Annotated in this window: 56 protein-coding genes, 1 pseudogene and 1 riboswitch (1 of these 58 cut by a window edge); of the genes and pseudogenes, 17 read left to right on the top strand and 40 right to left on the bottom strand. The window is 68.4% G+C overall.

All coding sequences use genetic code 11. The features are described from left to right. Positions 1-26 precede the first annotated feature (26 nt). Together ACIBCN_RS03830 and ACIBCN_RS03825 are read right to left on the bottom strand one after the other, a co-directional pair. The gene (locus tag ACIBCN_RS03830; RefSeq protein ID WP_396990185.1) at positions 27-731 is read right to left on the bottom strand and encodes a TIGR02234 family membrane protein; all 705 of its coding nucleotides are present in this window, start codon (positions 729-731) and stop codon (positions 27-29) included. 77 nt (positions 732-808) lie between these two features. Then, entirely contained in the window at positions 809-2,356 is a 1,548-nt protein-coding gene (locus ACIBCN_RS03825; RefSeq protein ID WP_396989921.1) for an anthranilate synthase component I, read from the bottom strand. A 205-nt stretch (positions 2,357-2,561) separates the two neighbouring features. On the opposite strand from ACIBCN_RS03825, the gene ACIBCN_RS03820 reads away from it, so the two are divergent. From ACIBCN_RS03820 to ACIBCN_RS03805, 4 genes are all read left to right on the top strand, one after another. Next, positions 2,562-2,855 carry a hypothetical protein gene (locus ACIBCN_RS03820; RefSeq protein WP_357391332.1) on the top strand — a complete coding sequence of 98 codons (294 nt, stop codon included), beginning with the start codon at positions 2,562-2,564 and terminating at the stop codon, positions 2,853-2,855. A gap of 118 nt (positions 2,856-2,973) precedes the next feature. Further along, the gene (locus tag ACIBCN_RS03815; RefSeq protein WP_396989920.1) at positions 2,974-3,435 is read left to right on the top strand and encodes a peroxiredoxin; all 462 of its coding nucleotides are present in this window, start codon (positions 2,974-2,976) and stop codon (positions 3,433-3,435) included. Between the two features lie 95 nt (positions 3,436-3,530). Next, positions 3,531-4,103, top strand: coding sequence for a permease (locus tag ACIBCN_RS03810; protein WP_396989919.1), 573 nt, complete (start codon positions 3,531-3,533; stop codon positions 4,101-4,103). A 201-nt stretch (positions 4,104-4,304) separates the two neighbouring features. After that, positions 4,305-4,742, top strand: coding sequence for a MarR family winged helix-turn-helix transcriptional regulator (locus ACIBCN_RS03805; RefSeq protein WP_396990183.1), 438 nt, complete (start codon positions 4,305-4,307; stop codon positions 4,740-4,742). Between the two features lies 1 nt (position 4,743). On the opposite strand, the gene hisI is transcribed toward ACIBCN_RS03805, so the two are convergent. The 7 genes from hisI to ACIBCN_RS03770 all read right to left on the bottom strand — a co-directional run bounded on the left by hisI (position 4,744) and on the right by ACIBCN_RS03770 (position 9,942). Beyond that, complete coding sequence (gene hisI / locus ACIBCN_RS03800; RefSeq protein ID WP_396989918.1) at positions 4,744-5,091, bottom strand: phosphoribosyl-AMP cyclohydrolase; 348 nt, start codon at positions 5,089-5,091, stop codon at positions 4,744-4,746. A gap of 143 nt (positions 5,092-5,234) precedes the next feature. Continuing rightward, positions 5,235-6,173, bottom strand: coding sequence for a TIGR03564 family F420-dependent LLM class oxidoreductase (locus ACIBCN_RS03795; RefSeq protein WP_396989917.1), 939 nt, complete (start codon positions 6,171-6,173; stop codon positions 5,235-5,237). 177 nt (positions 6,174-6,350) lie between these two features. Continuing rightward, positions 6,351-7,124, bottom strand: coding sequence for an imidazole glycerol phosphate synthase subunit HisF (gene hisF / locus ACIBCN_RS03790; protein ID WP_396989916.1), 774 nt, complete (start codon positions 7,122-7,124; stop codon positions 6,351-6,353). Then, complete coding sequence (locus tag ACIBCN_RS03785; protein ID WP_396989915.1) at positions 7,121-7,945, bottom strand: inositol monophosphatase family protein; 825 nt, start codon at positions 7,943-7,945, stop codon at positions 7,121-7,123. The genes hisF and ACIBCN_RS03785 overlap by 4 nt, the downstream gene beginning before the upstream one ends. Beyond that, a complete protein-coding gene (priA, locus tag ACIBCN_RS03780) occupies positions 7,942-8,673 on the bottom strand; it encodes a bifunctional 1-(5-phosphoribosyl)-5-((5-phosphoribosylamino)methylideneamino)imidazole-4-carboxamide isomerase/phosphoribosylanthranilate isomerase PriA (protein ID WP_396989914.1) in 732 nt (243 codons plus the stop codon). The genes ACIBCN_RS03785 and priA overlap by 4 nt, the downstream gene beginning before the upstream one ends. Positions 8,674-8,794: 121 nt before the next feature. After that, positions 8,795-9,235, bottom strand: a complete 441-nt coding sequence (locus ACIBCN_RS03775) for a MarR family winged helix-turn-helix transcriptional regulator (protein ID WP_396989913.1) — start codon at positions 9,233-9,235, stop codon at positions 8,795-8,797. A 200-nt stretch (positions 9,236-9,435) separates the two neighbouring features. After that, positions 9,436-9,942 carry a hypothetical protein gene (locus ACIBCN_RS03770; protein ID WP_396989912.1) on the bottom strand — a complete coding sequence of 169 codons (507 nt, stop codon included), beginning with the start codon at positions 9,940-9,942 and terminating at the stop codon, positions 9,436-9,438. Positions 9,943-10,143: 201 nt separating this feature from the next. Here ACIBCN_RS03770 and ACIBCN_RS03765 point away from each other — a divergent pair, with 201 nt between their 5' ends. Next, the gene (locus ACIBCN_RS03765) at positions 10,144-10,605 is read left to right on the top strand and encodes a hypothetical protein (protein WP_396989911.1); all 462 of its coding nucleotides are present in this window, start codon (positions 10,144-10,146) and stop codon (positions 10,603-10,605) included. A gap of 11 nt (positions 10,606-10,616) precedes the next feature. On the opposite strand, the gene hisH is transcribed toward ACIBCN_RS03765, so the two are convergent. The 9 genes from hisH to ACIBCN_RS03720 all read right to left on the bottom strand — a co-directional run bounded on the left by hisH (position 10,617) and on the right by ACIBCN_RS03720 (position 21,962). Beyond that, positions 10,617-11,252, bottom strand: coding sequence for an imidazole glycerol phosphate synthase subunit HisH (gene hisH, locus ACIBCN_RS03760; protein ID WP_396989910.1), 636 nt, complete (start codon positions 11,250-11,252; stop codon positions 10,617-10,619). Next, on the bottom strand, positions 11,249-11,866 hold the full coding sequence (hisB, locus tag ACIBCN_RS03755) for an imidazoleglycerol-phosphate dehydratase HisB (protein WP_396990182.1): 618 nt from the start codon (positions 11,864-11,866) through the stop codon (positions 11,249-11,251). Before hisB ends, hisH begins: the two co-directional genes overlap by 4 nt. 20 nt (positions 11,867-11,886) lie before the next feature. Next, entirely contained in the window at positions 11,887-13,020 is a 1,134-nt protein-coding gene (locus tag ACIBCN_RS03750; protein ID WP_396989909.1) for a histidinol-phosphate transaminase, read from the bottom strand. Continuing rightward, positions 13,017-14,354 carry a histidinol dehydrogenase gene (gene hisD / locus ACIBCN_RS03745; protein ID WP_396989908.1) on the bottom strand — a complete coding sequence of 446 codons (1,338 nt, stop codon included), beginning with the start codon at positions 14,352-14,354 and terminating at the stop codon, positions 13,017-13,019. The genes ACIBCN_RS03750 and hisD overlap by 4 nt, the downstream gene beginning before the upstream one ends. Positions 14,355-14,482: 128 nt before the next feature. Next, complete coding sequence (locus tag ACIBCN_RS03740) at positions 14,483-16,075, bottom strand: protein kinase (protein WP_396989907.1); 1,593 nt, start codon at positions 16,073-16,075, stop codon at positions 14,483-14,485. 156 nt (positions 16,076-16,231) lie between these two features. Further along, positions 16,232-17,983, bottom strand: coding sequence for a penicillin-binding transpeptidase domain-containing protein (locus tag ACIBCN_RS03735; protein WP_396989906.1), 1,752 nt, complete (start codon positions 17,981-17,983; stop codon positions 16,232-16,234). Positions 17,984-18,134: 151 nt separating this feature from the next. Beyond that, positions 18,135-19,001 (bottom strand): arylamine N-acetyltransferase, encoded by an 867-nt coding sequence (locus ACIBCN_RS03730; protein WP_396989905.1) that lies wholly within the window; start codon positions 18,999-19,001, stop codon positions 18,135-18,137. A 541-nt stretch (positions 19,002-19,542) separates the two neighbouring features. Further along, positions 19,543-20,535 carry an alpha/beta hydrolase family protein gene (locus tag ACIBCN_RS03725; protein ID WP_396989904.1) on the bottom strand — a complete coding sequence of 331 codons (993 nt, stop codon included), beginning with the start codon at positions 20,533-20,535 and terminating at the stop codon, positions 19,543-19,545. Positions 20,536-20,738: 203 nt separating this feature from the next. Continuing rightward, positions 20,739-21,962: an MFS transporter gene (locus tag ACIBCN_RS03720; protein WP_396989903.1), complete on the bottom strand. Its 1,224-nt coding sequence runs from the start codon at positions 21,960-21,962 to the stop codon at positions 20,739-20,741. A 109-nt stretch (positions 21,963-22,071) separates the two neighbouring features. On the opposite strand from ACIBCN_RS03720, the gene ACIBCN_RS03715 reads away from it, so the two are divergent. The 3 genes and pseudogenes from ACIBCN_RS03715 (at position 22,072) to ACIBCN_RS03705 (ending at position 23,947) form a co-directional block, all read left to right on the top strand. Then, entirely contained in the window at positions 22,072-22,413 is a 342-nt protein-coding gene (locus ACIBCN_RS03715) for an ArsR/SmtB family transcription factor (RefSeq protein WP_396989902.1), read from the top strand. Between the two features lie 62 nt (positions 22,414-22,475). After that, a pseudogene (locus tag ACIBCN_RS03710) lies at positions 22,476-22,739 on the top strand (tellurite resistance TerB family protein); the annotation flags it as partial. Positions 22,740-22,768: 29 nt separating this feature from the next. Then, complete coding sequence (locus ACIBCN_RS03705) at positions 22,769-23,947, top strand: winged helix DNA-binding domain-containing protein (RefSeq protein WP_396989901.1); 1,179 nt, start codon at positions 22,769-22,771, stop codon at positions 23,945-23,947. Here ACIBCN_RS03705 and ACIBCN_RS03700 read toward each other — a convergent pair whose 3' ends face one another. The 5 genes from ACIBCN_RS03700 to nadA all read right to left on the bottom strand — a co-directional run bounded on the left by ACIBCN_RS03700 (position 23,948) and on the right by nadA (position 30,124). Then, positions 23,948-24,949, bottom strand: a complete 1,002-nt coding sequence (locus tag ACIBCN_RS03700; protein ID WP_396989900.1) for an alpha/beta hydrolase family protein — start codon at positions 24,947-24,949, stop codon at positions 23,948-23,950. Between the two features lie 272 nt (positions 24,950-25,221). After that, complete coding sequence (locus ACIBCN_RS03695) at positions 25,222-26,175, bottom strand: alpha/beta hydrolase family protein (RefSeq protein ID WP_396989899.1); 954 nt, start codon at positions 26,173-26,175, stop codon at positions 25,222-25,224. Between the two features lie 123 nt (positions 26,176-26,298). Then, positions 26,299-27,159 (bottom strand): carboxylating nicotinate-nucleotide diphosphorylase, encoded by an 861-nt coding sequence (nadC, locus tag ACIBCN_RS03690; RefSeq protein ID WP_396989898.1) that lies wholly within the window; start codon positions 27,157-27,159, stop codon positions 26,299-26,301. A 95-nt stretch (positions 27,160-27,254) separates the two neighbouring features. Then, positions 27,255-28,829: an L-aspartate oxidase gene (locus tag ACIBCN_RS03685; protein WP_396989897.1), complete on the bottom strand. Its 1,575-nt coding sequence runs from the start codon at positions 28,827-28,829 to the stop codon at positions 27,255-27,257. 236 nt (positions 28,830-29,065) lie between these two features. After that, on the bottom strand, positions 29,066-30,124 hold the full coding sequence (gene nadA / locus ACIBCN_RS03680) for a quinolinate synthase NadA (RefSeq protein WP_396989896.1): 1,059 nt from the start codon (positions 30,122-30,124) through the stop codon (positions 29,066-29,068). Positions 30,125-30,200: 76 nt separating this feature from the next. On the opposite strand from nadA, the gene ACIBCN_RS03675 reads away from it, so the two are divergent. Then, positions 30,201-30,959: an NUDIX domain-containing protein gene (locus ACIBCN_RS03675; RefSeq protein ID WP_396989895.1), complete on the top strand. Its 759-nt coding sequence runs from the start codon at positions 30,201-30,203 to the stop codon at positions 30,957-30,959. Positions 30,960-30,965: 6 nt separating this feature from the next. Here the strand turns inward: ACIBCN_RS03675 and ACIBCN_RS03670 are convergent, their stop codons facing one another. From ACIBCN_RS03670 to bioB, 5 genes are all read right to left on the bottom strand, one after another. Next, positions 30,966-31,142 (bottom strand): hypothetical protein, encoded by a 177-nt coding sequence (locus ACIBCN_RS03670; RefSeq protein ID WP_396989894.1) that lies wholly within the window; start codon positions 31,140-31,142, stop codon positions 30,966-30,968. 98 nt (positions 31,143-31,240) lie between these two features. Then, positions 31,241-31,774, bottom strand: coding sequence for a DUF1353 domain-containing protein (locus tag ACIBCN_RS03665; protein ID WP_396989893.1), 534 nt, complete (start codon positions 31,772-31,774; stop codon positions 31,241-31,243). A 94-nt stretch (positions 31,775-31,868) separates the two neighbouring features. Beyond that, a complete protein-coding gene (locus ACIBCN_RS03660) occupies positions 31,869-32,516 on the bottom strand; it encodes a DUF2567 domain-containing protein (protein ID WP_396989892.1) in 648 nt (215 codons plus the stop codon). A 20-nt stretch (positions 32,517-32,536) separates the two neighbouring features. Next, positions 32,537-32,764, bottom strand: a complete 228-nt coding sequence (locus tag ACIBCN_RS03655; protein ID WP_357391300.1) for a hypothetical protein — start codon at positions 32,762-32,764, stop codon at positions 32,537-32,539. A gap of 8 nt (positions 32,765-32,772) precedes the next feature. Then, on the bottom strand, positions 32,773-33,816 hold the full coding sequence (gene bioB / locus ACIBCN_RS03650) for a biotin synthase BioB (protein WP_396989891.1): 1,044 nt from the start codon (positions 33,814-33,816) through the stop codon (positions 32,773-32,775). 196 nt (positions 33,817-34,012) lie between these two features. Between bioB and ACIBCN_RS03645 the strand changes: the two genes are divergently transcribed. Next, on the top strand, positions 34,013-34,597 hold the full coding sequence (locus tag ACIBCN_RS03645) for a TetR/AcrR family transcriptional regulator C-terminal domain-containing protein (RefSeq protein ID WP_396989890.1): 585 nt from the start codon (positions 34,013-34,015) through the stop codon (positions 34,595-34,597). A gap of 138 nt (positions 34,598-34,735) precedes the next feature. On the opposite strand, the gene ACIBCN_RS03640 is transcribed toward ACIBCN_RS03645, so the two are convergent. The 5 genes from ACIBCN_RS03640 to ACIBCN_RS03620 all read right to left on the bottom strand — a co-directional run bounded on the left by ACIBCN_RS03640 (position 34,736) and on the right by ACIBCN_RS03620 (position 40,015). After that, a complete protein-coding gene (locus ACIBCN_RS03640; protein ID WP_396989889.1) occupies positions 34,736-36,082 on the bottom strand; it encodes an LLM class flavin-dependent oxidoreductase in 1,347 nt (448 codons plus the stop codon). Beyond that, a complete protein-coding gene (locus tag ACIBCN_RS03635) occupies positions 36,079-36,840 on the bottom strand; it encodes an ABC transporter ATP-binding protein (protein WP_396989888.1) in 762 nt (253 codons plus the stop codon). Before ACIBCN_RS03635 ends, ACIBCN_RS03640 begins: the two co-directional genes overlap by 4 nt. Then, a complete protein-coding gene (locus tag ACIBCN_RS03630) occupies positions 36,816-37,676 on the bottom strand; it encodes an ABC transporter permease (protein WP_396989887.1) in 861 nt (286 codons plus the stop codon). The genes ACIBCN_RS03635 and ACIBCN_RS03630 overlap by 25 nt, the downstream gene beginning before the upstream one ends. Beyond that, the gene (locus tag ACIBCN_RS03625) at positions 37,676-38,770 is read right to left on the bottom strand and encodes an ABC transporter substrate-binding protein (protein WP_396989886.1); all 1,095 of its coding nucleotides are present in this window, start codon (positions 38,768-38,770) and stop codon (positions 37,676-37,678) included. Before ACIBCN_RS03625 ends, ACIBCN_RS03630 begins: the two co-directional genes overlap by 1 nt. Positions 38,771-38,845: 75 nt before the next feature. Continuing rightward, complete coding sequence (locus ACIBCN_RS03620; protein WP_396989885.1) at positions 38,846-40,015, bottom strand: alpha/beta fold hydrolase; 1,170 nt, start codon at positions 40,013-40,015, stop codon at positions 38,846-38,848. 114 nt (positions 40,016-40,129) lie between these two features. After that, positions 40,130-40,187, top strand: a riboswitch (cobalamin riboswitch). A 56-nt stretch (positions 40,188-40,243) separates the two neighbouring features. Here ACIBCN_RS03620 and ACIBCN_RS03615 point away from each other — a divergent pair. The 3 genes from ACIBCN_RS03615 (at position 40,244) to ACIBCN_RS03605 (ending at position 43,672) form a co-directional block, all read left to right on the top strand. Beyond that, positions 40,244-41,275: a FecCD family ABC transporter permease gene (locus tag ACIBCN_RS03615; protein ID WP_396989884.1), complete on the top strand. Its 1,032-nt coding sequence runs from the start codon at positions 40,244-40,246 to the stop codon at positions 41,273-41,275. Next, positions 41,272-42,204: an ABC transporter ATP-binding protein gene (locus tag ACIBCN_RS03610; RefSeq protein WP_396989883.1), complete on the top strand. Its 933-nt coding sequence runs from the start codon at positions 41,272-41,274 to the stop codon at positions 42,202-42,204. The genes ACIBCN_RS03615 and ACIBCN_RS03610 overlap by 4 nt, the downstream gene beginning before the upstream one ends. A gap of 442 nt (positions 42,205-42,646) precedes the next feature. Continuing rightward, a complete protein-coding gene (locus ACIBCN_RS03605; protein ID WP_396989882.1) occupies positions 42,647-43,672 on the top strand; it encodes an ABC transporter substrate-binding protein in 1,026 nt (341 codons plus the stop codon). A gap of 110 nt (positions 43,673-43,782) precedes the next feature. Here ACIBCN_RS03605 and ACIBCN_RS03600 read toward each other — a convergent pair whose 3' ends face one another. The 5 genes from ACIBCN_RS03600 to ACIBCN_RS03580 form a co-directional block, all read right to left on the bottom strand. Further along, entirely contained in the window at positions 43,783-44,250 is a 468-nt protein-coding gene (locus ACIBCN_RS03600; RefSeq protein WP_396989881.1) for an SRPBCC family protein, read from the bottom strand. 31 nt (positions 44,251-44,281) lie between these two features. Beyond that, complete coding sequence (bioD, locus tag ACIBCN_RS03595; RefSeq protein ID WP_396989880.1) at positions 44,282-44,956, bottom strand: dethiobiotin synthase; 675 nt, start codon at positions 44,954-44,956, stop codon at positions 44,282-44,284. Beyond that, positions 44,953-46,107, bottom strand: coding sequence for an 8-amino-7-oxononanoate synthase (locus ACIBCN_RS03590; RefSeq protein WP_396989879.1), 1,155 nt, complete (start codon positions 46,105-46,107; stop codon positions 44,953-44,955). Before ACIBCN_RS03590 ends, bioD begins: the two co-directional genes overlap by 4 nt. A gap of 54 nt (positions 46,108-46,161) precedes the next feature. After that, positions 46,162-46,371 (bottom strand): hypothetical protein, encoded by a 210-nt coding sequence (locus ACIBCN_RS03585; protein ID WP_396989878.1) that lies wholly within the window; start codon positions 46,369-46,371, stop codon positions 46,162-46,164. A gap of 69 nt (positions 46,372-46,440) precedes the next feature. After that, the gene (locus tag ACIBCN_RS03580; RefSeq protein WP_396989877.1) at positions 46,441-47,733 is read right to left on the bottom strand and encodes an adenosylmethionine--8-amino-7-oxononanoate transaminase; all 1,293 of its coding nucleotides are present in this window, start codon (positions 47,731-47,733) and stop codon (positions 46,441-46,443) included. Between the two features lie 165 nt (positions 47,734-47,898). Between ACIBCN_RS03580 and ACIBCN_RS03575 the strand changes: the two genes are divergently transcribed. Next, the gene (locus tag ACIBCN_RS03575) at positions 47,899-48,843 is read left to right on the top strand and encodes a GNAT family N-acetyltransferase (protein ID WP_396989876.1); all 945 of its coding nucleotides are present in this window, start codon (positions 47,899-47,901) and stop codon (positions 48,841-48,843) included. Here ACIBCN_RS03575 and ACIBCN_RS03570 read toward each other — a convergent pair. Beyond that, positions 48,807-49,274, bottom strand: coding sequence for a MarR family winged helix-turn-helix transcriptional regulator (locus ACIBCN_RS03570; RefSeq protein WP_396989875.1), 468 nt, complete (start codon positions 49,272-49,274; stop codon positions 48,807-48,809). The two genes, ACIBCN_RS03575 and ACIBCN_RS03570, sit on opposite strands and share 37 nt — an antisense overlap. 36 nt (positions 49,275-49,310) lie before the next feature. Here ACIBCN_RS03570 and ACIBCN_RS03565 point away from each other — a divergent pair, with 36 nt between their 5' ends. The 3 genes from ACIBCN_RS03565 to treY are packed head-to-tail and all read left to right on the top strand — an operon-like array spanning position 49,311 to position 54,483. Beyond that, positions 49,311-49,859, top strand: a complete 549-nt coding sequence (locus ACIBCN_RS03565) for a cupin domain-containing protein (protein WP_396989874.1) — start codon at positions 49,311-49,313, stop codon at positions 49,857-49,859. Positions 49,860-49,918: 59 nt separating this feature from the next. Continuing rightward, on the top strand, positions 49,919-52,039 hold the full coding sequence (glgX, locus tag ACIBCN_RS03560; protein WP_396989873.1) for a glycogen debranching protein GlgX: 2,121 nt from the start codon (positions 49,919-49,921) through the stop codon (positions 52,037-52,039). A gap of 11 nt (positions 52,040-52,050) precedes the next feature. Next, positions 52,051-54,483, top strand: coding sequence for a malto-oligosyltrehalose synthase (treY, locus tag ACIBCN_RS03555; RefSeq protein WP_396989872.1), 2,433 nt, complete (start codon positions 52,051-52,053; stop codon positions 54,481-54,483). On the opposite strand, the gene ACIBCN_RS03550 is transcribed toward treY, so the two are convergent. Continuing rightward, on the bottom strand, positions 54,403-55,375 hold the 3' portion of the coding sequence (locus ACIBCN_RS03550) for a DUF2235 domain-containing protein (RefSeq protein WP_396989871.1). It continues 239 nt past the right edge of the window; only the last 973 of its 1,212 coding nucleotides appear in the window; its start codon lies off the right edge, out of view — the gene reads right to left on this strand; the stop codon is at positions 54,403-54,405. The two genes, treY and ACIBCN_RS03550, sit on opposite strands and share 81 nt — an antisense overlap.

Raw genomic sequence — 55,375 nt, 5'->3', positions numbered from 1 at the left:
CGCCACAGTCACCGTGCGCGAATCACTCAGCGGACGCGTCCGCCTGGCTCGCCCGCGTCCGGATCGTTGGGTCGCCCACCGGAGTTCACGGCGTCCTCGGTGGGGTCGGTGCCCGCGTCCAGCGCGTCCCACAGCACGCGTTCGGAGAGCTGGGTGGAGCCCGGCTCGCCGGCCTCGTCGCGCTGCTTGGTCACCTGCTCGGTGGCGGCGGCGCGACGGAACACCGGGTTGTCGTATTTGCCGGACAGTCGCGCGGTGTCCTGCGGCATCCGGGCGAGCAGTCCACCCGCCGCGAACGCCGCCAGCGCGCCGAGCAGGGCGAGTACGGCCGGGAAGACCGAGGTCATAGCCTCCCCCACCTGGGCCCTGGCGGGGAGTTCGGCCAGCTTGGCGGCGCGCTCGGCGATCTTGCCCGAGTTGGTGAGCAGGGCGAAGGACGGCACCGCGGCGACGGCGGCGATCAGGGCGATGACCACGCCCAGGATGCGGCGCAGCCAGCCCCTGGTGGCCAGCACGGCCGCGATGGACGCGAGCAGCACCAGTGCCAGGGGCGTGAGCGCGCCGAACCAGACACCACCGTTGAGGTGGTCGGTGCGTGGCTCGGTGAGGCCGTCGGTGGAGGCGACCGTCACCCAGGTCATCCGCGAGGAGCCCCACAGCGCCGCGGCCGCGACGGCGAGCAGCACGAGGGCGCCGACCGGGGACTTGCGCCGCGCGGGGCCCTGTTCGATCGTCTCGGCGCCCGCGGTGTCCGGAGTGACGAGATCGGGGTCTGGGGTAGCGGCTTCGCCGCCGGGCTCGGCTGCCGTCACGCGTCGCCACCGTTCGTCGCGCCGTACGCGCGCACCGTCTTCGCCGCCGCGATCGCCTTGAGCACCGCCATCGCCTTGTTGCGGGCTTCGACGTCCTCGTACTCGGCGACCGAATCGGCGACGATGCCCGCACCCGCCTGCACGTAGGCGGTGCCGTTCTTCAGCAACGCGGTGCGGATGGCGATCGCGGTGTCCGCGTCGCCTGCGAAGTCGAGATAGCCGACGACGCCGCCGTAGACGCCGCGCCGGGTCGGCTCGAGTTCTTCGATGAGTTCCATCGCGCGCACCTTCGGCGCGCCGGACAGCGTGCCCGCCGGGAAACAAGCGCGCACCGCGTCGAACGCGATCTTGCCCTTGGCCAGCCGGCCCGACACCGTCGAGACCAGATGCATCACATGGCTATACCGCTCGATGTGCCGGTATTCGGTGACCCGCACGGTGCCCGGCTGGCAGACCCGGCCGAGGTCGTTGCGGCCGAGGTCGACGAGCATCAGGTGCTCGGCGTTTTCCTTCTCGTCGGCGAGCAGGCCCTTCTCCAGCAGCAGGTCGTCCTCTTCGGTGTCCCCGCGCCAGCGGGTGCCCGCGATCGGATGTGTCGTCGCGACACCGTCTTTCACGGTGACCAGCGCTTCCGGGCTGGAGCCGACGATGGAGAACGCGGTGCCGCCGTCGCCGTCCGGGATGTGCAGCAGGTACATGTACGGGCTCGGATTCGACGCGCGCAACATCCGATACAGATCCAGCGGCGCACCGTCGTAGTCCATCTCGAAACGCTGCGACAGCACCACCTGGAACGCCTCGCCCGCCTCGATCTCCTTGACCAGGCGGCGCACGCCAACGCCGAATTCTTCGGTGGTGCGGCGGCGGCGGAATTCCGGCTCGGGCCGATCGAAGACCGACACCGTGGACGGCGCGGGGGCGGCGAGCGCCTCGGTCATTCGATCCAGCCGGGCAACCGCGTCGTCATAGGCCTCATCGACCCGTTCGGAGGTGCCGTTCCAGTTGACGGCGTTGGCGATCAACGTGATCGCGCCCTCGTGATGGTCGAACGCGGCGAGGTCGGTGGCCAGCAGCAGCACCATTTCGGGCAGTTGCAGATCGTCCACTGCCAGGTTGGGCAGGCGCTCGATCCGGCGCACCGCGTCGTAGCCGAGGTAGCCGACCATGCCGCTGGTGAGCGGTGGCAGGCCGGGCAGGCGCTCGGTCTGCAGCAGTTCGAGTGTTTCGCGCAGCGCGAGCAGCGGATCGCCGCCGGAGGGCGCGTCGACCGGGATATTGCCGAGCCACGCCGCCTCGCCGTCGACCACGGTCAACGCGGACGGGCTGCCCGCGCCGATGAACGACCAGCGCGACCACGATCGTCCGTTCTCCGCCGACTCGAAGAGGAACGTGCCCGCTCGATCGTCGGCCAGCTTGCGGTAGGCGGAGAGCGGAGTTTCGGAGTCCGCCAACACCTTTCGGGTCACCGGGACAACTCGATGTTCCGCGGCCAGCTGGTGGAACTGTGCACGGGTCGTGGTGGTGGGGGTCGACGCGCCTTGCATGACCACATCCTCCCAGGTCCGTCCGACACCTTTCCCGGCGCACCCCGAAGGAATCCGGCGCGTCGATGCCGCGCACTCCCTAATTCACACCAGTCACAAACACGACCGCCCGGTTCTCATGCCCCCGCCAGCCATGTGACGGGCGTCTCTACACTCGCTCCGTTCCATCTCGCACGCGGTATCCATGATCGAGAGGAGACAACTGATGTACCCCTCGCAACCGGAGGGCAGGCACGCCGCCCCGGGCGGTGCGCCGAGCCAGGCCCCACGGATGGTCGGTCTGCAGTCGAAACCAGGCCAACAGGGTGCCCCGAACGCACTAGCCACCTTCGTCACCTACGCGAAGGCACTCGAATCCCTGGACAAGAACCACTTCCCGGACGAATACGCCACGCACGCCGACCGCATCAAGGAACTCAAGCCGTTCCTGCGCGCGCACGGCATTCTCGACGTCATGCAGATCAAGAACCCCGAAGTCGCGGCGCTGATCGGCATATAGGACGTAGCGCGTCGTCCACCGGCAGGCCGCGCAGACCTCGGCAGGCAGGCGGAGGTTCGCCATTGAGCCCGAACGGACCGGTACCGGGTGCGACATGTGCCCGGTACTGTCCCTTTCTATGCAGACAGGACAGCTCGCTCCCCAGTTCGAGCTCCCCGATCAAACCGGCACTCCACGTTCGCTCGACGCGTTGCTCGCGGACGGCCCGCTGGTCCTCTTCTTCTATCCCGCCGCGAACACCCCGGTGTGCACGGCCGAGGCCTGTCACTTCCGTGACGTGGCAGGCGACTTCGCCGCGCTCGGCGCCTCGTGCGTCGGCATCAGCGCCGACGGCGTCGACACCCAAGCCGGTTTCGCCGACAAGCAAGGGCTCGGTTATCCGCTGCTGTCCGATACCGACGGCAAGGTCGCCGCGCAATTCGGCGTCAAGCGCGGGCTGCTCGGCAAGCTGGCGCCGGTCAAGCGGCAGACCTTCGTGATCGATCAGGACCGCACCGTCCGCAAGATCGTCACCGGCGAGTTGCGCGCCAACGTGCACGCCGACGAGGCGCTGAAGTTCCTGCGCGAGCGCGCGAAGTAGTTCTCGGCGCGCCGACCCGGCTCCAGGGACGGCCGTACCGGAAACGCCGGGGCGATCACCACGTTTCCGCCGCTCACCCGGCTTACGCTTGGCTCATGACTGCGACCGACGGACAGCTGCAGCAGAAGTCGACCGGGCCCGCCTGGAAGACCTGGATCATCGGCGGGCTGGCGGTGGTCGCCCTGCTGTTCATCGCCTACTTCATCCTGTCCGCGTTCATCCCACGCTGGTGGGCGCAGCGGATCGCGGAGATGGTCAACGGCAGCTTCGCCAAGGGCATCGGCTGGGGCCTGGTCTTCGGCGGCGTGTGCACGGTGATCCCGCTGTTCCTGCTGCTGTTCGCGCTGCGGGTGTGGCGGCGCCGGGGCGGCCGGTTCATGGCGGGCGCGGCCGTCGTCATCGCCGTGCTCGTCGCGATTCCCAATCTGATGACGCTGACCATCGTGCTCGGCGGCAGCAACGCCGCCCATGCCGGACAGCGCATCCTCGATGTCGACGCGCCCGCCTTCCGCGGCGCCACCCTGGTCGGCGCGATCGTCGCCGCCGCGATCTGGCTCGCGGCACTGGTGCTTGTCGCCATGCGGTGGTGGCGGCGCAGGCATCCGAAGCGGCAAACCACCCAGCCGACCACCGCCGATCCGGCCATGACCCGCCCGGACGGTTTGTGAGTGAACTCACGCTACTGAACAACTGCATGACGAGCGAGCGAAGTCGTGGCAAACTCAGTGCCACGGGTGACTGTGAACATGCTTTTCAATAATCGGTAGGCAACCTAACAAAACCACGTCACTTGGCTTGAAAGAAGGCACATAGTGACGAAATGGCTCGACCCCGTAGAACAACGAGCTTGGCGCGCGATTGTCGCGTTGATGACCCGCCTACCAGGCGCTTTGGATACTCAGCTGCAGCGCGAATCCGGGGTCACCCATTTTGAGTACTGGGTTTTAACCTTGCTTTCCGAGGAACCGGGCCATCGGCTGCAGATGAGTGACCTCGCCCACAAGGCAAATGCATCGCTATCACGGCTTTCGCACGTGGTGTCGAAGCTGGAGCGGATGGGCTGGGCGGAGCGCTCGGCTACCGCCGGGCGCCGCGGCGTACAGGCGGTACTGACAGACGACGGCTACCACAAAGTGATCGAGGCGGCGCCCGGTTACCTGGATGCCGTGCGCCGCTTGGTATTCGATGGCCTGGAGCCGGAGCAGACGGCTCAGCTGGCGGAGTTGAGTGAACTCCTCGCCGACCATCTCACCGACGCACTGAGCCGAACCGGTGCGACAGATCAGGACAATCGGCCCACGCCCTAGTTCAGGCCGGATCGGCCAGCAGGACATCCGAGTCGAAACAGGTGTGCGTCCCTGTGTGGCACGCCGTCCCCGCTTGGTCGACCACCAGCAGGATGGTGTCGCCGTCGCAGTCGAGCCGGACCTCGTGCACATATTGGGTGTGACCGGAGGTCTCCCCCTTCACCCAGTACTGCTGGCGCGAGCGCGAAAAGTAGGTTGCCTTGCGCGTTTCCAAGGTGCGGGCCAGCGCCTCGTCGTCCATCCACGCGACCATCAGCACGTCACCGGTGCCGCGTTCCTGCGCGACGGCGGCAACCAGACCGGCATCGTTGCGCTTGAGCCTGGTGGCGATGGCGGGATCGAGAGTCATAGCACCGTTATAACAGTCAGACACGGGTGCGCCGCAGGGCGGCCACGGTGTCGCCGCCGGATTCGTCGAGCACGGCGGTGAGAGTGTCGCCCGGCGCACCTGTCCCGTTCGGCTGGGGGGCCGAACGGGTCGTTTCCGTATTGCTAATCAGTCCGGTTCAGTTCGCCGAGTAATTGCCAGGTGCGCTGTTCGTCGGCGGGGGTTGTCAGGTCCGTTTGGGCGAAGATCACGTCGGTGGCGCCTGCTTCGAAGTACTCGGCGACCCGGTCGGCGATCGTTTGCTCGTCGCCGATGACGACCAACTCGGCGGCGCGAGAAGCACCGGACAGTTCGATGATTCGCTGATACGACGGGATGTCGTTGTAGAACGCGGTCGACTCCTCGGCCGCCGCGCGAGCGCCCTCGATATCGGCGGTGACGACCCCGGGCACCATGGCGACGATGCGCGGCGCGGAACGTCCCGCGCGCTCAGCGGCTTTGGTGATCGGTGCGACGATCTGCTCGGCCAGCGCCTTCGGGCCGACCAGGAAAGGCAGTGTGCCGTCGGCGAATTCGCCGGTGACACGCAGTGCCTGCGGCCCCATCGCGGCGACCAGCACCGGCACGGCCGGCTTCGCACCCGCTACCGCGGCGGGCAGCGGCGCGACCGCGGTGAGCGTCTCGCCACGGAAATCGACTGTGCCGGTGTCGAGTACGGTGCGCAGTGCGGTCAGGAACTCGCGCAGCCGAGCGATCGGCCGGTCGAAGGTAACGCCGAAGACCGGCTCGGTGAATGCCTCCGTACCGAGGGCAAGACCGAGCGCGAACCTGCCGTGCGTCGCCGCCTGCGCGGTCTGCGCCTGACTGGCGATCAGCAGCGGATGTCGCGCCGAAATCGGTATCGCCGAGGTCCCCACCTCCAGCTCGGGCACCTCCCGCCCGACCACCGCGGACAACACGATGCTGTCATGGCTGAACGTATGGCCGAACCACAGCGAGCTCAACCCCGCCGCGGCGGCTTGCCGACCGGCGGCAACAGCCGCATCGACCGCGTGGTCGGTCGCGTCGAGCGTGAACGGAGACAGCGCGATACCAATGCCCATACCCGGAGCAACACCGGTCCGCGCGCAACAGATTCCGCCACGGCGGATTCCCGCCGACCACGTCAGCACAGACGTGCCGCGCACATCCTCATGCCGCGCACAAAATCGTCGGCGAATTCGTGCGCGGGGCGCGGGGGCGCGGAGTCGTGCGCGGGGGCGCGGAGTCGTGCGCGGGAGTTAGCGGACGACGATGTGTTCGGCGCGCATGGAGTCTTTCACCTGGCCGATGGTGAGGTCGCCGAAGTGGAAAACGCTGGCGGCCAGGACCGCGTCGGCGCCTGCTTGGACGGCCGGGGCGAAGTGTTCGACGCTGCCTGCGCCGCCGCTGGCGATGACGGGGACGGAGACCGCGGCGCGGACGGCGCGGATCATCCTGAGGTCGAAGCCCGCCTTGGTGCCGTCGGCGTCCATCGAGTTGAGCAGGATCTCGCCGACACCCAATTCTGCTCCGCGCGTTGCCCATTCGACGGCATCGATACCGGTGCCGCGTTTACCGCCGTGCGTGGTGACCTCCCACCCGGAAGGCGTCGCGGGCTGTCCTGCCGGCACCGTGCGCGCGTCCACCGACAGCACGATGCACTGCGAGCCGAAGCGTTCCGACATCTCGCGCAAGACTTCGGGTCGCGCGATGGCGGCGGTGTTGACCGAGACCTTGTCGGCGCCCGCGCGCAGCAACCGGTCGACGTCCTCGACGGTGCGCACGCCGCCGCCGACGGTCAGCGGGATGAAGATCTGCTCGGCGGTCCGGGTGACCACGTCGATCATGGTGCCGCGATCGCCGGTGGAGGCCGTGACGTCCAGGAAGGTCAGCTCGTCGGCGCCCTGCGCGTCGTAGGTGGCGGCCAGCTCGACGGGATCGCCCGCGTCCCGCAGGTTTTCGAAGTTCACACCCTTGACCACCCGGCCCGCGTCGACATCCAGACACGGAATCACGCGTACCGCCAACGTCATTGACTCGCCCCTTCCTCCGCGGTAGCCGGTTCGGCCACCGTGCAGATCATTTCGAGCAGCTCTTCGTGCACGCCGGGCGCGGCGGCAAGCACCGAGCCCGAGGTGATGGTCCACGGCGCGCCGGCCAGGTCGGTGACCACGCCACCCGCGGCGCGGATCAGCGCGACACCCGCGGCGTTGTCCCAGGGATGGTGGCCGAACACGATGGCGCCGCCGAGCACACCGGACGCGGTGAACGCCAGGTCGATGCCGGTGGAACCGTGCATCCGCACGCGGGAGGAGAGCCTGCTGAGCGGGCCGAGCAGATCGAATCGGAACTGCCCGGGAATCCGCCCCTGCGCGTCGACATTGAACGCGCCGAACCCGATCATCGCCTCGGCCAGCTTCCCTGGTGGCAGCGGCGGCAGCGGTTGGCCGTTCAGCAGGACGGGTCCGCCCTCGATCGCGGCGTAGCGCTGGCCGAGCAGTGGCAGCCAGGTCAGGCCGAGCACCGGCTCGCCGTCGTGCACCAGCGCCAGCAGCATGCCCGAAAGCGGGTGTCCGGCAGAGTAATTGAAGGTTCCGTCGATCGGATCGAGCACCCACGCGGTGCCCGACACGAGCTGCGGTCCGCCGAATTCCTCGCCGTGCACCTTGATTCCGGTGCGCCGCTCCAACTCGGCGGAGATGGTGCGCTCCAGCTCCAGGTCGAGTTCGGTGGCGAAGTCGTTGCGGCCCTTGGTGACCGCGCTCGGCGCGCCGACCCCCTCGATGAAGCGGGAGGTGACCGAGTCCAGGATCTCGCGGGCGACAGCGAGCAATGCCGATAGGTCCGGGCTCATCTCACCGCGGCCAGCGCCTCGGGCAGCGTGAACCGGCCCGCGTAGAGCGCCTTGCCGACGATCGAACCCTCGACTCCCTCGGGCACCAGTTCGGCGATCGCGACCAGGTCCTCGATGGTGGAGACGCCACCGGAGGCGATGACCGGCGCGTCGGTGGCGTTGCACACCTCGCGGAGCAGGTCCAGGTTCGGGCCGGTCAGCGTGCCGTCCTTGGTGACGTCGGTGACCACGTAGCGGGAGCAGCCGTCGCGCTCCAGGCGCTCGAGCACCTCCCACAGGTCGCCGCCGTCGCTGACCCAGCCGCGCCCGCGCAGCCGGTAGTCGCCGTCGATGATGCGCACGTCGAGGCCCACCGCGACCCGCTCGCCGTACCTGGCGATGGCCTTGGCGCACCACACCGGATCCTCCAGCGCGGCGGTGCCGAGGTTCACCCGGGCGCACCCGGTGGCCAGCGCGGCCTCCAAGGTGTCGTCGTCACGGATGCCGCCGGACAGCTCCACCTTGACGTCGAGTTCGCCGACAACTCCGGCCAGCAGTTCACGATTCGAGCCGCGACCGAACGCCGCGTCGAGGTCGACCAGATGTACCCACTCCGCGCCCGCACGCTGCCATTCCAGGGCGGCGTCGCGCGGCGAGCCGTAGTTGGTTTCGCTACCGGCCTCCCCTTGCACGAGGCGCACAGCCTCGCCGTTGGCCACGTCGACGGCGGGTAGCAGCACAAGACTCACGACTGCGCCTCGCTCGCCTTAGACGCTGTGTTGCTGGTTCGATCGCTGCGCTCACTCACGCGACCACCTTAGTGGCTTGCTCCGCCCGGCCGGTCTCCGGCCTGCGGGTATAGGAGCTGGATCACCGATCGAGGATGCGAGTGAGTAGTCGGACGAGCTCAGCGCGTTCCGCGTCATCGAGACCGGCGAGCAGCTCGTCCTGGGCACCGGCCAGCCGCTCGTCCAGCTCGGCCAGATGATCAGTGCCCGCAGCGGTGATGGTGACGATCTTGCGCCTGCGATCACCCTCGTCCGGACTGCGCTCGACGAAGCCTCGGTCGGCCAGCTCGTTGACGGTGGCGACGATGTCGCTGCGGTCGATCCGGGTGCGTCTACCCAGGTCGGCTTGGCTGATCGAGCCGAACTCGCCGAGCGCGGCGAGCAGTGCGTAGTGATGACGCCGGGAGCCGGTGGTGGCCAGCGCGCGCTCGGTGGCCCGGTTGGCGACGAGGGCAGCTTGATCGACCAGCCGGGTGGGCAGCGCCCGCAGCCTGGCGGGAGCGCTCTCGTGCGAGTTCTCCATGGCAGCAATCTAACCCTTGTTGGTGCCACCCACAATATGTTGACGTTGGCCTCAGCAACATTGGGGCACCATCACCGAACCGCAATACACCCTGGGGCGAGACCTCCCGCTTCGACGCGGTCCGCACCGCGGCGGGCTGGCGACTATCCCGAGTCGAGACCGCCACGATCCGGTCCATCGGCACCCGCCGCGACGTCGCGTCACGACAGCGTGGCCAGCACCCGGCGGCGGTAGCAGGCCAGCGCGGCGGCCACCGCGAACAGCGCGGTCAGCGCCGCCGCCAAGATCCGGAACCCCTCTCCGATCTGGAATTCCGTTGCCGCCCGCTCGATCTCGGCGAGGGAGTGCTTGCCGCGATCGTCGAACAGGATTGTCGCCCGCGGCCACTCGTACAGCACCGACAGCAGGAACTGCCCGATCACCAACGGGACCAGCGATAGCACCGTCCAGCGCACCGCGACTCGATACCGCACCGCCGCCACAAACGCGAGCACCGCGCACAGCGTCAGCACACCACCGAGCGGCCGCATCACCTCGCCGACGGAGATCGCGCTCAGGAATCGCTGGGACAGCTCCAGCGACTCGGGGACGTCGCGAAAGATGTTGGGATACAACAGCAATGTCTCCGCCGCAGCGGTACCGAACACGAAACACGCGACCACCGCGTAGCCGGTCAGCACGACCAGCGGGACCGTGACGCTCCTCATAGTGGCCTCCTGGCTCGACGGTAGATCCGGGCAGCCACACGCGAATCCGGTAAGAACCCCCATATCCGTCGCGCACCGGTCAGGGTCTACCCGGATACGACCAAGTCCACGGGCCGCCCCCGCGACCGGGGAATCGCCGGTAGTGTCTCGCCACGGCGATCACTCCGATCGCCGACTCCGCACTCTCCCTAGGGATCTCGTATGTCGCGCTCGACCCTGCCTGCCGTGCTCTTGATTTCGGCGGCCACCTGCACCGCGGTGCTCGCCACCGCGCAGCCCGCCGCGGCCGCGCCACCCGAGGAGGCGCGGCTGGCCGGATGCGATTTCGGCACTGTCGCCGGGACTTACGATTACGCGCGTTTCGACGACCACGTGGGCAAGATGCTCGACATCACCACCGGCATGTTCCGGGCGGAGTTCGAGGACGCCCGGCCGACCATTCAGGCGAACGCCATCGCGAGTCACGTCCGCGCGACGGTCGATTCGGTGGATTGCCGGATCGTTTCCGGTGACGAGGCGCGCGCGGATGTGACCGTCGACGTGGTGCGGACGACGACCAGCGACGACACCGGCGGCATGCCGAAGACCAACAAGATGTCGCTGCTGTGCACCGTCGAGAACGTGAACGGACGCTGGCTGGTCAACCGGGCCGAAACCAAGTAGGCCGCTTCGGGTTACAGCGCCTGCACCCAGTTGAGCAGCAGCTGGGCCCCGGCGTCGCCGGACTTCTCCGGGTGGAACTGGGTCGCCGACAGCGGCCCGTTCTCCACCGCGGCGAGGAACGGCACGCCGTGCTCGGCCCAGGTCAGCTTAGGCGCGGCGAAATGCTCGCCGGGCGGCAGATCCCAGGTCTGCGCGGCATAAGAGTGCACGAAATAGAAGCGCGTGTCCTTGTCCATGCCCGCGAACAGCACGCTGTCGCGCGGCGCGGACACTGTGTTCCACCCCATGTGCGGGAGCACCGGCGCGGACAGGCGTTCCACCACGCCGGGCCATTCCGCGCAGCCGTCGGTCTCCACGCCGAATTCCACCCCGCGCTCGAAAAGGATCTGCATGCCGACGCAGATGCCGAGCACCGGACGATCACCGGCCAGCCGCTGGCCGATCATCCGCTCGCCCCGCACCTTTCGCAGTCCGGCCATGCAGGCGGCGTAGGCGCCGACGCCGGGCACCACCAGGCCGTCGGCGGCCAGCGCGATCGCCGGATCGGCGGTCACCTCGACCTTCGCGCCCGCCCGCACCAGCGCGCGCTCGGCCGAGTGCAGATTGCCCGAGCCGTAATCGAGCAGGGCAACAGACTTCAAAGTCATAACGTCCCCTTCGTCGAGGGAACACCCTGCACCCGCGGGTCGAGTTCGACCGCGGCACGCAAAGCCCGTGCCACCGCCTTGAATTCGGCCTCGGTGACGTGGTGCTGGTCGCGGCCGTACAGCACACGCACGTGCAGCGCGATGCGGGCGTTCAACGCGATCGACTCGAAGACGTGACGGTTGAGCACCGTGGAATATGGCGCGCCAGGGCCGGAGCCCGGAATAACGGCGTGCAGCAGGTGCTCCGGCTCGCCGACGTGCACGCAGTAGGGCCGCCCGGACACGTCGACCGCGGCGTGCGCCAGGGTCTCGTCCATCGGAATGTAGGCGTCACCGAACCGGCGGATACCCACCTTGTCGCCCAACGCCTTTCCCAGCGCCTGGCCGAACACGATCGCGGTGTCCTCCACCGTGTGGTGCGCCTCGATCTCGATATCGCCCTCGGCCCGCACGGTCAGGTCGAAGCTGGCGTGCGCGCCGAGCGCGGTCAGCATGTGATCGTAAAACGGGACGCCCGTGGCGATCTCGGTCTTGCCGGTGCCGTCCAGGTCCAGCTCCACCACGATGCTGGACTCCTTGGTGACGCGCTCCACCCGCGCGGTTCGGTTCATGATTGCTTCCTCCACAGGCGGATTCATCGGGGCGTCAGGTCGGTGCCGACCAGGACTCGGCTGACCTTCAGGAATTCGTCGTTCTCCGCGGCAAGGCCGATGGTGGTGCGCAGGTAGCCGGGAATGCCGACGTCGCGGATCAGCACACCGTGGTCCAGGTAGCGCTGCCAGCTGGCGGCCGCGTCGGTGAACCGGCCGAACAGCAGGAAGTTCGCGTCGCTGGGGATCACGTCGAAGCCGATATCGGCCAACGCCGCAGCGACCCGATCGCGTTGCGCCGCGAGTTCCGCGACGCTGCCGAGGGTTTCGTCGGCGTGCCGCAGCGCCGCCCGCGCGGCCGCCTGGGTGACCACCGACAGGTGGTACGGCAACCGCACCAGCAGCATCGCGTCGATCACCGCGGGCGCGGCGACCAGATAGCCGAGGCGGCCACCCGCGAAGGCGAACGCCTTGCTCATGGTCCTGGTCACCACCAGCTTGGCGGGGAAACGGTCGATCAGCGCGAGGGCGCTCGGCTGCGCGGAGAACTCACCGTAGGCCTCGTCGACCACCACGATGCCCGGTGCGGCGTCGAGGATCCGCGCGAGGTCGTCCTGCGCGATGCTGTGCCCGGTCGGGTTATTGGGTCTGGTCACGAACACCACGTTCGGCGAACGCTCCGCGATGGCGGCCACCGCGTAGTCGATGTCGAGGGAGAAGTCCGCGTTGCGCTTGGCTTCGATCCACTCGGTGTCGATGCCCTCGGCGATGATCGGGTGCATCGAGTACGACGGCACGAAACCCAGTGCGCTGCGGCCCGGTCCGCCGAATGCCTGCAGCAGCTGCTGCAAAATCTCGTTGGAACCGTTTGCCGCCCAGACGTTGTCGGTGTCCACCGCGACACCCGTTTGCCCGGTGAGGTATTCGGCCAGGTCGGTGCGCAGTGCCACCGCGTCCCGGTCCGGGTAGCGATGCAGGTCGGCGGCGGCGAGCCGAATGGATTCGGCGACGTCGTCGATCAGCGCCTGGCTCGGCGGGTGCGGGTTCTCGTTGGTGTTCAGTTGTACGGGCACGTTCAGCTGCGGTGCGCCGTAAGGCTTCTTGCCGCGCAGGGTGTCGCGCAGCGGTAGGTCGTCCAGGCTGATATTCGCACCGGGCACGGTGGCTTGGCTACTCATGACAGCGCCTCGAAACGCGCCTGCACGGCCTGGCCGTGTGCGGGCAGGTCCTCGGCGTTGGCCAGCGCGACCACGTGACCGGCGACATCCTTCAGCGCCGCCTCGGTGTAGTCGACGACGTGGATGCCGCGCAGGAATGTCTGCACGCTCAAACCCGAGGAGTGCCTGGCACATCCGGCCGTGGGCAGCACGTGATTGGAGCCCGCGCAGTAGTCGCCGAGGCTCACCGGTGCGTACGCGCCGACGAAAATCGCGCCGGCACTGCGCACTCGGGCGGCCACCGAGGCCGCGTCGACGGTCTGGATCTCCAGGTGCTCGGCCGCGTAGGCGTTCACCACGCGCAGACCCTGCGCGATGTCGTCGACCAGCACCGTCCCGGACTGCTTGCCGCGCAACGCTTCCGTCACTCGGTCAGCGTGCTTGACCACCGGCAGCTGCCGGGTCAGCGCCGCGTCCACCGCGTCGGCCAGCTCCGCGCTGTCGGTGACCAGCACGCTGGCCGCCAGCACGTCGTGCTCGGCCTGGCTGATCAGGTCCGCCGCCACGTGCACCGGGTCGGCGGTCGCGTCGGCCAGGATCGCGATCTCGGTCGGCCCCGCCTCAGCGTCGATGCCGACCAGGCCGCGGCACAGCCGCTTGGCGGCGGTCACGTAGATATTGCCGGGTCCGGTGATCAGGTCGACCGGCTCCAGCTGGGCGCCGTCGGTATCGACACCGCCGTAGGACAGCAGCGCGACGCCCTGCGCGCCGCCGACCGCCCACACCTCGTCGACGCCGAGCAACTGCGCGGCAGCCAGGATGGTCGGGTGCGGCAGACCACCGAACTGGGCCTGCGGCGGCGAGGCGACCACCAGCGAGCCGACGCCCGCGGTCTGCGCCGGCACCACGTTCATGACCACGCTGGACGGATAAACGGCATTGCCGCCGGGCACATACAGCCCGACCCGCTCAACGGGCACCCACCGCTCGGTCACCGTGCCGCCGGGCACCACCTCGGTGGTCTTGTCGGTGCGCCGCTGATCCGCGTGCACCTTCCTGGCCCTGGCAATGGATTCCCCGAGCGCCGCACGCACGGCGGGATCCAGCTCGGCCAGCGCCTTTTCCAGCTCAGCGGCGGGCACCCGCACCGTCGCGGGCGTGACCCCGTCGAACTGCTCGCTGTACTCCTGCGCCGCCGCGACGCCACGATCCCGGATCGCCTCGACAACCGGCCGCACGTGATGCAGCACCGAGTCCACGTCGACTCCCCCGCGCGGCAGCGCGGCGCGCAGCTCGGCAACGGAAGGAGTGCGACCGCGCAGATCAACGCGGGCGAGCTCGATGCGGGTAGTCATGTGGTGTCGATCCTTGTCCTCAGCCGAATCCGCAACAGGAAAGTTGCAGCTACCAGCCTATCGGGCCGACGCCACCGGTTATCCTCGCGGGCCGCTCCGGTGCGCCGCACGGCTCACCAGCACGCCTTTCAGGAAAGGTTGGGGAAGCGGGTGTCGCTGTCGATGAGCAGCTTTCCACCGGAGCTGACCACCCGCAGGGTCATCGGCTTGTCCTGGCCGTCGACGATCAGGCTGTCCAGCTTGATATCGAGCGATCCGTCCGGGTTGTTGTCACGGTCCTGCCGGAGACCGGCGAAGTTTTCGACGGTGTGCGCGTCCCAATAGGTACGGAACGCAGTCTCGGTGCCGTAGAGCTTCTGCGCCGCCGGCGTCAAAATGGACCACGATTTGGCCGCGTCGCCTTTGGCCGCGTCGTCGTAGAACTTCTTCACCAGCGCCGTCCCCGGCCCCTCGGTGACCTTGCCATCGCTGGTGGTCCGCCCCGGTGTTCCGGACGGCGGAGCCGAGCTCGTGCCACCGGCCGACGAACTCGTCGACGGCGGACCTGCCTGCACCGTCGGCGAATTCGAGTCCTTCTGACTCAGCGCGGCGATGAGGATGGCGGCCACCGCCACGATCGCACCGACCACCGCGCCGATCATCACGGCCTTGCTCTTGCCGCCGGACTTGCGTGGCGCCGGTCGCGGCTGGGCCGCGGTGCGCGGATGGGTCGCGGTGTTCGACTGCGCGGGTCGTCGCGGCGCGTGCTGCGGGCGCGGTGCGTGCTTCTGCGGGCGCGGCTGGCGCTCGGTCGGCTGATGCACCGGCGCGGACACCGCCGACGGACGCAGCGCGCGCGTCGCCGATTCCGGTGCACCGTTGCGGCGGCGCACGAAAGCCTCACTGGCGGGCACGAATCCGGCGGCCACCGGCGCGGGGCCGGAGTCGGCGAACGCGGCGAGATGGTCGAGGGCGGCGCGCATGGTCGGCCGGTCCTGCGGTTCCGGGCTGAGCAGGTCGAGCAGGAAATCCGTTGCGGGACCGGCGTTTCGCGGCTCGCTGACCTGGCCGTTGGCGGCGGCGTAGAGCACCGCGAGCGGGTTGGCGTTCGCGCCGTACGGCGGCTCGCCCTCCAGCGCGTGGAAAAGAGTCGCGCCCAAGGCGAATACGTCCGAGGCCGGGGTCGGGTCGGCGCCGCGCGCCATCTCCGGTGCCAGATAGGCGGCGGTGCCGCAGATCAGGCCGGTTTCGGTGAGCGTGACATCGCCCGCGGCACGGGAGATACCGAAGTCGGTGATCTTCACGGTGCCGTGGTCGTCGAGCAGGATGTTGCCCGGCTTCACGTCGCGGTGCACGATGCCCGCGTCGTGCGCGGCGATCAGCGCCGAGGCGACCTGCTCGCCGATCCGCGCGACCTGCGTCAACGGCAGTGGGCCCTGCGCGGACAGCACGCCGGCCAGGCTGTTGGACTTCAGGTACTCCATCACCAAGCAGGGATCGCCCTGATGCTCGGTGATGTCGAACACCACGATGGCGTTCGGATGCTGGAAGCGAGCGGCGTTACGCGCCTCGCGAATGGCACGTTGGCGCACCACATCACGCTCGGCCTCGGGGAGGCTCGGCTTGATGTGGATCTGCTTGACGGCCACCGAGCGCTGCAGACGCTCGTCGATGGCACGCCAAACAACACCTGTGCCGCCGCTACCAATCCGCTCGACCAGGCGGTAATGCTCCGCGATCAACTGACCGGTATCGATGGCGCCTACTCCGAACCTTCTCGAAATCGTGACATCCCGCATATTGCTTACAGACGCGGTCCGGGGACGAGTGTAGCTGGCCGCGCGACTTCGGTCCGCGCCAGCACGGGCATATTCTCCGCCCAGATCGGCGCGGCGGAGCTAGCGCGCCGCCCGCAGCATCCGCCCGGCCGCGTCGACCGCGGGTCCTGAGCTGTTCGCATCGTTGATGAACACGGCAAATGCCAGGTCATCGGCGATGCCGACGAACCAGCCGTGCGCGTGCGTGTCGTCGATGAATTCGGCGGTGCCGGTCTTGCCGAGCAGGCCGGGGATATCCCGCAGCTGGGTGGCGGTTCCGGCGGTGACCGTCTCCCGCATCATGGCCTTGACCTGGTCGGCAACGCTCGCAGGCAGCGGGGCCGGTGTCTTGTCCGGGGTACCGGGCTGACCCTTGACGATGGTCGGCGCGGGCACCGAACCGTGCGCGATGGACGCGGCGACCAATGCCATGCCGAACGGTGTCGCGGTCACCTGGCCCTGACCGATCGCGGATTCGACCCGCAGGGCCGGGGTGTCCGCGGGCGGCACCTTGCCGGTGACGGTGGTCAGGCCGGGTGTGACGTAGTCGATGCCGAGACCCAATTGTGCGGCCGCGTTCGTCAGCGCGTCGGCCGGCAATTTGACCCCGAGTTCGCCCATCGTGGTGTTGCAGGAACGGGCGAACGCGGTGTGCAGCGGGACCTGGCCGAGATCGAAATTATTGTCGTTGGGGATCTTGCGGCCCTCGATGTTCGCGACGCCAGGGCAGGGCAGCACCGTGTCGGGGGTGACCGTGCCCGCCTGCAGCGCGGCCGAGACGGTCACCGTCTTGAAGGTCGAACCCGGCGGGTACAGGCCGGTGAGCGCGATCGGGCCCTGCGCGTCGGCGGGGTTGTTCTGCGCGACCGCGACCACATTGCCGGTGGACGGTTGCAGCGCGACGATCGCCGCGGGCTGGGTGATCGGCGCCAGCGCCGCCTCGGCCGCCTGCTGCACGTCGATGTTCAGCGTGGACGCGATGTCGGCGGTCGGCTTCGGATCCTGGCCCGCGAGGCGCTGCGTGCCGTCGCCGGTCTGCGCGCGCACCGCCCAGCCCGCGTTGTCGTCGGCGTTCTTCTGCCACAGCTCGGCCAGCCCCGACAGGGTGGGCGAGGCGAGCGACTTGTCGGTGGTGAGCAGCCGGGTCTGCGGCGCCAGCGTGACGCCGGACAGGCCGGTCAGCTGCGCCTGGATCGGCGCGATATCGGCGTCGCGCAGACTGATCGCGGTGATCGGTTTACCCTGCGCCGCAGCGAGATCGGATTGCAGCGACTGCGCGGTGATGCCCGGCGAGATCGGGCCGAGCAGCGCGGCGAGCGCGGCGGTATCGGCGCCGGGACTCACGTTCACCAGCGTGACCACCTGCTGGGCCATCAACTCGCCGCCGGTGGAGTCGAGGATGCGGGCAGGCTTCGGGTAGACCGGGCTGTAGCTCAGCGGGCCCGCGGCCAGGCCCGGCGCGACCGTGTCCGGGTTCCACTTGACCTTCCAGTCGCCGCCGCCGTCGGCCGCGGTGCCGGTGGTGGTGTAGGTCCACTCGGATTTGCCGTCCTTACCGAGCTTCCAGGTGGCGGCCAGCGTGAAGGTGTTCTTGTCGATCGAGCGGACGTCGAAGCGCACCTCCTTGCCGAGGCCGTCGTAGAGCTTGCCGAGGGCGTCGGAAGCCTTCGTGGGATCGTCGGTGAGCTTGGCCGCGGCCGCGACGTCGTCGCGGTTCAGCGCGTCGGCGAACTGGCCTGCGACGGTGTCGGGCTGGTCGGGGCCGGACGAGCACGCGGCGAGCACGAGGGCGGGTGCGGCGAACAGGACGAGGTAATTCCGGCGGGTACGCACCCCGCCGACTGTATCTGCCGACCCTGCGGCATAGGGCGAGGCCGTGCCGCGTGTGCCTGGCTCAGACCGTGCGCCAGGAGGCTGTGACCAGCGCGACCTCAGGGAGCCAGGCGGGCAAGGCCGAGCCGAGCCGCCCGCTCGTGCGCCTAGCTCAGGGCGTCCGCCAGGAACCGGTAACCAGCGCGGCGGCGTCGACGTCGGGGAGGTCGATGGCGAACTCCTCGGAGAGGATCTTCGGCAGTTCGGTCGCCTCGATCAAGCGGGTTTCGCTGGTTCCGTCCGGGCGTTCGGTGATCAGAGTGGTGCCGTCGACCGTCAGGTGAATATCAGGCCCGAACCGTTGCGCGTAGGGGCGGGTGGTGAACGGGGACCGCGGCGAGGTCGAGACGAAGTGGTTGCCGACCGCGAAGTCGATGCGGTACTGCGGGGTGGTCGGGAAGGTGTAGCGGCTGATCCAGCCGTCCTTGCCGAACTGATGCAGCACCCACAGCTCGGAGTCCAGCTCACCGCGGGTCAGCTCCAACCGGAACTGCCAGTCGCCCGCCGCGAATTCGCCCGTTTCCGTAGACAATTCGAACGGCTCGAGCGGGCCGGAACCAAATCCCACGTCGCACAACCACACTCGGTCGTCGTCGCTGGTCGTCACCCGCAGCAGCGCGTGCGTCGCGGGACGCAGCCCCTCGTCCGCCCCCATGGTGACTCGCGCGCTCAGTGCGGTAATACCGAATCCGAGCCGTTCCAGCGCGGCCGCGAACAAGCCGACCTGCTCATAGCAGTAGCCACCACGCCGTCGCCGAACCAGCTTGTCCTGCAACGACTCCAGATCGAGCACAATGGGCCGACCGAGAATGATCTCCAGATTCTCGAACGGAATAGCGGTGGTGTGCGCATACACCAGCTTCCGCAACGTCTCCACCGTCGGCGCCAGCTCGCCGTCGAACCCGATCCGCGTCAGATACCCGTCAAGATCCAGATCCGCGCCATCCCAGTGATACGCCGGATCCGTCGGCTTACCCATCTCACCCTCACTTCATCGTCATGTCGTCAACATCAACCGCAGGCAGTAACGATCCTGTTCCCATCAGCCCGAGCGACACATGTGAGCTCCACCGTGCAGCCCTTCCCGCATCGCTCAGCAACGAGCCAATTCTTCGCTATCCCGTCACCGCTAGCCAACTGTTACCACGCGATGCCTTGCCGTTCGATCCGATCACACGGCCCAGCACCCCTCAGCCCGATCAAGGACAGCGCGCCGCACGGACTGACCACGCGACACGGTGCCGCCCCACTCCCCACGCAGCGCGCTATCCGTTCGGACCAAATCCGCACCCTGTCTCGGGATCCGCACTGGCTGTGCGCCCGAATTGAGGGTGCGGGTCCCGAGACAGGGTGCGGACCATGCGGGAAGGTGCCGTTCTTCCGATCAGGCAGCAGGATGCCGCTCAGTCCGAGCGCGTGGCATGACCGTGGCTCAGGCGACGAAGCGACATGGCGGCGCTCCAACCATGCAGCACGGTGCCGCTCGGCCTATCAAGCGGCGCGGTGCCAGCTTGGACCGGTCAGGCGGCGCATTTGGCGTTAGGTGGGGCGGCGGGTGCGGTTGCTATGCCGTGTGCGACGTCTACCAAGTAGTCGCGGTCTGGGCCTTCTGTTGGTTCGGTGTCGAGGAGTAGGCGTTCGACTACGCAGCCGCCCTCGAAGAAAGCGGGGCCGACGCTGTGGTCGCCGGGGACCACGGCGCCGTTGAGGTCGTGGCCGGTGACGATGGTGTACATCGAGGTGGGTTTGGCTGCGGCGAGTAGGCCCGCGCGCATTTCCAGTGTTGCCGGATAGGGCACTACGTTGTCGCCGGTGCCGTGGATGAGGAATGCGCGCCGCACGTCCATTCGGCCGGCCAGTAGGGCGGGCGAACGTTCGATGTATGCCTGCGGACAGACGAGCGGTGTGCAGTCGCCCGCGTCGCGTTCGATCTGCGCGGGCAGTTTGGGGTCGACGGTCGCCGAAGCCAGCCACATCGTGAAATCGTCTGCGGGACCGTAATTGTCGACCCAGTAGTCGAACAGTCCGCGCGGTCCGTGCGCCGCCGCGAGCCCGCTCATGATGCCGCCTTGACTCCAGCCCCACAGGACCGTGCGTCCGATGGAACGGTGCTCGTCCTTGTACCACTGGGTCGCCGCCACGATGTCGCGCCAGCCCGCCCACAGATTCCACTCGCCGGTGCGCCACACGCTGCTCGCCGACCGCAGATCCATCGAAAGCACCGGAGCCCCGGTACGCCGCGAGATCGACGTCAAATACCCCGCATAGTCCGCGGCCGACCCATCATGCCCATGCACCGCGACAACCAGATCCGCCGGCGCGAATTCACCCCCGCCACACCGACGCGGCTCATACACCCGCCCCGTCGCGTCCTCCCCGTCAACCGTCAACGCCACCGCCCGCACCCCCACCTCCCCCACACACTCCACCTCAGCCGAAACCGACGGAGCGACAACACTCACCACCGCAGCAACCAGCGCACCCGCCACCACCAGTACATATCCGCGCCTCATCACCGAATAATGGCACGCCACCCACCCCGAACCCCCATACACCGCCGAACCGCAAAACAACCCAGGCGTGCCCCGCACCAACACCCGGCCACCCCATCACTGCGGATCTGCACTCTTTCTCGGGATGCGCACTCGGAATAGGGCCTAGAGTCGGTGCGGATCCCGAGTGTGGGTGCGGATTTTGCGGCTTTGACCAGGGGTTGTTATTCGGTTCGGGTTGATAGGGCGCCGGACCGGAGGGTGACGATGGTGGCGCCTGCGATCGCGGTTGCGGTCACCACGATCGCGAAGGTTGTCGCGCCGCCGGTCAGGCCGATTGCGTCGCTGAGGAATCCGGCGCTCAGCGGCAGTACGGCCGCGGGGATGTACCCGCCGACATTCTGTGCGGCGTTCGCTTCGGCTAGACGACTGGCCGGGACGCTCGCGCTGATCGCGGTGAGGCCGCCGAATTGGCCGAGGCCCTGGCCGATTCCGGCCAGCACGGCGGCCGTTCCGAACAACGCGAGCGAGGAAAGCTGTAGCGATAGGAGCAGGGTCAGCATGCTTGCTGTCGTCGCGAGCGCGCCGCCGAGCAAGATCGTGCGCACCTGAAGTCGACGAACGGCGAACTGAATGCCGGTGGCGCCCAGGAACATCACGAAGGCCAAGCCGCCCGCGAGCACCCGGTTGGTCGCACCGAGCAGGTGCGCGAGCAGTGACGGGCCCAGCGACAGCACGAACGAGGTCGACGTGATCCCTGGCGCGAACACCGCGATACCGAGCAGCACGGCTGTCCGGCCGCCCGGCGCCACCGCGGGAATGCGCATCCACGGACCCGGCCCACCCACACCTTTCGGCAGATCCAGCCGGGCGACCACCACGAAAGCTGAGGCGAGCAGGGCGATTTCGAGGACGAAGATGGTCACCGTCGGGCCGGGCACGGTCTCCGACAGCACGCCGGACAGCAGCGGTCCGAACCCGGCGCCCAGCACCATCGCCGACGAAGCGGCCAGTGCCGCAGACCGTTTGCGCAACGGCCCACCCATATCGGTCACCGCCGCCATCCCCGCGGACACCGCCGCCCCCACCGCGATTCCGGTGAGCAGCCGCGCAACGGCAAGCACCGCAACCGAACTCGCGGTCGTGAACAGCACACAGGCCACCATCGCCAGCGCTATCGCGGGCAACAGCACCGGCTTGCGGCCGACCCGATCCGACACCACGCCCGAGACCAGCAGCGCACCGAGCAGCCCGACGATGTAGCTGGCGAAGATCGCCGTCAACGTGCCGGACGAGAAGCCGAGCTCGCGCTGCCACACCACATACAGCGGCGTCGCCGCGTTCGACAGCACGAATACGGCCATGACCGGCCACGCCGCCAGCCACACGACGCCGTTCTTCCCGCGCTCTTTCGGCACCGATTCTTGGTGCGCCGTCAGCGTCGCCATCCCGACCTCCACTAGTTCGACTTTTCTCGTACCGATACGATCGGAGTCGAACTTAACATCTAGTACGATAAAACACGTACAAGGCACTCATAGCCCCAGGAGACCCGCGATGCCCTCGGCCACCGATGTCCCCGACACCCGACTCCCCGAGCCGGACCGCGCCGAGCTACGACTCGACCACGTGCTCGCCGCGCTCAGCGATCCACTGCGGCTGACCATGATTCAGAAGCTGCTGACCGAATCCCCCGACACCGACCGCTCCTGCGGCTGGTTCGACATCGACCGGCCGAAATCGACCCTCACCCACCACTTCCGGGTGCTGCGCGAGGCAGGCGTGACCAGGCAGCAGCGCTACGGACTCGAACGCCGCAGCAAGGTCCGCATCGACGATCTCGACGCCCGCTTCCCCGGCCTGCTCGACCTGGTCCGCGCCTGGAAACCCGAGCACTGACGCCGAATTCCTGGCGGCCGAGGCCGAATCGTTTTGCGGCCGAGTTCGATCGGCGAAGGTAGGTACTACAGAACTTCCCGATCGACGATCTGCGCACCCTGTTCGAGGACAACTGCCACCGCCTGACCAGCGATCCCGCCTTCGGCCGCACGCACGTGCTGCAGCAGATCGGCAAGGCGGCGGGCAAGCCGACCGAGGCGAACGCGGTGATCCAGATCGGCATCATGATCGGCAACGCGGACGGCAACTTCGACCAGGCCGAGATCGCCGCCGTCCGCGAGGCCTGCCAGACGTTGCGGCTGAGCCCGCAGGACTTCGGGATCTGAGCCGAACCATCGGACGCTAGGATTCGCCTATGCGTTCGATTGATGTGGCCGAGCGACGAGCCCGGCTCGCCGTGCGGCACCGGCTCGCGGCGGCGACCCGCACCGATCAGGTCACCGAGATCGCCAAGTCGCTGGTGGTGTTGCACGCGACCGATCCGGCGACCGTGTTCCTGTCCGTCGGGGCCCGCAGTCACACGGTCACCCCGGTAGACGTGGAGCGGGCGCTCTACGACGAGCGAACGCTACTGCGCATGCTGGCGATGCGGCGCACCATGTTCGTCGCGCCGACCGAACTGGTCCCGGTGCTGCAAGCATCGTGCGCGGATGCCTTGGCGCACAAGCAACGTCGCACCTACGGCAAGTACATCGAGCAGGCCGGGGTCGTCGACGGCGACGTGTGGAGCTGGCTTGCCGAGGTCGAAGCCGAAACCCACGACGCGCTGCTCGCCAAGGGCGCGGCCACCGGCAGCCAGCTGAGCAAGGCCGTGCCCCGGCTGCGTACGCAGGTGAATACCGCTCCGGAGAAGGCCTATTCGAAGCCGACCAACATCACCACCTGGGTGCTGGTGACCCTCGGCTGCGAAGGCCGCATCGTCCGCGGCCGCCCGAACGGCAGCTGGACCAGCAGCCAATACACCTGGGAGCCCATCGAATCCTGGCTGCCCGCAGGCGTTCCGGCGCTGCCCACCGAACAGGCCCGCGCCGAACTGCTCCGACAGTGGTTGCGCGCCTTCGGGCCCGCGCCGATCACCGACCTCAAGTGGTGGACCGGCTGGGGTCTCGGCGAAGTCCGTAAGGCACTCACCGATCTCGACGTGGTCGAGGTCGACCTGGACGGCACCACCGGACTGCTGCTCGCCGACAACGCGGAACCCGTTGCGGCACCGGAACCTTGGACCGCGCTGCTACCCGCCCTCGATCCCACTCCGATGGGCTGGCAGTCCCGCGACTGGTACCTCGGCCCGCACGCACCGGCCCTGTTCGACACCAACGGCAATGTCGGACCGACCATTTGGTGGAACGGCCGCATCGTCGGCGGTTGGGCGCAGCGCGCCGACGGCGAAATCGTCTATCGCCTACTGGAAGACGTGGGCGCCGACGCGGTGGCGATGATCGAGGCGGAGGTCGCGCGCACTACCGAATGGTTCGGTGAGGTACGCGCCATCCCCCGCTTCCGCACCCCGTTGCAACGCGAACTGACCGCCTGATCACTCCGTGCAGCTCGCACCGGGCGGTGGCGGCGGCGCGGTGTCGACACCGGCCAGCACGTTGATGACGTAGTCCCGGGCCGCGCCATCCAACGGTTCCACGCCCTCGACCACCCGCTCGACGATGCAGATGCCCTGCTGCCAGGTCGGCCCGACATCGTGCAGTCCGGGTTGAATGCTCCCGTCCGGGCCCCGCTCGGTGACCACCGTGTACATCGAATACGGCTTGCCCGCCGCCGCCAACGCGTTCTTCAAATCGACCGAATACTGGTATGGCACATCGAAATCGAAGAGTCCGTGGATCAGGAAGGTGCGCTCGGCGTTCAGCTTCGGCGCGATGGCGACCAGTGAGCGGTCGGCGTAGGCCTGCGGACATTCCCGCGGTGTGCAGCCGCCCGCGTCATGCTCGATCTGCGCCCGCTGCGCCGGGAAGAACGCGCTGCTGAGGTTCCAGTAGTCGACGACGTTCGTCGGCGCGAACGCGTCGACCCAATAGTCGAACAGCCCGGCGGGTCCATACGCCAACGCCAGGCCTGCCGTCAGCCCGCCTTGGCTCCACCCCCACAGCACGGTCTTGCCGATCGACGGATGCTCGGCCTTGTACTGCTGCGTGAGAGCCACTGTGTCCTGCCAACCGGCCCATGGATTGAACTCACCGGGCTTCCACACACTGTTTTCGGAACGCTGATCCAGCGTCAGCAGCGCGGCTCCGGTGCGGCGAGCCATCCCCGCCATGACGTCGGGATAGGAAGCAGCCGTCTCGCTGTAGCCGTGCACCGCGACGATGAGGCTGAGCGGACTCACATCGCCGGGATCACACCGATAAGGCTCATAGACCCGCCCCGTCGCCGGTTCACCGTCCACAGTCGCCGCAACCGTCCGCACGGCCACGTCCCCGGCGCACTCCGGCTCGGCGGCCACCGACGGCGCAACCAGCCACGACGCAACCAGCATGGTCACGATCGACAACAACCACGCCAACGCGCGACGGCCACCAGTCATCGCCGCATAGTACCCAGCCACGGCAAATGATCGGCTAACAATCGGAGACCGCGGCCACCCGCACGGAGTCGGCCACGTCACCCCGCGAAGAATCCAGCACCACCCCATTTGGACAATTGATCATGAGGAACTGATGCTGGCATCGCCCGAGAGCCGAACAGCACCAGTTCCCCCTCGATTCAGCCAATCCGGCGGGCAAGGCAAGCCCACGCCGAGGCGGCGGATCACACCAAGGTCGCCCCGGTGACAAAGCGGGCGCGGCATCAAACGGCTCACGCCGCGCAGGTTGCGCCCGGTGGTGACGCGGGCGCGGTGTCGACACCTGCCAGCACATCGGTGACGTATTCGCGGGCTGCCCCGTCCAGCGGCTCGAGATCCGTGAGCAGCCGCTCCACCACACAGGCTCCTTGGAACCAGACCGGGCCGATCCAATGCGTACCGGGCAATACCACCCCGTCCGGACTGCGCCCGGTCACCACCGTGTACATCGAGTACGGTTCCCCCGCCGCCGCGAGCGCGGCCTTCAGGTCGAGTGAATGCTGGTACGGGACAATCGGATCCGCGGTGCCGTGCACCAGGAACACCCGTTGCGCGGTCATCTTCGCCGCGAGCGCCGCCGTGGACCGGTCCGCGTATGCCTGCGGGCAGACCGCGGGTGTGCAGTCTCCGGCGTCCCGCTCGATCTGCGATACTTGCGGCAGCCCAAACGCGTTGCCGAGATTCCAGTAGTCGACGGTGTTCGACGGTCCCGCGGTATCGACCCAATAGTCGAACAGCCCGGCAGGTCCGTAGGCCAACGCCAGCCCGCTGGTCATGCCGCCTTGGCTCCACCCCCACAGCACCGTCTTGCCGACCGACGGATGCTCGTTCTTGTACCACTGCGCCGTGGCCACCACGTCGTGCCAACCGGCCCAGGGATTCCACTCCCCCGTTTTCCACACACTGTCCCCGCCGCGCTGATCGAGCGTCAGCAACGCCGCACCGGCTCGTCGCGCGATCGAGGACATGACGTCCGGGTAGTCGCCGGACTTCTCGTTGAAACCATGTACCGCGATGATCAGCCGCTGCGGCGCGAGATCGCCGGGCGCGCACTGAAACGGCTCATAAGCCCACCCGTTCGACAGCTCCCCGTCGACGGCGACGGCGATCGGCCGCATCGCCACGTCCCCCGCGCAGCCGGGCTCGGCCGCCGCCGACGGCGCACCGAGCCACGACATCGCGAGCATTGTCACGATCGTCAGCACCGAGGCGAGCAGACGATAACCGCCGACGCGATTGCACTGTGTATCAACGGGAAAGCGGCCGAGACGAGACAACACATCTTTTGATCGCCACCCGAGATCGTTCCGCTACATATCCAAGCCCAGGTCCAGCACCCGCACCGAGTGAGTGAGCGCGCCGACGGCGAAATAGTCGACACCGGTCCCCGCGTATTCGGCGGCCACCTCGAGGCCGAGCCCGCCGGAGGATTCCAGCTTCGTATCGGGCGCCACCGCGTTGCGGCGTTGCACGGCGGCCTGGGTCTGCCACAGCGGAAAGTTGTCGAGCAGCACGAGTTCCACGTTTTCGGCGAGGACCGCATCGAGCTGTTCGAGGCTGTCCACCTCCACCTCGCAGGCGATGTCGGGAGCCAGCGCGCGCACGGCACGCAGCGCCTCGACCACCGAGCCCGCCGCGACGACGTGGTTGTCCTTGATCAGTGCGGCATCGCCGAGACCCATCCGGTGATTCACCCCGCCGCCGACCCGGACCGCGTACTTCTGCAGCGCGCGCAGACCGGGCAGGGTCTTGCGGCTGTCCCGGATCTTGCAGTTCGTGCCCGCGACCTCATCGACCCAGGCGGCGGTGGCGGTGGCGATCCCGGAGAGGTGGCAGACCAGGTTGAGCATGGTGCGTTCGGCGGTGAGCAGGCCGCGGGTCGGCGCGACCACGGTGAGCACGGATTGACCAGGGGTGACCCGGGTTCCGTCGGCGACGCGTCCGGTGATCTCGTAGTTCCCCGCGCCGATCACCTCGTCGAGCACCAGCAGTCCGACGTCGAGCCCGGCCACCGTCCCCGGCTGCCGCGGCACCACCGACGCCTTGACTACCGCGTCGGCGGGCACCGTCGCCGCGGTCGTGATGTCCGGGCCGTACCGCAAGTCCTCATCGAGCGCGGTCCGGATGAGGGCAACTACCTCATCCTTGTCCAACCCGCTATCCAGAGCCATCAACCACTCCTCTATCTACTCGTACGTACCGGGATCGAGTGGCACACCGTGGCCTGTGTGCCGCCACCATGTGCCACTCGCCGACACCGGTCTGGTTATTGATCGAGCCGAGGGCGACCGTCCGCGTCCAGCACTACCGGCATGCTGTGGCGGAGGCGGTCGTCGGGCTCGGGGTGATCGGAACGGGTGTGGCAGCCGCGACTTTCGGTGCGGGCGGAGGCCGCGAGCAGCAAGGCGCGCGCTGTGAGGGTGAGCGCGGCGTCCTCGATTCCCGCGATGCGCGTGGCGATCTCCTCGGATGCCGCTTCGCGCACTGTCTCGCGTTGCGTCACTGCGTCTTTCATGCGCTTGATCGCCTCGTCCAGCCCGGCGCGGTCCCGTACGACCGAGGCATGGTCGGTCATCAGCTGCTGCAACACAAAGCGATCCGCGCGTTCGGTGACCCGAGTAGGTACATCGGTCACTCGAACTCGCGCGCCGAGACGTTCGGCGGCCGCCACACCGACACGCTCGCCCACGACGAGACCTTCGAGCAAGCTGTTGGACGCCAACCGATTAGCGCCGTGCAGGCCGGTTCGCGCGACCTCGCCCGCGGCATAGAGACCGGGCACCGCTGTGCGCCCGTGCGGGTCGGTCACCACGCCACCGCATTGATAATGCGCCGCTGGAGCGACCGGAATCAGGTCGGTCCCCGGATCTATGCCCGCGGCACGACAGGAGGCGGTGATCGTCGGGAACCGTTGCGGGAAGCCGTCGATGGCCCGCGCGTCGAGGTAGACGTGGTCAGTACCGAGCGCACGCATCCGAGCCGCGATAGCCCGTGACACCACATCACGGGGAGCCAGATCGCCACGCGGATGGACCCCGGCGGTCACCGAATCTCCTTCGGAATCCACCAGAATGCCGCCCTCACCGCGCACCGCCTCGCTGATCAGCGGGCGCCGTCCGAGCCCACCCGGCGTGTACAACACGGTCGGATGGAACTGCAGGAACTCCAGATCGGCCACCGCGGCACCGGCCCACAGCGCGAGCGCGACGCCGTCGGCGGTCGCGCCGGGCGGGTTGGTGCTGAGCGCGTAGAGCTGGCCGAGACCGCCGGTCGCCAACAGCACCGCCGGTGAGTGGATCACGCCGAATCCCTTGTCCGACACCGCAAGCACGCCCTGAACGCCGTCGGATCCGGTGAGAATCTCGCAGGCCGCCGCGCCGAACAGCACCGGCAACCCGGCCGCGTTCAACGCCCGCTGCACCTCCGCACCGGTGGCGTCACCGCCCGCGTGGATGATGCGCCGGGTGCTGTGCCCGCCCTCGCGAGTTCGCGAAATCTGCCCGTCCCGTCCGAGATCGAACACCGCGCCGAGGTCGGTCAGCGCCGCCACCGCCGCCTGCCCGCCCTCGACGATGGATCGCACGGCATCGACATCGCACAGCCCGGCACCGGCCTCGACGGTGTCGTGCACGTGTGATTCCACCGAATCGCCTTCCGGCGCAACAACAGCGATCCCGCCCTGGGCGTACTGCGTCGACGTATCGGTGGCGCCGCCTTTACTCAGCGTGAGCACCCGCAGCCCGCGCAGCGACGCGGTCCGCGCCGCGGTCAGCCCGGCGACGCCGCCGCCGACGACCACTAGATCGGCGTCGGTTTCCCAGCCGATCGACACCGAGGTCATGCCTCGATGCCGTTCCGCGCGTGGCGTGACCGCCGGACCACGGCGGCCCAACTGCTTGTTCCGGTAACCGGATCGGCCGCGGCCTTCCGGTCGATCGACACTGGGATCATGACCCGTGCCTCCCTATCAGTGCCAAGGCGAGAACGGTTGCCCGGCGGGCGCCTCGGCTTGCGCCGGGCCGACCGCCGAGTTCGTCGCGCCGACGAGCTGTCCGACCACCACCGCGAGGGCGGCGGTCATTCACCACCGCCCGGCGTGCCGATCTCGATCATTCGCTGCACCGAATTACGTCCGCGCGCAGCGGTTTCCAGATCGACGTGGACCTCGTCGCGGCCCTCGACCAGGCAGCGCAGCAGTGCCGCCGGGGTGATCATCTTCATGTACTTGCACGAGGCCCGGTCGTTCACTGCCTGGAAGTCGATGCCGGGGGCGGCCTTTCGCAGCTGGTGCAGCATGCCGATCTCGGTGGCGACCAGCACCTGGGTCGCCTGGCCGCGCTGCTCGCGCACCTGCTTGGCCGCGTCGATCATGCCGCCGGTGGACAGGATGTGCACCCGCTCGGCCGGGAACGCGCCCTCGCCCGCCAGGTACAACGCCGAAGTGGCGCAACCGCATTCGGGGTGCACAAACAGATCCGCGTCCGGGTGGGTGCGCGCCTGCTCGGTCAGCTCGTCGCCGTTGATGCCTGCGTGCACGTGGCACTCCCCGGCCCAGATGTGCATGTTCTCCCGGCCGGTGACCCGCTTGACGTGCGCGCCGAGGAACTGATCCGGCAGGAAGAGCACCTCGCGGTCCGGGTCGATCGAGGCGACCACATCGACCGCGTTGGACGAGGTGCAGCAGATGTCGGTGAGCGCCTTCACTTCCGCGGTGGTGTTCACGTACGACACCACCACCGCGTTCGGGAATTCGGCCTTCCAGGAACGCAAGTCGTCCGCGGTGATGGAATCCGCGAGCGAGCAGCCTGCCCGCTGATCGGGAATCAGGACGGTCTTGGCGGGGCTGAGGATCTTCGCGGTCTCGGCCATGAAGTGCACGCCACAGAACACGATCGTGTCCTCGGGCGCCTCGGCCGCGATCCGGGACAGTGCCAGCGAGTCGCCGACGTGGTCGGCCACGTCCTGGATCTCCGGCAACTGATAGTTGTGCGCGAGAATCGTCGCGTTTCGTTCGCGGGCCAGTCGCTTGATCTCCTGTGCCCACTCGGGGGTCGCTTCGACACCACTGAAACCCGACGGCCCGTCGAACACCTGCCCCATCAGCGGAGGCGCCAGTTTCGCACCCATCGTCGCCATGATGGCTCCCTTCGTCGTGCGAGTGGCTACTCCGCCGATTCGCACCAAACCAGGTTTTCGACTTATAATCGAAAACGTGGCCCATAGTAGCACTCTCCACGAATCGCTCACCGCGGTGTTCCAGGTTCGACGCTTCCCCGCGAACATCGCCGCAGGTCCCAGCCCTGCCGACGCTGGAAACGAGGTAATCGGTCGGTGCCGACCTGGGCAGCGGACCGAATTGGCGGTGCTGCTCTGGGAGCGCGCCCTCGACCCGCAAAAGGGCACCTGGTCCCTCCCTGGCGGCCGTTTGCGCGACGACGAGGACCTCGACACCTCGGCCCGCCGCCAGCTCGCCGAGAAGGTCGATGTGCGCGAACTGGCCCATCTCGAGCAGTTGTCGGTCTTCAGCGCCCCCGACCGCGTTCCGGCCCCGCGCCGCATCGCCTCGGCCTACCTCGGCTTGGTCCCGCTGACAGCAGACCCGCGGCTACCCGCCGATACCGCCTGGCACCCGCTCTCCGCGCTGCCGCCCATGTCCTTCGACCACGGCACCGTCGTCGACCACGCCCGCACCCGCCTGGCCGCCAAGCTCTCCTACACGAATATCGCGTTCGCGCTCGCCCCCGCCGATTTCACCATGTCCACGCTGCGCGAAATCTACTGTGCCGCACTTGGTTACGATGTGGACACGACGAACCTGCAACGAGTCCTCAGCCGCCGCAAGGTAATAACGCCCACCGGCAAGACCCGAGCCCCTGGCCGTGCGGGCGGCCGTCCCGCGGCCGTCTACCGCTACACCGACTCCGGCATCCGAGTCACCGACGAATTCGCCGCCCTGCGCCCACCGACCTGAAACGGCTCACGATTCGGCGATCGTCTTGCGATGCTTACTCCCCCGCCGATAGCGCCGCTTGTTCGCCACCGGTTGCGCGGCACTACTGCGCCGCAACGCATCTCGTCGCCGCCAGGCAACCAGATCGGCCCGCTCCCGCACCTGCGTATCGGGCAGATCCGCCGCCGACTCGTGCTCGTTCACCACCGGACCTCCTTCCACAGGTCTACTCAGCTAGCCGGTCGACGGTACCCCCACCCCCAACCCCCGCTCCACCCAATTATTCCGGCTGATCAGCCGGCTCAGGCGGTTTTCATCTGTGGCTGCGGTGGCGGGGTCGCGGTGTGCGTGAACAGCCGGTTGATCCCCCAGAAGAGGAGCTCCACCAACCAGAACAGCACCAGGAAGACCTGCACGACGATCGCTGGAATCGCCAGGAACGCGATGGATGGCACGGCGATGAGCACCCAGGTGGCCACGTCGCCGGGGCTTGCGCCGCTCAGGCCGCTGCCCAATCGCACTGCCGCCCACATCATCCAGCGGCGCGGCACCGCGACCCCCAGTTCACGCAGGCAGCGCCGGAAGATCCCGTCGGCGTCCGCGATGCTCACCGCGTGCGAGCTGCGCAGGAAGTCGTGCAGGATGGCGGCGCGGGTGTAGGCGCCGTAGCGGGGAACGAGCCACACCAGGGCTCGGGGCACCGAGGCGAAGTCCGTGCGGAACCCCGCGGGGATCACGAATTCCTCGGAACTCCCTTGATAGACGAGCGGTTCGACCACTCGCCAGAACTTGGCGTCGAGTTCCTCGACGATTGGCCCGCTACCGACGAACGCCACGACCCGTTCCTCTCTGAACGCACAGCGTGTCCCGCAATTCTAGGCTCTTTTGGTACGCATGTGCCGTCCCGCGGGCAACGGTTCGGACAACGCCTCAGCGGTGGGGACGAGTCTCCGGCAACGAACCGGAACCGGCCTCCCTGGCCAGCTCGTAACTACCGTAAGGGAGCGGGCCGGTGCCCGCCGGGTACGACGCGGCGCCGTACGGTCCGAACGCGCCTGCCGCATCGAACGATCCGGTCGCGACGGCGGTGCCCGCGCCCAGATCTTCCGACGAATTCAACGCGGCGAAGAACAGCACCAGCAGCGAGGCCAGCAGCGGCTGCACGACCAGCGCCAGCCAGGTACCGACCTCGGTCGGCAGCTCGACGATCTGCCCGATCGGCGGATCGTGCGGCCGCGGGTGATACCACTCGGCGACCTGCTCGCCGAGGCGCGCCATCACCACGGCGCCGATCAGCGAGCCGACCAGCAACCCGATCAGCAACAGCGGCCCGCGCACCCCGCGCCACCGCCATGCGGCGACCGCGCTGAGCACCCCGGCCACCGCACCGAAGCACACGAACATCGCCACCGCGTCGAACTGGTGCCCGCTCTCCCCGGTCAGCACCGCACCCCGGCCCGGCTCGACCACGAACAGCTGCTCGGTTGGCGCGAGCAGACCCCAGCCGACACCGGCCAGCGCGCTCACCACGATCACGGCGACCGCGATCACCGATGCGGCGCGCACCTCGCGCCGCATCCCGCTCCGCGACGCCTGCACTAGCGCAGTTCCAGACTGGCCGCGTCGATCACGCCGTGCCGGGAACACTTGGCCCACCAGCCGTCGGGGCTCACCTGCACGATCATCCGGCGACCGCAGTGCTCGCAGAAGCGCGGCGGCTCCAGGCCGAGCGCGGCGGCCGCGGGCACGGCGTCGTCGAGGCCGGGCACGATCCGTTTGCCGGTGAACGGGTTGTAGCGCTCGTCCATGCCCATGACATTACTCATGGGTCTCCCTAAAGGGTTTCGTTGAGCGCCTTGATCGGCATCTTCAATTCGCCGAGCAGATCGAGATCCGCCTCGGCGGGCCTGCCGAGGGTGGTCAGGTAGTTGCCGACGATCACGGCGTTGATCCCGCCGAGGATGCCCTGCTTGGCACCGAGGTCGCCGAGGGTGATCTCGCGACCGCCCGCGAAGCGAAGTATGGTGCGCGGCAAGGCAAGCCGGAACGCGGCGACCGCGCGCAACGCGTCGGCGGCGGGCAGCACCTCGAGGTCGCCGAACGGGGTGCCCGGGCGCGGGTTGAGGAAGTTCAGCGGCACCTCGTCGGGCTCGAGCTCGGCCAGGTTCGCCGCGAATTCCGCACGCTGCTCCAGGCTTTCGCCCATGCCGAGGATGCCGCCGCAGCAGACCTCCATGCCCGCCTCGCGCACCATCCGCAGCGTGTCCCAGCGCTCTTCCCAGGAGTGCGTGGTGACCACGTTCGGGAAGTGCGAGCGCGAGGTCTCCAGATTGTGGTTGTAGCGGTGCACGCCCATGGCGGCGAGCTGGTCGACCTGGTCCTGGGTGAGCATGCCGAGCGAGCACGCGACCTGGATGTCGACCTCGTTGCGGATCGCCTCGACGCCGGCCGCGACCTGCGCCATCAGCCGCTCGTCCGGGCCGCGCACGGCGGCGACGATGCAGAACTCGGTGGCACCGGTCTTCGCGGTCTGCTTGGCGGCCTCGACCAGGCTGGGGATGTCGAGCCAGGCCGCGCGCACCGGCGACTGGAACAACCCGGACTGGGAGCAGAAGTGGCAGTCCTCCGGGCAGCCGCCGGTCTTGAGGCTGATTATGCCCTCGACCTCGACCTCGGGGCCGCACCACTTCATCCGTACGTCGTGCGCCAGGGCCAGCAGTTCTTCGAGGTGGTCGTCGCCGAGGCGGAGCACCTCGAGGGTCTGCTCCTGGGTCAGGCCTTCGCCGCGGTCGAGGACTTGGTCGCGGGCTACCTCAAGGATCCCGGGGGTGGCGGACGGCGGGGTGGCTGAGTAGGTGTCGACGGAAGCCTGGGTCACTGCACGAATCCCTTCGGTCGGCCGAGGTGGCCGGGCAACTTGAACGGTGTTCAGGCTAGGATAGACGGGACAGTGAGTCAAAACACTGCGAGCCGGGTACGTCACCCGCGACGGGGGCCACACGGGGCGCCGACGGTAACCTGCGTAGCCACGACGGCGGCCGCGAGCGCCGCCATCGGACAGGGAAGGAATTCGGGTGCAACTGCACAGAGCGGACGTGGTCGACGGCGCCGTCGCGATCCTCGATCAGTACGGTCTCGCCGACCTGACCATGCGCAGGCTGGCCGGCTCGCTTCAGGTGCAGCCCGGCGCGCTGTACTGGCACTTCCCCAACAAACAGGCTCTGCTCGGCGCGGTCGCGGACAAGATCCTGCTGCCGATGGAAGACCCGATCGTCGCCACCGAATGGTCCGGCCAGGTCAGCGAATTGGCGCACCGGCTGCGCGACTGCCTGCTCGCCTACCGCGACGGCGCCGAATTGGTCTCGGCCACCTACGCGTCCAGGCTCACCACCAGCAAGGGCCGGGAACGCCTGGCCAGCGCGGCCATTCGCGCGGGCATGCCACGCCCCGAAGCCGAACTCACCTCGTTCACGCTGCTGTACTACGTCCTCGGCCAAACCGTCGACGAACAGTCCAGGATGCAGATGGATTCCGCTGGCGCCCTCCCCGACGACGAAACCCCGATCGACGAAACCCCCGACCCCACCGCACGTTTCGACTTCGGCCTGCAACTGTTCATCGCAGGCGTCCGCCACCTGCTCGGCTCCCGCGTCCGCTGAACTCGCCGCACATGTTCTAACCCGGGTGTTCTCCCGAAGACGAGGCGCGCTCAGGGCGATGTGCGCGGCCCACCGCGGAGCACCGGCGTGGGACAGCCTGTGCTCCTGCGGGACAGGCGGTTTCGGTGGCCCTGCGCCTCACTGGGCCAGGGCCGGGTGACGGGACCTGCCCGCCGGGCGCGGCAGGCCGAGGTGGTCACGCAGTGTGGTGCCGGTGTACTCGGTGCGGAACAGGCCGCGCTCCTGCAGGATCGGCACGACGGTCTCGGCGAACACCTCCAGTCCGCCCGGGTAGTACGGCGGCATCACATTGAAACCGTCCGCTGCCCCGCTACGGAACCACTCCTCGATGGTGTCGGCGACCTGTTCGGGGGTGCCGGCGAACACCCGATGCCCACGCGCACCGGCCAGCTTGTGCAACAACCCGCGTACCGTCGGCCGCTCGCGCTGCACGATGCCCGCGACGACCTGCAGGCGACTGCGGGCATTGTCGGTGACGTCACCGGCGTCGTCGAACAGATCCACCGGAACCGTCTCGTCGAGCGGAAGGTGACGCAGGCTCTTGCCGACGATGTTCTCCAGTTGCGTCAGACCGTATTCCGGCACGGTGAGCTCGTTGAACTCGCGCTCCAGCCGCTTGGCCGCCGCCTCGGTATCGCCGATGAACGGGCTGATGCCGGGCAGGATCTTGACGTGTTCCGGGTTGCGGCCGAAACCCTGTGCCTGCGCTTTGATGTCGGCGTAGAACGCCTGCGCGTCCTCGAGCCGCTGGTGCGCGGTGAAAATCGCCTCGGCGTATTTGCCCGCGAACGAACGGCCCTCGTTGGACGCACCCGCCTGCACGAGCACCGGATAGCCCTGCGGCGTGCGCGGCGCGTTGAAAGGTCCACGCACTCTCAAGTGTTCGCCGACGAAGTCGATCGGGTGGATCTTGTCCGGATCGGCGTATACCCCACTCTCCTGGTCCAGCAGGATGGCGTCGTCCTCCCAGCTGTCCCACAGCGCGACCACGGCATCGACGAATTCCCGTGCTCGTGCATATCTTTCGGCGTGGTCGGGATGCTTGTCGAGACCGAAGTTGGCGGCGGCCAGGTCGGTTCCGGTGGTGACGATGTTCCAGCCTGCCCGGCCGCGGGAGAGGTGATCCAGCGTGGAGAACAGCCGCGCCAGGTTGTAGGGCTCGTAGTAGGTGGTCGACGCGGTGGCGATCAGCCCGAGACGCGTTGTCGCCGCGGCGATGGCGGTGAGCAGGGTGATCGGTTCCAGGCCGGAGCCCGCGTTGTGCTTGACGTTGGTGCGCAGCGCGGGCCCGTCGGCGAAGAACACGGCGTCGAGTTTCGCGGCCTCGGCGGTGCGGCCGATCTCCTGGTAATAGTCGACGTCGTAGATCCGGCCGGGCTGGCTGTCGGGATGCCGCCAGGCGGCCTCGTGGTGACCGCCGGGGTAGATGAACGCGTTGAGGCTGAGCTGCCGCGGAGTACTCATGAGGCTTGCTTCTCTTCTACGTGGTGGCTCGGCAAGTGGTCGGTGCCGACGCCGAGGCTGGCGAGCAACAGTGACCGCTGCCGGACGAAGGCCGGATCACTGTGTGTGCGTGGATGTTCCAGGTCGATGCGCTGGTCGATGGCGATGCGGCCCTCGTCCAGCACGAGCACGCGATCCGCGAGCAGCACCGCCTCGTCGACGTCGTGGGTGACCAGCAAAACGGCGGGTCGGTGCTTGGCGCACAGGTCTTGCAGCAGCCGGTGCATCTTGATCCGGGTGAGCGCGTCGAGCGCGCCGAACGGTTCGTCGGCCAGCAGCAGCTCGGGCTCCCGCACCAGCGAACGAGCCAGCGCGACCCGTTGCTGTTCGCCGCCGGAAAGCTGCCTGGGCCAGGCCTTTTCCCGACCCGCAAGGCCCACCTCGGCGAGCGCGGCGCGACCGCGCTCGGCGGCGCCGGGCCCGCTCAGGCCGAGGGTCACGTTGTCGAGCACGCGAATCCAGGGCAGCAGCCGCGAATCCTGGAACACCACCGCACGTTCGGCGGGGACCGTCAGTTCGCCCGAGCCAGGGACGGCGTAGTCCAGTTCCGCGAGCGCCCGCAGCAGCGTGCTCTTGCCCGAACCGCTACGCCCGAGCAGGGCAACGAATTCCCCGCGCGCGATGTCGAGATCTATGTCGCGCAACACGACCCGTTCACCGAACCCGCGCCGCAATTCCCGCGTGCGGACGACGCTCAGTCCCCCAATGTCTGTCGCCATGACAGCGCCTTCCTTTCTACCGCGCGCACGGCGAGATCGCCGAAAAGTCCGAGCAGGCCGTAGATCACGAGCCCGACCACGATCACGTCGATCTGCCCGTAGGTGCGGGCCTGGGTCATCAGGTAACCGATGCCGCTGGTGGCGTTCACCTGCTCCACCACCACCAGCGCCAACCAGGCGATGGTGACCGCGAGCCGCAGTCCGGTGAAGAAGCCGGGCAACGATCCGGGCAGCGCGATCCGGCGAATGAAACCCCAGCGCGAAAGGCCAACCGTCTGTGCGAGTTCCACATATCTGGAGTCGACACTGCGTAAGTAGGCGTGCGTGTTCAGATAGATCGGAATCGCCACGCTCGTCGTGATGACGACCAGCTTCATCTCCTCGCCGATGCCGAACCACACGATGAACAGCGGGATCAACGCGAGCGTCGGAATCGCGCGCTTGATCTGAATCGGCCCGTCCACCAACGCTTCACCGATCCGGCTGAGGCCGGCGACCATCGCGAGCACCAGCCCGATGAGGACACCGATGGCCAGTCCGATACCGGCACGCTGCACCGAGGTGAGCAGATTGGATTGCAGCCGACCGTCCGAGATCAGGTCACCGGCGGTCGCGGCGACCGTCCACGGCGCGGGCAGCGTCTCCGGATCCAGTGTGCCGGAGGCGGATCCGAGCACCCAGGCGAGGATCAACAACGTCGGCCCGATGGCGGCACCGAACGGAATCGGTCGTCCCGGTCCGAGCCGTGGCCGGGCGGGCTTGCGTTTGGCCAGCACTCGCGCCGGTGCGTGATGGCGGCCGAGCCGGTGCCATACTCCGGCGTCCAGCGTGGCCATCAGCGTTCCTTCGGTGCGAACGCGGCGCCGCTCGCGGTAACCGCCTCGGTGATCGCGGCGTCGAAACGCACATCGAAGCCGTTGGCCGCCTGTACCTTCTTCGGCAGCTCACCCGCCTTGCCGATGGCGTCGATGGTGGCCTGCTGCCGGTCGATGAGCTGCTGATCCAGGTGCGGGAAAACGAAGGTGCCCAGCGAATCCACGATGCGCTTGGCGTCCTCGGGACTGACCTTTTGGTTCTCCACGTAGTACTTGCGCGCCCACTCCTCCTGATGGGTGTTGGACCATTGGAAGGCGCGCACGAAGGCGCCGACGAGGGCACGCGTCGCGGCGGCCTTGGCGGGATCCTGAACCACCGCCCGGCGCGCGTACAGGTAGCCGAGGCCACCGTAGATTCCGGTGGTCTGGGCATCCGGGATCAGCGAGGCGCCCGGAGTCCGCAGCAACCGAGTGACATTCGGCTCGACCAGCGGCGCGACGTCGACCTGTCCGGTGCGTACCGCGTCGAGGAACTCCGCGAGCTGCAGCCGGGTCAGTTGTACGTCACCGGGTTTCAGCCCGGCACCGGCCAACGCGCGCAGCACCGCAGCCTGCTGCGCGGTGCCCTCGGCGTAGGCGATCTTCTTGCCCTTCAGATCGGCGAGCGTGGTCACCGATTTACCCGGTGCCACCGCGAGTTTCAGTGCGGTGGGGCTGGTCTGGTAGGCGGCCACGATCGGCACGTCCTGCCCGGCGATCAGCGCGTGGATCGGCGGCACGTCGCCCACCGGCGCGACGTCGGCCGCTTCCGCGCGGAAGGCTTCGAGGATGGCCGGGCCGCCGGTGAAGTTGGCGAACTCGACCTTGAACGGCAGCTTGTCCAGCTCGCCGGACACCCGGAGCACCTGCTGCAGCCGCTCGGACTGGTCGGCGACAACCAATTTGGTTCCAGCTGGAACTTCAACGGGCAGTGGCGTGTCCGCGGCGACGGGACCGACCGGCTTGTCCTTGTTCGCGCAGCCGGTGAGTCCGAGGGTCGCAACGGTAGCCACGGCGAGCAATGCGGCGGTGGTGCGGCCATGGCGGCCGAACAAGAACGTGCGGGGTCGGTACATACACGGATTCAAACAAGACAAAAACGGCCCGAACACCGTTTGTCTCAGGCTGGTTCGAACTGCTCTACCAGGCGGCTACCTCGGCGCCGCCGCGAGCGGCGCATCCCGGACCTGCGCCTGGAAGCGCTGGATGAACGGCACTATCTGCTGTTCGATGAACGTGTTGTATTCGCGCGGGCGCTGCATCGGGTTGGCGTGCCCGGTGTTTCGCGCGAGCACCACCGACAGCGTGCCGTCCACGCCGCCGGACTGCTCGATCAGCACCCGATGCGAGTACTCGACATCGACCACCCGGTCCGCGTCCGGATCGCGCGGGCGGATGAAAACGATGGCGGGACGCGGCTTTCCGTCGGCGGGCGCGGCCAGCGCCCGCAGATCGTTCGTCGCACCACCGGCCACGATCGCGGTGAACTGCGCCTCGATCAGCCCGTTGCTCGCCGCGTTGCGCGAGAAGATCTTCTCCCGCAACACTTCCCGGAGCACCTCGCCGAGCTTGGCGAAGCGGATGCCGGGCGGCACGCCATCGCCGCCGTGCCAGACGAAACGGTCGCGGCGCGCATAGGTTTCCACCGCGAGCCGCAACAGCCTGCTCTCGCGCGCACCGGGCAGCCAGCGCATCCAGCGCACCATGTCCTCGCCCGCGCCGCGGCTCTCTGGACGGACCGCGTTCAGGTCCACCGGGGTGCAGTCCAGGATCACCCCGACCAGGCGGCGATCGCTGTCGAGGTGCACGTGTTTGGCGACCTCCAGCGCGATCACGCCGCCCATGGAGTGCCCGACCAGCACGATGTTCTTCAGTCCGGACAGCTCGGCGGCGCGCACGATCAGGTCGGCGATCACCTTGGTGTCGATACCTTCGTTGTCGTAGCGGATGGCCCACACCACGCCCATGCCGCGCAGCGAGGGCAGGGCGGCGGCGGTCGCGCTGGCGTCCAGGCCGCCGAGGCCGACCATGTCCACCACCACGGTGTCCCAGTTCTTGGGATCGGTGGGCGGGGCGACGGGCAGGATCGCGGGGTCGGTGCGGGCCAGGCGCGCTTGTTCGGGTGCTACGTCGAAGGTCAGGTACTGGGCGAAGACGACCAGTACGGCGGCGAGCAATACGACCACCCGCAGGACTGCCGACCTGGTCCGGCGCAACGTCTTCCACTCGTGCCACAGGTTGGTGTCCCGTAGCCGGGTTTTGCGTCGCGCGTCGTCCCAGTCCGAGACAGTGGACGGGTGCCGGTCGTCGAACGGCGACATCTATCCCACCGTACGTAAGGGGATGGACGGCTGCCATTCCACTCGCGACCCGGCGGCGGGTGTTAACCCGACCGACCGGTAGAGTTCTGCCGTCATCCCTGGCAGGTGCGAGAATCCGGTGCAATCCCGGAACGGTCGCGCCACTGTGATCGCCCTCACGGCGAGAGTCAGACCTCCCCTGCCGGACAACTCTGGAGAGGCCGCGACTTTGCCTGTGGAGCACTACCGATGAGCCGCGTCCGCGCAACGCTCATCTTCCCGGTCCTCGGGGCGCTGCTGGTCTGCGCGATGATTCTCGCGACCGGTTTCGGCGCGGAAACCCTGCCGGTCTCTTCGGTGTTGGAGGTGCTGCGGCACCGCGTCACCGGGCAGACCCCGACCGACTTCGGCCTCGACACCATCGTGTGGCAGCTGCGGGTGCCGCGCACGGTGCTCGCCGCGATCGTCGGCGCGGGGCTGGCGCTGGCCGGGGCCGCCATGCAGACCCTGGTGCGCAATCCGCTCGCCGATCCCTACCTGCTCGGGGTGTCCTCGGGCGCGGGTGTCGGTGCGGCGGCGGTCATCACCTCCGGGCTGTTCGCCGGTGCCGGGGTGTGGGCGTTGTCCGGCGGGGCGCTGGCCGGCGCGTTCGTCGCGGCGGGGCTGGTGTTCCTGATCGCGGTCGCGCAGGGCGGACTGACACCGCTGCGGCTGGTGCTCACCGGCACCGTGCTCGGCTCCGCGTTCGCCGCGTTGAGCAGCTATCTCATCTTTCGCCGCCCCGACCCGGCGGCCGCCCAATCGGTGTTGTTCTGGTTGCTCGGCAGTCTCGCGGGAGCCGACTGGACGCGAATCGCGTTGCCGCTGAGCGTGGTCGCGCTCGCGGGTATCGCGCTGCTCCTCGCGAGCGGCTGGCTCGACGCGCTCACCGTCGGTGCCGATACTGCCGCGTCGCTCGGCGTCCCTGTCAAAGAACTGCGCATCGGCCTGTTCCTGCTGCTCGCGGTGTTGGTCGGGGTGCTCGTCGCGGTGTCGGGCGGCATCGGCTTCGTCGGCCTGGTGGTGCCGCATGCCGCTCGCCTGCTGGTCGGCCCGCGCCACCGCAGCCTGTTGCCCGCCTGCGCCCTCTGTGGCGCGCTGTTCCTCGTGGTCGCCGACGCGGCAACTCGAATCCTGGTCCGCCCCACCGAGATCCCGGTCGGCGTGCTGACCGGCCTGATCGGTGCCCCCGCGTTCCTGATCCTGATGGGACGACGACGTTATCGGTTCGGTGAATCATGAACGGCCGCAACCACCGTCAGCCGGACGCCCACCAACCCGAGCACGGTCGCGCCGCCGGAACTCTCGAGAGCTCCGCGGGTGGGCTGTACGCAACCGTGTCGAATGAGTGTGGGACGAAGGCGGACGGAGAGGCCGAAACCCGCGGTGATGCCGGGACGTTGGAGGTGCAAGGGCTCGCGTGTGCCGCTGGGCGACGGACCGTGGTCACCGACGTGACCTTCGCGATCCAGGCCGGGGAGACGATCGGCATCGTCGGGCCGAACGGCACGGGTAAGACAACGCTGCTGCACACCCTTGCCGGAGTGCGGCGACCGGTGCGCGGGCAGGTGATCGTGAACGGCCAAGTGCTGCACGAATTGTCGTCGCGGCGGCGGGCGCGAACCGTGGCGATGGTGGCCCAGGACGAGCGCCCGCCCGCCGACCTGCGCGTGGGCGAGGTGGTGGCGCTGGGACGCACACCATACCTGCCGCCGTGGGGTGCCGGTTCGCCGCCCGAACAGCAGGTTGTCCAGGAGGCGCTGGCCACGGTCGACCTGGCCGGATTCGCCGACCGCCCGGTCCACCGACTCTCCGGTGGCGAACGCCAGCGCGTACTGCTTGCCCGCGCACTCGTGCAGAACACCCCGGTCCTGCTCCTCGACGAGCCGACCAATCACCTGGACATCACCCACCGCCTCGAACTCCTCGCCCTGGCCCGCACCCTGAACCGCACCGTCGTCATGGCACTGCACGACCTCGCCCTGGCCGACCGCTACTGCGACCGAATCCTGGTGCTGCACAACGGCACCGCCCATGCTCTCACTCCGCCCGCCACCGCGTTGGCCCCCGAGGTGGTCGACCGGGTCTTCGGCGTCCGCGCCCTCCGCGTCCCGCACCCCGAAACCGGCGACCCCCACCTCCTGATCACGCCCCGCGAGCCGGCCCAATGACCCCGGTCGCCCAGACGTGGCTGACAACTGACCAGGACAGCACCGCCCGCCCTTCGCGATCCGACTCAGGCATATCCCGCCGATCGCACCCACGCCCCGGCACCCCCACTGGCGGGACCGCACAGCGGACCTACCCACTACTCGCCACCGCCACATACCACTGGCCCCCGCCCCAGCACGCCCACGAACGAGACCTCACGGCAGAACTCCCCGCGATTCGCCGCCACCATGTCCACTGGCCCCCGCCCCAGCACGCCCACGAACGGGACCTCATGGCGGAACTACCGGCGATTCGCCGCCACCATGTCCCGCTCGCACGCGTCCGGCGCGCGGCGTCCGGCGCGCGGCGTCCGGCGCACGGCGGTCTTTGTCGCGATCGGCGCAGCTGCGTCCCGTTGGCGGATGACTACTCGAACTGTTGGTTTCCTCGAGAGGCGAATTCATGAAGCACACTTTCCGAGTGTTGGTCGCGGTCGCACTGGCCGCTGCGGTGGCCGGGTGTAGCGCGCAGAAGACGACCGCGGGGGATCTCACGATCCGCAATTGTGATGTGGACGTGCGGTTTCCGGCGCCTGCGAAGCGGTTGTTCGTCAATGACGGGAACATGATCTCGATGGCGCTCGCGCTCGGCGCGCAGGACCAGGTGGTCGCGGTGTCGAGTGTGCAGCGGGACGCGGACACGTTGCGCAGACACTACGGGCCGGTGGTCGATCAGTTGAAGTCCGTTGCGCCGGAATACCCTTCGCGGGAGACCGTGCTGGCGCAGGGGCCCGATGTGATGGTCGCGGGGTGGAACTATGGGTACGACGAGGCCAAGAATCTCACCCCGGAGTCGTTGAGCAAGGCTGGAATCGCGGCTTACACACTCACCGAAAGCTGCCGTCAGCACAATGGCGAGCGTCCGCGCGGCATCGTCGAGCCGTGGACCGCGCTGCGTGACGACCTCACCAACCTCGGCGCCATCACCGGACGCACCGACCGTGCCGCCGCGGTCACCGCCGACCTGGACCAGCGGCTCGCGGCGTTGAGCGGCGCACCGCAGGCCGAGCGCAAGCCGACCATCTTCCTGTTCGACAGCGCCACCGACTCGCTGATGTCCAGCGGCAGTTTCGGTGCGCCGCAGGCGATTCTGGACGCCGCGGGTGGCCGCAACGCGCTCGGCGACGTGCCCGACACCTGGACCAGGGTGTCCTGGGAGCGCCTGGCCGCCGCCGACCCCGACGCCATCATGTTCGTCGACTACCCGCCGCAAACCTTCGCTCAGAAGGTCGACGCGCTACGCGCCAAGCCCGGCGTCAACCAGCTCCGCGCCGTCACCGCGGGTCGCTTCCTCAACCTCCCCTACGCCATGTGGACCAGCGGGCCGCTCAACATCGACGCCGCCGAACAGATCCGCAAGCAGCTCGAACGCTGGAACCTCGTCCCCGCCTCCCCCATCCAGCCCCGCACCGACGACACCATTCGCTGACGCGCCACACCATTCAGCCCGCCGCGTAGAGGTTCGCTGGATGCGCACGTCTTGCCATTGAATTCGTGTGCGCGCCGAGGATCTGTGCGCGGCATACGGCCGAGCTACCGCTACCCGACGGTGCCTGTTTCGGCGAGGGTGGCGAGCTTGGTGAGGGACATGCGGTAGCCGAGTTCGTTGTCTTCCGGGGCGACGCCGTCGGGCAGCCCGGCGTGCACCGCGTCGATCTCGGTGCCGCCCTCGATGTCGGTGAGGGTGTAGGTGATGGTCTGCTCGCCGCGCATGGCCGGATCGTCGGTCTCGAACTCGACGATCTGGACCACCTGTTCGTCCGGCACCAGCCGCGCGAAATGCCCGTGGAAGGTGTCGGTCTGCGCGGTGGTCTTGCCGGTGCCGGTCGGCTCGTCATAGGTGAGCGAGATCCGGTAGACCCCGCCTTCGCGTGCGTCGAACTCGTGCACCTCGCTGGTCATCCCGGTCGGCACCATCCATTGGCGCACCGCCTCGGCGTCCAGCAGCAGCCGGTAAACGGTGGCCCGCGGCGCCCGCACCTGCCATCGAATCCTGGTCGTGGTCACCGGGCAACGATAGATCGCCCGGCGCACACGGTCAGCCGAACGGGGACCAGGTGCGGGTGAACCAGTGGGGGGCCGCGGCGGTGAAGCGGTCGCGATCCAAGGAACCTGTGCCTGCGGGGATGGCGCCGACGAGGTCCACGCCGGTGACGCGAGGGAGGTCGACGCGGTTGCATTCGGCGGCGAGGTCGGGGGTGGCGGGCCATGAGCCGATGACCAGGCCCGCGCATCGGACGCCCGCCGATTGCAGTGCGCGGGTGGTCAGTTCGGTGTGGTTGAGGGTGCCGAGACCGGCTGCGGTCACCAGAAGGACTGGAACGTCGAGCTTTTGGGCGAGGTCGAGCAGGGTGAAATCACCGAGCCGGACCAGTAGTCCACCCGCGCCCTCGACCAGGGTGAGATCGGCGTCGCTGAGCGCGTCTATCCCAGCGACGGTTTCGGCCAACGTCAGCTCGGGCAGTCCCGCACGACGGGCGGCGGTATCGGGTGCCAGCGGGTCCGGGTAGCGCGCGAGTTCGAGGTTTCGCGTGATACCGGTGAGGCGCTCGATTTCGGCGAGATCGCCGGGTTCGCCTGGGGCGACACCGGTTTGCCCCGGTTTACACACCGCCACGGACTTACCGTCGGCCGCTGCCATCGCGGCGACGGCCGCGGTGACGATGGTCTTGCCGACGTCGGTGGACGTTCCGGTGATCAACAGCACGCTCATGCGCGCACCACATCCAGCCCACGCGCCTGGACCAGCACGTCGCCGAGAACCGTTGCGATGGTGTCGAGTTCGGCCGGAGTGAGACTGGCCCGGGCGGTGAGTCTCAGCCGCGACGTCCCCTCCGGCACCGCCGGCGGGCGGAAGCAACCAACGTCGAGACCACGCGCCCGGCACGCCTGCGCCGCGTCGAAGGCGACCTGCGCCTTGCCGAGCACGACCGGCACCACCGCCGAATCCGGCACCGGCACAGCGGCAATCCGCGCGATGTCGGCAGCGCGCTCCAGCACCCGGCCCGCCAGCTCAGGTTCACGGCGCAACACCCCGAGTGCCGCACGCGCCGCACCGACGGCGGCGGGTGCGAGGCCGGTATCGAAGATGAAGGTGCGTGCGGCATCGATCAGATGCGCCCGCACTCGCGCACTGGCCAGCACAACACCGCCTTGCGCGGCAAGGGATTTCGACAGGGTCGCGGTGATCACCAGATCCGGCGCCCCGGCCAAGCCGAGCTCGTGCACCAGCCCACGCCCGCCGTCGCCACGCACCCCGAGCCCGTGCGCCTCGTCCACGACCAGCACCGCGCCGCGCGCCCTGGTGACCCGGTGCAGCTCGACAAGCGGCGCGAGATCGCCGTCGGCGCTGAACACCGAGTCGGTGAGCACCAGCGCCCGCTCCTCGGTTCGCGCGGCAAGCAGCCGATCGACCGCGTCGGCGTCACCGTGCGCCGCGACCTCCACCCGAGCCCGAGACAGCCTGCACGCGTCGACAAGTGACGCGTGACTACCCGCATCGGAGACCACCAGCGCGCCCCGCCCCGCCAGCGCCGTCACCGCGCCGAGATTGGCGGCGTAACCGGAGGCGAACACGAGACCTGCTTCGGCACCGACGAATTCGGCGAGTTCGGCCTCCAACAGCTCATGATCGGTAGTCGTTCCGGTGACCAGCCGCGACCCGGTCGACCCGGCACCCCAGCGCCGCACCGCCTCGATCGCCCCGTCGATCACCTCGGGATGGCGGACCAGCCCGAGATAGTCGTTGGAGGCGAGGTCGATCGACGGCGAACGCGCCGCACGGGGGCGTAGTTCGCGGCGCAACCCCGCGGCCACCCGCGCGGACGCCCGCTCATCCAACCAACTCAACGGATCGGTAGTCACAGCTCCGCAGCATACTTGAACGCCGTTCAAGGTGCATAGCCCCGAGCCATCACCTCAGCCCATGAACCAGTTCGGCGTGTCGAATCGGAACACCTCACCCGGCGTCACGGTGCGCAGATCCTGTTCGAGCCGAGCCAGCCGGTCCACCCCCAGCTGACCCGCCCACCGATCATGAATCCGGTCGAAGAAGGTTTCACCGCCATCGTCACCGCGCAGGCGGGCGTGCCGGGCAGGCGACACCATGGTGATCGCCAGAACTGCCACCGGCTCGCAGCCGGACGCACTGACGTATCCGCGCTCACCCCGCCAATGTCGGGAGGCCCGGGAGCACTGTCAACCGAGTTCCGCTGAGCGGACCTGAGCTTCGACCGCGGCGCGCATCCCGGCCGTGATCGCCGCGACGTCCTCGGCGGTGCTGATGAACGGCGGCATGGTGTAGACGAGATTCCGGAACGGCCGCAGCCAGACTCCCGCGTCGACGGCGGCGGCGGTCGCGGCGCGCATGTCCACCGGGCGGTCGAGTTCGATCACGCCGATCGCGCCGAGCACCCGAACCTCGACCACGCCGGGCTGCCCGCGTAGCGGCGCGAGGCCCGCTTCGAGCCAGGATTCGATCCGCGCCACGTCGCCGCGCCAATCCCCGGCCGTCAGCAGTTCGAGTGAGGCCACCGCCACCGCGCAGGCCAGCGGGTTGCCCATGAAGGTCGGCCCGTGCATCAAGCCGCCGTGTCCCGCGCTGATCGTTTCGGCGATCGACGCGGTGCACAACGTCGCGGCCAGGGTGAGGTATCCACCGGTCAACGCCTTGCCGACGCACATCACGTCCGGGCCGACACCCACCTGATCGGCCGCGAAAAACGTTCCGGTGCGGCCGAATCCGGTCGCGATCTCATCGAAGACGAGCAGCACCCCGTGCTTGTCACACAGCCTGCGCAGATCGGTCAGATAGCGCGGATGATGCCAGCGCATCCCGCCCGCACCCTGCACGACGGGTTCCACGATGACCGCCGCCAGCTCATCGGCGTTGGCGATGAGCATGCGCTCCAGTTCCGCCACATAGTCGGCCCGATAGTCGGCCGGCGGCATCGGCGCGAAAACCTGATCCGCGAGGACATCGGTCCACAGCGCGTGCATGCCGCCGGTCGGATCGCACACGCTCATCGGCGTGAACGTGTCGCCGTGATATCCGCCGCGCCAGGTGAGCAGCCTGCGCTTCGCTGGCCGGCCGAGCGCGCGCCAGTACTGCAGGCACATCTTCACCGCGACCTCGACCGACACCGAGCCGGAGTCGCAGAGGAACACCTTGTCCAGGCCGCCCGGCGTGAGCTCGACCAGCAGTTCGGCCAGCCGCGCGGCGGGTTCATGGGTGAGGCCGCCGAACATCACATGGCTCATCCGCTGCGATTGCGCCACCAACGCGGCGTCCAGCACCGGATGCCGGTAGCCGTGGATGGCGGCCCACCACGAGCTCATCCCGTCGATCACCTCGCGGCCGTCGGCCAGCGTCAGCCGCGTGCCGGCGGCCTCGGTGACGACCAGCGGTTCGGTCGTCGCCGGGAATCCGCCGTAGGGATGCCAGACGTGCTCGGCATCGATGGCGGTGATTTCGTCAGGGGTCAGTGCCACAGGAATCCTCGCGGTCGAGCGACGGCCCGGCACGGCGGGCTTGAACGCCGTTCAAGTTACCACCGGAGCTGGGCGCGGAACTCATCCGCGGCAATTCCCATCGTTCGATGGCCACCCTGGGTTATTCTTTGACTGAGTCAACGATCACCGCACGAAGGAGCCGTCGTGACCACTGTCGCCGCCACGGATATCGCCGCAGTCCGCGAATTCAACCGCCGCTACACCCGGGTCATCGGCGTGCTCCGAGAAGGACTGCTGGACAGCGAATATTCGCTCACCGAGGCGCGAATCCTGTTCGAGCTGGCCAACTCCGGGACCGTCGAGGTGGTAACCCTGCGCCAGACACTCGATCTCGACGCCGGGTACCTGAGCCGCATTCTGGCCAGCTTCGAGAACGCGGGTCTGGTAAACCGCAACCGCTCCGACAACGACGGCCGCCGCCAAGAGGTGCGACTCACCAAGCGCGGCAAGGAAATAGCCGCGGTTCTCGATCAACGCTCCAGCGCCGAAATCGGCTACCTGCTCAACGCCAAACCGCCCGCCGTCCGGGCCCGGCTGGTCACCGCGATGCAGACCATCCAGCAGATCCTGGACCACCCCGCCAACGCGGTGGCCGCGCCCCCTTTCGTGATCAGGGAGCCGAAGGCGGGCGACTACGGGTGGGTCATCGAGCGGCACGCCCGGCTCTACACCGACGAATACGGTTGGGACGGAACATATGAGGAGCTGATCGTGCGCATCGTCGCCGACTACCTGGCGGCACACGACGAGGAGCGCGAACGCGCCTGGATCGCCGAATCCGGCGGCGAGCCGGTGGGCAGCATCTTCTGCGTCGCCGAGAACGACACCACCGCACGGCTGCGCCTGCTCCTGGTCGAGCCCACCGCCCGCGGCCTCGGCGTGGGTGCCGCGCTGGTCGAGGAGTGCCTGCGCTTCGCGACGGCGGCCGGTTACCGCGAGATAGTGCTCTGGACCAACGACGTCCTCACCGCGGCCCGGCACATCTACAAACGCGCCGGTTTCGAACTGGCAGAGCAGAGTCCACACCACAGCTGGGGCGCCGACCTGATCGGTCAAACCTGGCGACGCTCACTGGGCTCGCCCGAATAACCGCCACCCAGCGCCTCGCGCACCAGCGCCAGCGCCTGCCGTAGACCAGCGAGGCCGTCGGCACCCAGACTCGCCGCGATCACCTGCTCGATACTCCGAATCCGTTGCGCCGCAATGCCGAGCGCGGTCTTGCCGGCCTCGGTCAGCACAACGAGCCGAGCCCGTCGATCGACGGGGTCGACCTGCCGCTCCAGCAGACCGCACCGCTCCATGTGGGTCACCAACTCCCCCATCGACTGCTGCGTCATCCCCGCCGACTCCGCCAGCGCGGTAATCCGCGAACCGCCCGGATCCAGATGACGGAAGACCGTGTAGTGCGCGGGTCGAAGCTGATCGTCGAGGCGGACGCGCAACTCCTGATTCAGTGCCCGCTCATAGGCAGCGGTCGCCTGGCTCAGCAGTTTGAGCAGGGAGGCGGGGGGATCGACCATTGACACAATATGAAGGTTACCTTTATATATTGGAGGATGGAAGACGGCACGACACTTACCTTCCGCAACGGACATCAGGTCACCCTCGTCGGCACCGGCGCCGACGAACAAGGCCCGTACCTGCGGCTGCGCCACACCCTGCCCCGGGCCGAACGGCAAGCGGGCCCGCATTGGCACCCCGCGCTCACCGAGCGATGGACCATTCGCCAGGGCCGCAATCGCTACCGGATCGACGGCGTCGAGCACGTCGCAAACCCCGGCGACACCGTGACGGCCCCCGCGGGCGCCGTGCACGAGTTCTGGAGTGAGACACCCGATACCGTGTTCGACCACGAGATCCGCCCGCCGCTGCGGCACTGGGAGATGTTCCGGCTCTGGCACAACCTGGACATGGCGGGTAAGACGACCCGCGGCCGCGTACCGCGCGATCCGCTCGCCCTGGCATTGCTGTGGGATTACCAGGACGGCTATCTGGCCGGGATCCCGCGCTGGGCGCAGCGCGTCGTACTGGGCGGACTGGCCCGCCTGGCGGTCCGGCTGAACTACCCGCGGCGCTGGCTGGACGCCCGCCCAGGTCCCTGCTGACACTGCCAGTCGCAACCACCCGCGCCGAGTAATAGGCGGCTGCCGCTAATGTCGTTGCTATGGCTCAGCCCGACGCAGCGTCCGGTGACGCGACACCACTCGGTGTGTGGCCCGGCACCGCTTACCCGCTCGGCGCGACCTACGACGGGGCGGGCACCAACTTCTCGGTCTTCTCCGAGGTAGCCGACGCCGTCGAGTTGTGCCTGATCGACCGAGACGGCACCGAGTCCAGGGTGCCCCTCGACGAGGTCGACGGGTACGTGTGGCATGCCTACCTGCCCGCGGTCGGACCGGGCCAGCGCTACGGCTTCCGGGTGCACGGCCCCTACGACCCGGCACACGGATTACGTTGCGACCCGAGCAAACTACTGCTCGACCCGTACGGCAAGGCGTTCGACGGCGAGTTCGACAACGATCCGTCGCTGTACACACACGGCCTCGACTCGCTCGGCCACACCATGGCCTGCGTGGTGATCAACCCGTACTTCGACTGGGGCACCGACCGCGCGCCGAACCGGCCCTACCACGAGACGGTGATCTACGAGGCGCACGTCAAGGGCATGACCGCCACCCACCCTGACGTGCCGGAAGAGTTGCGCGGCACCTACTCCGGCATCGCGCATCCGGCGATCATCGAACACCTGAAAGGCCTCGGCGTCACCGCGATCGAGCTGATGCCGGTGCACCAGTTCCTGCACGACAGCGTGCTGCTCGATCAGGGGCTGCGAAACTACTGGGGCTACAACAGCTTCGGCTACCTCGCCCCGCACAACGAGTACGCCGCCATCAAACGCGCCGATTCCGCGGTCACCGAGTTCAAGGCGATGGTGCGCGCGCTGCACGCCGAGGACATCGAGGTGATCCTCGACGTGGTCTACAACCACACCGCCGAGGGCAATCATCGCGGGCCGACCATCGGCTTCCGCGGCATCGACAACGCCGCCTACTACCGCGTCCTCGACGAAGACCCCTCGCACTACATGGATTACACCGGCACCGGCAACAGCCTGAACGTGCGGCACCCGCACACGTTGCAGCTGATCATGGACTCGCTGCGCTACTGGGTGCTCGACATGCACGTCGACGGCTTCCGCTTCGACCTGGCCGCCACGCTGGCTCGCGAGCTGCACGACGTCGACCGGCTGTCCACGTTTTTCGATCTGGTGCAACAGGATCCGGTGGTCAGCCAGGTGAAGCTGATCGCGGAACCGTGGGACGTCGGCGAGGGCGGCTACCAGGTCGGCAACTTCCCCAGTCTGTGGACCGAGTGGAACGGCAAGTTCCGCGACACCGTGCGCGACTACTGGCGCGGCGAGCCCGCCACGTTGGGCGAGTTCGCTTCTCGGCTCACCGGCTCCTCGGATCTGTACGAGGCCACCGGGCGCAGGCCGAGCGCGAGCATCAACTTCATCACCGCGCACGACGGGTTCACCCTGCGGGACCTGGTGTCCTACAACGAGAAACACAACGAGGCCAACGGCGAGGACAACCGCGACGGCGAGAGCTGGAATCGGTCGTGGAACTGCGGTGTCGAGGGCGACACCGACGACCCGCGGATTCTCGCGTTGCGCGCCAGGCAGAGTCGCAACATGCTGGCCACGCTGGTGCTCAGCCAGGGCGTGCCGATGCTCGCGCACGGCGACGAGATGGGCCGCACCCAGCACGGCAACAACAACGTGTACTGCCAGGATTCCCCGCTGGCCTGGATGGATTGGTCACTGATGCAGCAGAATTCGGACCTGCTCGAATTCACCCGCAACGTGATCGCGTTGCGCACCGAGCACCCCGTCTTCCGGCGCCGCCGCTTCCTCGACGGCAGGCCGGTGCGGTCGAAGGATCGCGCGCGCGACATCGCCTGGCTCACCCCGGAGGGCGCGGAGATGACCACCGCGGACTGGGACAGCGGCTTCGGCAAGTCGCTCACCGTGTTCCTCAACGGCAAGGGCATCCACGAACCCGACCCGCGCGGCGAGCGAATCACCGACGACTCGTTCCTGCTGTGCTTCAACGCCCACGACGAGGCCATTGACTTCACCCTGCCCAACTCCGACTACGGAACGCGGTGGGCGGTCGCGCTGGACTGCTCGACGCCGACCGGCCGGTCCGACGCGAACTACGCCGCGGCGGCGACCGTGCCGGTCGAATCCCGTTGCCTGCTGGTTCTTCAGCACGCCGGATGACCGCAACGCCTATGACCACACCGGAATCCACCGAGACGCACGTGACCGATCCGCTCTCGCTGCGCCGCACCCCGGCTCGGCCGACCACGATCCGCAGCACCTACCGGCTCCAGCTGCGTCCGGACGGACTCACCTTCAGCGATGCCAGGACGATCGCCGAATACCTGCAGCAGCTGGGCATTTCGCACCTGTACCTGTCGCCGATCCTCACCGCGGCGCACGGTTCGACGCACGGCTACGACGTCACCGACCCCACCACGGTGTCGGCCGCACTCGGCGGGCCCGCCGGGCTCAAGGCCCTGTCCGACGAAGTGCGCAGCCGCGGTATGGGTTTGATCGTCGACCTGGTACCCAACCATGTCGGGGTCGCCGATCCGCGACAGAACAAGTGGTGGTGGGACGTGCTGCGCAATGGCCGCGAATCCGCGTTCGCGCACTACTTCGACATCGACTGGAGCGCGGGCAACGGCGCGGGCGGCCGCCTGGCGCTTCCGGTGCTGCAGAGCGAGAACGACCCGGCGGCACTGACCGTCGACCGGTCCGGCTCGGAACCGATGCTGGCCCTGCATGATCTGCGCTTCCCCATCGCGCAGGGCACCGACGGCGACAACGCGCTGCGCATCCACGACAAGCAGCATTACCGGCTGGTGAGCTGGAAGGCGGGCGTGTGCACCTACCGCCGGTTCTTCGCGGTCAGCAGTCTCGCCGCGGTCCGTCAGGAGGACAAGGAGGTCTTCGAGGCGACCCACCGCGAGCTGGCCGCCTGGTGCGAGCACGACCTCATCGACGGCGTGCGGATCGATCACCCGGACGGATTGTCCTATCCCGCCGCCTATCTCGCGCGGGTGCGCAGGCTGATCGGCCCGAATCGGCTGCTGCTCATCGAGAAGATCCTGGCCAACCGCGAGCCGCTGGATTCGACGCTGCCGGTCGACGGCACCACCGGCTATGACGCGCTCGCCGACCTCGGCGGCGTGCTCATCGACCCGGACGGCGAGCAGGCGCTGACCGAGCTGTCCAAGCAGGTGGCCGGTCACGGCAGCGACCGCTCCTGGATCGGCGAGACCGAGCATCGCATCAAACGCGCGGTCGCGGAAAGCCTGCTGGCACCGGAGGTCCGGCGGCTGGTCGCCGCGATCAAGCGGGACGCGGGCGCGGAAAGTTTCGACACCATGGCGATGACCAACGCCACCATCGAGGTGCTCGCGTTCATGCCGGTGTACCGGGCCGACTACGCGCCGCTGGCCGGCATGATCGGCGCCGTCATCGCCGAGGTGGAGAAGCGCAACAGCGAACTCACCGCCCCGCTCGCGGTGCTGGTCACCGCGCTCGCCTCGGATGGTGAGGCGGCGGTGCGGTTCAGCCAGGTCTGCGGCGCGGTCACCGCGAAGGCGGTGGAGGACACCATGTTCTATCAGGCCGCCCGGCTGGTCTCGCTGCAGGAGGTCGGCGGCAATCCGGCGCGATTCGCGCACTCGCTCAACGAGTTCCACCTGTCCAACAGCGAACGCGCGCAGCGCTGGCCCGCCACCATGACGACGCTGTCCACGCACGACACCAAGCGCGGCGAGGACGTGCGTGCCCGCATCGGCGTGCTCTCCCAGGTGGCCGACACCTGGGCGCAGAGCGTCGAATCGTGGGAGGAGACCGCGCCGGGGCCGGACGGCGCGACCACACTGTTCTTGTTGCAGAACATGTTCGGGATCTGGCCCGCCGACGGCCGCCCGGCCGCGTCGGTGCCCGGCCTGCGCGAGCGGCTGCACAAGTTCGCCGAGAAGTCGATTCGCGAGGCGGGCACCAAATCCTCCTGGGAGGAGCCGGATGCCGAGTTCGAGTCCTCGGTGCACAGCTGGATCGACACGGTGATCGACGGCCCGGTCGGCTCCGAGCTCGGCGACCTGGTGCACGAGCTGGCCCCGCACGCGTGGTCGGATGCGTTGTCGCAGAAGCTGCTCCAGCTCTGCGGCCCCGGCATCCCGGATATCTATCAAGGCTGCGAGCTGTGGGAAGACTCCCTCGTCGACCCGGACAACCGGCGCCCGGTGGATTTCGCGGTCCGCACCGGCATGCTGCAATCACTCACCGGCACACCGGCTCTGGACACCACCGGGGCGGCGAAGATGTGGATCGTCGCGTACGCGCTGTGGCTGCGCCGGGAACGCCCCGACTGCTTCGTCGGCGGCACCTACCTGCCGTTGTTCGCCACCGGCGAGCAGGCGAGCAGGCTGGTGTCCTTCGCCAGGGGCCGGGTCGGCGCCGCGCCGGAGGTGATCGTCGCGACCACCAGGCACAGCGTCGACCTGGCCGAAACTGGGTGGGGCGACACGACTCTGGATATCCCGCAGGGGACCTGGACGGACCGGCTAACCGGCCACACATTCCAGGGCCGGGCCCGGCTCGAGAAGCTCTTCGGCAGGCTCCCGGTCGCGCTGCTCGTGCGCTGAGGCCGGGCTGACCTTCTCCAGCAGCTCCTCGGGGAGCATCCCACCGAACCGCGCGCGCCAGCGGCGCAGGTTGGGCGGGCGGTATTCGTCGTCCTCGTTGACCAGCGAGGCCAGCCGGATGCCTTGCTCGTGACCATTGGCCAGCTGGCGCCAGGAGTCCAGGTAGAACCGGGTGCTGCGCGGATGACGCAGGGTACGAAACACATTCAGGATGCGGTAGCCGATGCCGAGCGACGGATGCGGCCGCATGTGCTCCACCGCATCGGCGGCCCGGCAGGTTTTGGACAGCTCCGCGAGCCGGTCGCGATCGAAGGCGAGCCCGACGGACTCGGCCTCGCGCACCATCCAGCGCAGCGTGATGTCGGAGAGTCCGCATTCCTGGTAGCCGCCGCCGATGTCGCTGTGCACGCCCTCGAACCACACCTGCTTCACCCGTTGGAATCCCCTGCGGTACTTCACATTCGGCTCGACCGGCACCTCCCAGAGGCACGGCTCGAAGTTGCGCCGCCGCTCGTCGATGGCCAGCGCCTGCCTGGCGCAGTGCACGCTCGGTGCGAGTTTGACGTCGTGGAACTTGTACCGCAGCGAGGTCAGCCCCGGCACGCCGAGCGCGCCGACGGTGTCGAAGACGCCGAGGAAGTTGATCTTGGGCGCGACCGGGTGGCAGTTGTCCCTGCGGAAGTCGACCCATTCCTGCGGAATCGTGCCGTCTTTCGGCGGCACCTGCTGATGGATCGCCAACGCCTCCGGATACTTGCCGTTGATCATGGCCTCGGGTGTCAGGATCCCGATGCGGTCGATCAGGCTGGACAGGCTACGCGCCGTGAACGCACCGCGGCTGAATCCGAAGATGTAGATCTCGTCGCCCGGCTGCCAGTTCAACGCGAGATGC

This window comes from Nocardia sp. NPDC051052 (genome assembly GCF_044456045.1).
Taxonomy (GTDB): domain Bacteria; phylum Actinomycetota; class Actinomycetes; order Mycobacteriales; family Mycobacteriaceae; genus Nocardia.
Note: the sequence above shows the minus strand (reverse complement) of the source record. Positions and strands in the feature narration are given on the sequence as shown.

What these genes read in the sequence shown, in the direction of transcription:
- ACIBCN_RS03810 (WP_396989919.1), top strand. Translation starts at nt 3,531, where the DNA reads ATGACTGCGACCGACGGACAGCTGCAGCAGAAGTCGACCGGGCCCGCC.
- ACIBCN_RS03700 (WP_396989900.1), bottom strand. Translation starts at nt 24,949, where the DNA reads ATGACTGGTGGCCGTCGCGCGTTGGCGTGGTTGTTGTCGATCGTGACC.
- ACIBCN_RS03785 (WP_396989915.1), bottom strand. Translation starts at nt 7,945, where the DNA reads ATGAGCCCGGACCTATCGGCATTGCTCGCTGTCGCCCGCGAGATCCTG.
- ACIBCN_RS03820 (WP_357391332.1), top strand. Translation starts at nt 2,562, where the DNA reads ATGTACCCCTCGCAACCGGAGGGCAGGCACGCCGCCCCGGGCGGTGCG.
- ACIBCN_RS03565 (WP_396989874.1), top strand. Translation starts at nt 49,311, where the DNA reads ATGGAAGACGGCACGACACTTACCTTCCGCAACGGACATCAGGTCACC.
- ACIBCN_RS03805 (WP_396990183.1), top strand. Translation starts at nt 4,305, where the DNA reads ATGACCCGCCTACCAGGCGCTTTGGATACTCAGCTGCAGCGCGAATCC.
- bioD (WP_396989880.1), bottom strand. Translation starts at nt 44,956, where the DNA reads ATGAGCGTGCTGTTGATCACCGGAACGTCCACCGACGTCGGCAAGACC.
- ACIBCN_RS03640 (WP_396989889.1), bottom strand. Translation starts at nt 36,082, where the DNA reads ATGAGTACTCCGCGGCAGCTCAGCCTCAACGCGTTCATCTACCCCGGC.
- ACIBCN_RS03775 (WP_396989913.1), bottom strand. Translation starts at nt 9,235, where the DNA reads ATGGAGAACTCGCACGAGAGCGCTCCCGCCAGGCTGCGGGCGCTGCCC.
- ACIBCN_RS03660 (WP_396989892.1), bottom strand. Translation starts at nt 32,516, where the DNA reads ATGCGGCGCGAGGTGCGCGCCGCATCGGTGATCGCGGTCGCCGTGATC.
- treY (WP_396989872.1), top strand. Translation starts at nt 52,051, where the DNA reads ATGACCACACCGGAATCCACCGAGACGCACGTGACCGATCCGCTCTCG.
- ACIBCN_RS03605 (WP_396989882.1), top strand. Translation starts at nt 42,647, where the DNA reads ATGAAGCACACTTTCCGAGTGTTGGTCGCGGTCGCACTGGCCGCTGCG.
- ACIBCN_RS03730 (WP_396989905.1), bottom strand. Translation starts at nt 19,001, where the DNA reads ATGGGTAAGCCGACGGATCCGGCGTATCACTGGGATGGCGCGGATCTG.
- ACIBCN_RS03815 (WP_396989920.1), top strand. Translation starts at nt 2,974, where the DNA reads ATGCAGACAGGACAGCTCGCTCCCCAGTTCGAGCTCCCCGATCAAACC.
- ACIBCN_RS03750 (WP_396989909.1), bottom strand. Translation starts at nt 13,020, where the DNA reads ATGAGTAGCCAAGCCACCGTGCCCGGTGCGAATATCAGCCTGGACGAC.
- ACIBCN_RS03725 (WP_396989904.1), bottom strand. Translation starts at nt 20,535, where the DNA reads ATGAGGCGCGGATATGTACTGGTGGTGGCGGGTGCGCTGGTTGCTGCG.
- ACIBCN_RS03625 (WP_396989886.1), bottom strand. Translation starts at nt 38,770, where the DNA reads ATGTACCGACCCCGCACGTTCTTGTTCGGCCGCCATGGCCGCACCACC.
- ACIBCN_RS03685 (WP_396989897.1), bottom strand. Translation starts at nt 28,829, where the DNA reads ATGACCTCGGTGTCGATCGGCTGGGAAACCGACGCCGATCTAGTGGTC.
- ACIBCN_RS03655 (WP_357391300.1), bottom strand. Translation starts at nt 32,764, where the DNA reads ATGAGTAATGTCATGGGCATGGACGAGCGCTACAACCCGTTCACCGGC.
- ACIBCN_RS03825 (WP_396989921.1), bottom strand. Translation starts at nt 2,356, where the DNA reads ATGCAAGGCGCGTCGACCCCCACCACCACGACCCGTGCACAGTTCCAC.
- ACIBCN_RS03615 (WP_396989884.1), top strand. Translation starts at nt 40,244, where the DNA reads ATGAGCCGCGTCCGCGCAACGCTCATCTTCCCGGTCCTCGGGGCGCTG.
- ACIBCN_RS03635 (WP_396989888.1), bottom strand. Translation starts at nt 36,840, where the DNA reads ATGGCGACAGACATTGGGGGACTGAGCGTCGTCCGCACGCGGGAATTG.
- ACIBCN_RS03720 (WP_396989903.1), bottom strand. Translation starts at nt 21,962, where the DNA reads ATGGCGACGCTGACGGCGCACCAAGAATCGGTGCCGAAAGAGCGCGGG.
- nadA (WP_396989896.1), bottom strand. Translation starts at nt 30,124, where the DNA reads ATGGCGACGATGGGTGCGAAACTGGCGCCTCCGCTGATGGGGCAGGTG.
- ACIBCN_RS03695 (WP_396989899.1), bottom strand. Translation starts at nt 26,175, where the DNA reads ATGCTCGCGATGTCGTGGCTCGGTGCGCCGTCGGCGGCGGCCGAGCCC.
- hisD (WP_396989908.1), bottom strand. Translation starts at nt 14,354, where the DNA reads ATGACTACCCGCATCGAGCTCGCCCGCGTTGATCTGCGCGGTCGCACT.
- ACIBCN_RS03620 (WP_396989885.1), bottom strand. Translation starts at nt 40,015, where the DNA reads ATGTCGCCGTTCGACGACCGGCACCCGTCCACTGTCTCGGACTGGGAC.
- ACIBCN_RS03570 (WP_396989875.1), bottom strand. Translation starts at nt 49,274, where the DNA reads ATGGTCGATCCCCCCGCCTCCCTGCTCAAACTGCTGAGCCAGGCGACC.
- hisF (WP_396989916.1), bottom strand. Translation starts at nt 7,124, where the DNA reads ATGACGTTGGCGGTACGCGTGATTCCGTGTCTGGATGTCGACGCGGGC.
- ACIBCN_RS03715 (WP_396989902.1), top strand. Translation starts at nt 22,072, where the DNA reads ATGCCCTCGGCCACCGATGTCCCCGACACCCGACTCCCCGAGCCGGAC.
- hisI (WP_396989918.1), bottom strand. Translation starts at nt 5,091, where the DNA reads ATGACTCTCGATCCCGCCATCGCCACCAGGCTCAAGCGCAACGATGCC.
- ACIBCN_RS03705 (WP_396989901.1), top strand. Translation starts at nt 22,769, where the DNA reads ATGCGTTCGATTGATGTGGCCGAGCGACGAGCCCGGCTCGCCGTGCGG.
- nadC (WP_396989898.1), bottom strand. Translation starts at nt 27,159, where the DNA reads ATGGCTCTGGATAGCGGGTTGGACAAGGATGAGGTAGTTGCCCTCATC.
- ACIBCN_RS03630 (WP_396989887.1), bottom strand. Translation starts at nt 37,676, where the DNA reads ATGGCCACGCTGGACGCCGGAGTATGGCACCGGCTCGGCCGCCATCAC.
- glgX (WP_396989873.1), top strand. Translation starts at nt 49,919, where the DNA reads ATGGCTCAGCCCGACGCAGCGTCCGGTGACGCGACACCACTCGGTGTG.
- ACIBCN_RS03765 (WP_396989911.1), top strand. Translation starts at nt 10,144, where the DNA reads ATGTCGCGCTCGACCCTGCCTGCCGTGCTCTTGATTTCGGCGGCCACC.
- ACIBCN_RS03795 (WP_396989917.1), bottom strand. Translation starts at nt 6,173, where the DNA reads ATGGGCATTGGTATCGCGCTGTCTCCGTTCACGCTCGACGCGACCGAC.
- ACIBCN_RS03610 (WP_396989883.1), top strand. Translation starts at nt 41,272, where the DNA reads ATGAACGGCCGCAACCACCGTCAGCCGGACGCCCACCAACCCGAGCAC.
- ACIBCN_RS03770 (WP_396989912.1), bottom strand. Translation starts at nt 9,942, where the DNA reads ATGAGGAGCGTCACGGTCCCGCTGGTCGTGCTGACCGGCTACGCGGTG.
- hisH (WP_396989910.1), bottom strand. Translation starts at nt 11,252, where the DNA reads ATGACTTTGAAGTCTGTTGCCCTGCTCGATTACGGCTCGGGCAATCTG.